This window comes from Olivibacter ginsenosidimutans (assembly GCF_039542865.1).
Taxonomy (GTDB): Bacteria; Bacteroidota; Bacteroidia; order Sphingobacteriales; family Sphingobacteriaceae; genus Olivibacter; species Olivibacter ginsenosidimutans.
On the sequence record NZ_BAABIQ010000042.1, the window covers coordinates 173,014 to 230,684 of the forward strand.

Sequence of the window (57,671 nt, forward strand, 5' to 3'; positions counted from 1 at the left end):
AGTACCATCGGGTAAGATGAGTTGAAATGTACCACCCTGTGGTGTAGAAACTTCATTGTATAAGCTATTCACGGATGAGTGATCTATCTTGTCTTTAGCCAGCTTTATAGCCTCGTATATTAACTGTCCGTTGGCATCTTTGGATATTTTCAAACCCGCTTGGGTGATGGACTGACCAGCCACTAAACTATCCAGATCAACTTTTTTACCATCAGTTAGGGTTAATAGTGCTTTGTTTGTACCGGGATTAACATCTTGAACTATTTCCTGGCTTTGCACATTAGTTGATTTATAGGCAGAAATGAAGAAGCGATAACCGATAAATGCAACGAACAAACCAATACATGCGGCAGCGATCCAACGCGCCTGAACACCCATTTGTAATTTATTTTTTTTCTGTTTCTGTATGGCCTGCCACATATCGTTTTCGGCGGCACATAGCACTTCCTCACGCAATGGCTTTTCGTCGGTATTCCATTGCAGATACCACTGTTCCAATAGTGCCTTCTCTTCTTCGGTACATTGGCCATTTTTATATTTCCGTAAAAGTTTTTTAGCCTTGTTTGTGGGTCTTGCCATAATCTTCATTAGCCATCGAGGCTAACTAATAGGATAAGACGGATAACTTAAGCCAAGGGGGGATTTAGATTTGTAATCTTTATTCGTTCAACTGATCAAGAAAAACAGCAAACTTAGAACAATCCCCAATTTGACCCGTAAAATTTTTAAGGCTTTTTTGATTTGATCGGTTACCGTTTGGTGGGATATATTTAATTGCCGGGCAATCTCTTTATGTGAGAGGTGTTGTTTTCGGCTTAATTCGAATACCGCACGCATTCTAAAAGGCAACGCTAAAATGGCCTCATCAATCTGATCCTGCATCTGCTGCTCTCGGATAGGATAATCGGCCCAGGTTTCTTCGTGTTCTATAAAATCCTGTAAAGATGCTAAATAAAGTGCTGCGTTTTTCTTTTTGGACAGGTTATCCAAAATTTTGTTCTTCACGGCGCATAGCAGATATCCTTGGAAGTTATCTGTTGCTAGCGCTTGTCGCTGTATGAGGTTCCAAACATTAATAAAGACATCCTGTACCACATCTTTTGCTTCCTCCTCATCGCGTAACTTATGATAAGCATGCGTATATAGTTGCCGGTTGTAACGACGGAACAATAATGAAAAAGCTGATTGGCTTCCGTCATTTATTAACAATAGCAATTGCCTATCTGTCAAATGTGCTATTTTTTCCATATTGCAACCATTCTCCATGTACAATTTGCACGACCTTTTATGATTTATTTTAAGGTCGTATCGTAACCACAACATTGCTAATCGTATACGCTAACTCCAAGCAATATACTAGCAAATTAATCCTCAAATTTGATTTGGCTCTGTTGGTAGCGTTAGTTCGAAGCAATAATAAAAAGGAAAGGAGATAAATCAAATGTTTATGACAACGCAATCGATTGTCCAATTTTACGCAATCGATTGCTTAATGGTTTGCTAGCATTACCACCCTCTTCTCATGCTTCTGCCACTTTCTCTCCCCCCTCTACCACCAAACATGTGGCCGCCGAAGTTGCGCAGGTTATAGGTAAAGCTTAGCAAAAAGTATCGCTGTAGGATATTGGTTTGTGCATCTTCAATATAGCGTTCGGTAATATTCCGGTTCACTTGTGTATTACTGTTTAGCAAATCGAAAGCAGTAAAGGTGATTTCTGCTTCTTCCCGTTTGAACAATTTCTTGCCAATCGATGCATTCCACAGCAAAAAGCTTTGATCATAGCCCGCAGCCATACCTGTATTGTAACGATAATTCAGGCTAGAAGCGATGCGCACACCTTTCCAAAAAATGTAGGTAAGGTCATTTCGAAGGGTCTGATTATAGGAATTATAGCTCAAGCTGCTATTGTTATTATTACGCACCATACTATAATTGCCACTATATGATAAGCTAAAAATAATTTTCCGACTGATGTTGCTATTGATGCCCACTCGTTGGTATATGCCACGGGTCTGTGTATGGCTTACCGCACCATTCAACAGCCCTACATCCCGATTTTGATGCAGCGTTGTATTGCTGTTGATGTTAATTTTCAAGGTTTCTATAGGCCTACCAAAAGAAATATTCGCCCGCAAGCTATAGTAACCATTTACGTTTACCGGACGGGAGAATTGGGCGCCCTTTCCAAGCAATACCCCATCTACAATAAACGTGTCGGCTTCAGCAATAAACGTTGAATTAACGATCCTGTTTTTCGTAAAATCGCCGTTTAGATTGACGGAAAAATTGGCTCCCGTTTCCCGTTTTACACTGTTGTAGTTGATACTGAAGGCATGCCTAAATTCTTGCCTTAAATCTGGATTTCCTCCGGTAATCCGGAGCGGATTTTGATTATTAATAACATCCTGTAATTGCAGTACATTAGGCGCGTTGGTTGATGTGTTATAATTAAATCTTATCCGCCTGTCGCGCGAAAAACGATAGGTAAAATTTGCATTGGGCAAGTAATTGATAAATTGGTAACGTGCGCTTACTTCTTCTGGAAAGACACGATCATTCGCAGTTCTCGCTTGCTGATAATCGATACCGAGATCGAATAAAACGGTTTCCCTGGAAAATTGATAGCTTAAACCTGCACCATAAAAACGGTAGTCATTTCTGAACTCATTCGATAGTTGCCGATTAAGCTCCGAGTATTGGCCCGTTTCTTCCAAAAAGTCATACATCTTCCGATCGGAATAACTGTTATTATTACGTACACTCGCATTAGCCATGATCCTAGTGTTTGAATCTAAGGGCTCCGTATAGGTAATCCGGGTATTCCAACTGCTACTATTGGAGTAGCTGTTATTTCGATTATTTACGGTATCACTTCTATCAAGCGATTCCCCTTCGTAGAATAAATTATAAGAAAGGGCAAATGCCTCATTCCGGTTCCGGTTGTAATTACGTTCTATATGCGCCGAAATGGAACGACCCCGGTTACTTAGCCGAATGCCATAATCAATACTTCCGCCGATGGTAAAGGCATTATTATGCCCATTATTGGTACGATTAGAGGTATTAATTAGCTCCTGCTGAGCACCCAATGTGATGGTATTATTACTATTGGTTGTTTTGCCACGATTAACGTTAATGCGCGGATTTACCGTTAAACGCTGCGTTGAATCTTTCTTATATTCAATCCGCAAGCTCGCTGCATGGCTTTGGTTATCCCGACCTGTTTGCTGTGCACTTTGGTTAAATTGGTTGGCGTTGTTCCCAATCAATATTTCGCGGTTAGCACTGCGGATTGTATTTTTATCCGAGGTATTGAAATGATAATCCGCATTAAATTGCACATCTTTCCACCACGTGTTATTATAGTTTAAGGCAATCCGATGGTTTGGTCCGATACCGCTCCCCCCGTCGTCTCCACCTCGATAGCCCCCACGCCCTCCACTAGCCCCTACCAATTCATTGCTCGCCGCATTGCCCTGATTGATGTTATTAGACAGGATATTGGTGCTGATCCGCCGATCACCGTTAAAAGCATTTAAATAACCACCTGTATTATAGCGACTATCATTGCCTGTGGCGCCTGATAATCGGCCAAAATACCCATGTCTTTTTTCCGGTTTAGTAACAATATTAATAATCTTATGCCGATTGCCATCGTCGAAACCTGTTAGTTTTGACTGTTCACTCTTCTCGTCAATCAGCTGGATTTTATCGATCACATCAGCCGGTAAGGTTTTTAATGCTACTGCCGGATCTGAGCTAAAAAACTCCTTCCCGTCGACAATAATCTTTTGTACGTCTTCCCCTTGTGCGGTCACCTTACCATCAGCATCGATTTCTACACCCGGAATTTGCGCCACCAGTGCATCGGCATCGGCATAAGCTTCTGTTGAATACGCCCGTGCATCAAATTCCGTAGTATCGCCCTTAATAACTACTGGTGGTGGACCCACTGTAATACTTACCGAATCAAGCATCGTCAAATCCAAATTTAGGCCTACCCTGACGGTTTGATTTTTATCGACAACCTGTATACGCTTCCGTTGCGCCCGATAACCAATATAACTAAATAACAAGGTGTAATCGCTTGTAGGCACTTGTAAAAAAGCAAAAGCACCATCTTGCTGCGCTACTGTTTGTTTAAGAATGGAATCCTTTGATGTGATTAAACTAATCTTTGCCCCTAACAAACCGCGACCATCAGTACTATCTACCACATGACCACTGATCGTATATTGCGCTGCACTTGGAAAAGAAAGGATGCACAAGCAAGCCAAAGCAAAGAGAAATAAATGGATCTGACGCATTTATTAATTGGAAATAACGATAAAAAGAATTAGTACTGTTTGTTTTAGTATAAGGTAAGATGCTGTATCGTTTTAAAGGTTTAACTGTAACTGCTTTGTTACAATACACACTTATTTTGTATCACCGAAAAAACGTAGAATATTCCGGTTGCTATCAGCAGCCTTTTCGCTGCACACACTTGTATCTGCTCAGGCGTGTTATCGGAAATTCAGGATCTTCAAATGGGATAGGTATTCTTTTTTCTGCACCTGCAATAAACGGACATCCATATCTGCCTGCGAATAGGTCATAATAGCTGCAAAAGCTAATATAGGGTTAAAAGGGTTATCATACTTTTTGGAAAAACCAATGATAGGCAACGCGTTATCGCTGTATTTAATGGCATATACAGGATTATGTGTACAGCTAAATTGAGGTTTATATCTTACCCACTATCAACCTTTTGTTGTAGAAAAGCTATCAGCGGTTGCAATAGAACTTTGCGTTCTTCGTTGATGCTTTAAATAGAAAGAATCCTGTCAATTGTTTAACTAATCACCAATACATCATTGATTTTGCGATTTTAACAACATCCTGAATTAGGTGTACAACAAGTGTCATTCAATGCCGATAATTTTACTTTTTGCTTTTCCACAGGAATACCACAAGAATCACCCGCCAAACAGGCCGTTTGTTTGTTCTTTAATATGAAATTCTTTCCGTTAAAATCTAAATCGTATTTGCCAATGGTTTCACTTTGGTATTCTACCTCTACTTCAGCATCTTCAATACCCAATTTTTCTTCTGATAATTCGATGATGTTTAATAGTTTAGCAGACTTTAATCGGTGTTCAACATCGTTAGCATTCCACAATTGGAAATTGATGACCTTATCGTTTCTAATCGTTCCGCCGCAATCAATAAAATGTTTGGTTACAACGCCTATCTCCGTAATATGAAAATGTTCCGGCACAAAAGTTCCATCTTCTAACTGAAATGCTACATTGTCCAATGTAGATACGATTTCTTTGATTTGTTCAAGTGTCATATTATTTGTTTTAAAGGTTTCACGAACTGCAAGCGGTTCTATTGTTCCATTATAGCTTAAATTATACTAAATGGTATATTGCAATATAACGATATTAAATACTAAAAAATACTATGCCCAGCACATAGTTACTTTTACTTCCTGATTAAAAAACGCATCAAACTCTTCTTGAATTTTCTTCCATACCTTCTCATCAATACAATAGCAAACGGATTTTCCCTCAATCGTTCCTTGAATGATACCAATACTCTTTAACTCTTTTAAATGTTGTGAGATGGTTGCCTGCGCTAACCCTAACTCCTCTACCAAATCATTGCAAATGCAGGCTTTCTGACTGATGATGTATTGAAGAACGGCAATCCTTGCAGGATGCCCCAAAACTTTAAATAAGATTGCTAATTTGTTTTGCTCAACTGTAAATATAGTTGATTTCGTAAGTCCCATGCCTTTGTGTTTAATATCGCAATATTACGATATATAAAGCAAGCTTCAAAATAAAAAAGAGAATAATAACCGAAGTGTTTTTATGCACGCACCTGAAAATTAATTACTGATATACCATTAAATAATTCATAACTTAGCTATTATTACTAGAACAAATCATTTCTCATGCGTATAAATCGTATTTCTTGTGCCCAGCAGCTATTATTAACGTTAATTTTAGCTATAGGTTTTTTGCAAAGCCAGGCACAGACAAACCCCTTACAACTTATCCAGGACAACAAAGCTACTTCCATTAAAAATCAGGGACAAAGCGGAACCTGTTGGGATTATTCCACCACATCTTTGGTAGAGTCAGAAACCATGCGAAAAGGCCTGTTAGACAATCCCGATTTATCCGAAATGTATACCGTACGTAACGTATACTTGGAGAAAGCAAAAAATTATTTATTGCGTCAAGGGAAAGCGCAATTTAGCCAAGGCGGATTAGGCCATGATCTTATCCAGGCGATCGCTCAATACGGTGCCGTACCTCAAGAAGTATTTCAAAGTACAAGTGGCGAAATTCCGGACCATGAAGGATTAGACGAGTTATTGAAACACTATTTAGATAGTTTATTGGCACATCGGCCGATACCGAGCAATTGGCAAGCAGGTTATCTGCGCATCTTGGACAACAACATAGGGACTGCTCCCAGTCAATTTACCTATAAAGGGAAATCGTATACCCCATTAAGCTTTGCCAAGGAGGTGCTCCAGTTTAATGCAGAAGACTACGTTAACCTGACTTCTTTTACGCATCATCCCTATTATCAGGAATTTGTACTCGAAGCACCCGACAACTTTGCCAATGGCCAATTTTATAATCTCCCATTGGAAGAATTAATCCAAACGACAGAACAGGCGTTAAGAGCGGGATATACCGTCATGTGGGACGCTGATGTGAGCAACCGAAACTTTCAACAGTCTAAGGGCTACGCGCTCCTTTTTGCAAATCCTGAAGAAGCGGCACAAGATGTTATTCATCCCGATGCAGCAGAAGCGCCTTATACCGCAACACTCCGACAGCAACTTTACGAAAATTTAACAACGCAAGACGATCACTTGATGCATGTCATCGGCTTAGAAAAATCCAAAGGTGGAAAGGTTTTCTTCAACGTGAAAAACTCTTGGGGAGATGTAGGACCATTTAACGGATATATTGCGGTATCAAAAGCTTATTTTGCGATTAATACTGTTGGCCTAGTGTTGCCGAAAGCCGCCTTAAGCCCAACATTAAAAAAGAAATTACACCTCCTATAAACGGATGTTTTATAAAGAATTTATGCTAAAAAAGATTGGTTATACCCTATGTTTGCTTTTGGTCTACCTTGGATGTACGGCACAATCATCGCGTGATCTTTTTTATTTTTTATCGGCAGATAGCTTACTGGGTGTGAAAGATGGCGAGGATAATATCGTCATTCCAGCAAAACACGAGCCTTTCTGGGTTGACGAAGAAGATTTTTCCAATGCCATCACAGACCGTATTATCCTCTTACTTCCACACGGTTCTCGTCCGCAAAAACAACCCTACAGCTATGGTCTTGCGTATGATCGTGAAGGACATATACGTTATGCTCCTTATCTCTTTGATAACGGCCCTGATTATATAGTGGAAGGCTTAAGACGTTATGTGGAAAATGGAAAGATGGGATTTGTTGACCGCGATGGAAATAAGGTAATTCCCGCACAATGGGATTGGGCAAGTGCTTTTAATTGTGGTATCGCCATGGTCTGCAATCATTGCCAATTCGATTATACTAAAGATCAGGAACATCCTCCTTTAGATCTCTCTAAAGCGAAAACGATGTTTATTGATCAACAAGGCAACGAGATTATTCCTTTAAAGCGCAGGCATCATGCGAAAGATCTGATACTAAATGGCGTGTATTTTTCTTATCCTTTTCATTATAGCCGACAAGAAAAAAAACTATTTAAACCGCTGAACGACGTTAATAAGCGCATTAGTAAAGCCTACTTTGTCAATTGGTTCAGTCCGCTAAGTCCGAAAGAAAGAACATTACACTATGAAATCGTTGAACGGCCATCGACCCATTTTCCCTACCACATCATTCAAGCATTCTACCGTTTAAACAGTGGTGAGTACCAAAAGGCAGATTTACAATTTTGTGCCGATACTAAGGGTGAAATCTATTATTTACCTTTTGATCAGGATGTAGATCGTAAGATTCCTTTGTTAGACTGGTTAATAAACGATGAAGCTGATGCCCGTCATTATTCGAAAGAGCATGGGGATGCTCCCTATCGTTATTAAATAAGCTGTAAGCTATAGGCTGTAGGCTTAAAGCATATTGCTTATTGCCTAGAGCTTATTGCCTATTCTTCTACAGGAGTAATATAGGGCCACAATTTTAAAAACAGCTTTTCGGCCTTTTTATCTTGAAAATAATGTTCGATATTAAAAAGTGCACCGTCAACGCTTTCTGTAGCGGTTCGATATTCAATATTATTAGCGGTTTCCAATGCCTCTACCAAGTGTTCGCCGAGATGGGTGGTTGCATGGCCCTTTTCTTTCAATTCTGTAAAATCCTTGTAAGGAGCTAGATTAATATGGGTAATACTCATTAATACTTTCGCTATATTATCCAGTTTCGGTCCCATAATCTCTGCTACATCTATCTCTCCTGAGGCTATGCATCTGCTATCAATAGATGATATCAGGATGGTTAACTCCAAAAAAGCCTCAGGATTGTTTTCCCACTCGGCATGATACGATAACAGGATGCGAATTAAATCGATTTCTCTCAACATAGCGTAAGTAACAATTGGTTCTAATAATAAAAGAGGGTGGCCACAAAATATATCTAAAACAACCCTTTTCGAACGAATGATTACCCAAACTTACTGATCTCTGTTGAAGAAAACAAGTGAAATAATTAAAGTTTTGCCCAAGTAAAATTACTAAAGAACACCTTGGCTCCGGCTTTATAATCAAAAGGGGCACTTAAGTAAAAATACTTGACTGCATCTTTTTTAAACATATCGGTATCGAGTAATTTTGCTTTATTCACATATATCCGCATATGTTGCCCTTCTACAGTAATCGCCACATGTAGCAAGCCATTCGAAAAGTTGTTTAATGGAAAATCCAATGTATTGTATATTTCGGTATCACTGCTCGAGTTAGTGACTTCTTTATTCCAAAAATGAAGCTGCATGCATGTAATGGCATTGTCGTTATAGGCATCCATAATGTAGGAACGGTTGGAATTATCACGGGCAAAGCCAATTTGCATCGCACCGATATCCTTTGCTTCCACACTTCTAGTGAGTAAATCAAATTCAATGGTAAAGTTTGCCGAAATTTCCAATAAACTGTCGATACGATAGGTAGTGTTTGGAGCTAAAGCAAGCCAATTACCGGGAACGCTACTCACATTTACTACACTACCTCCCCCGCTAGACTTCCAATAGGAAGCCATTTTACCTTCCTGATCATGTTTAAAATCATCAGCAAAAATAATTGTTCCTCCTGGTGTAAAAGAATAGCGTTCTTCCATATTGGGCACGGCTTCTACTCCTGTTGCTTGACCATCTTCTGTAGTATCTTCCATCGACTTTTTCTTACCATCTAAGACATCGTCAACCTTTTTCTCCACTTTCTCTTCCAACTTCTGTTGTACTTTCTTCCAAATTTGAGCGCTGCTTGTTTGGCTATTCAATACGATTGCAAAGCATAGCAAGCTAAATAAAATATGCTGTTTCATCTGATAAATATGCGTTAATGCTTACCAAAATTAAACAGGACAAGGGCAGATTGTTATTGGTAGGGCAGCTTGTTTTGAATTCAATGCTATCTTTTTTGAATTTGCCGATTTTCGGCGAAGAAGGTGAATTTAACCGCACCAATTTGATCTGCATAAAATAGGAATCTGAACGTAGCTTATTGATCTAAATTATTAAGATAAGCAAGTAAGGACGCTCTTTTTTGTTGCGATACGGGAATCGATAGTCCTTCAACCAGTACGAGTAGATTCGTTTTCTTCTTAAAGGAAACGATATAACGTAAGTGTACTAAATAAGATTGATGTACCCGCATAAAGCCGATGCCGCTTAACTGGTGATCAAACGTTTTTATGGATTGCGTTACCCATATGCCTTCAGCTCCTTTGAGGTAACATTTCGAATAGCTATTATCGGCTTCTATAACGAGCATATCTAATATATTGACGACTCTAATTTCTTCTGTGGTTCGCAACACTAATCGCTTGTCTGGTGTTTGTTGTTGCTGGTAATTATGAAAAAAAGTTTCCAGTTGCACGTGTAAGTCGCGATCACCAATAACCTGCAGTGCTTTTTGAACAGCCTGTATCAATTCTTGAGGGACAAAAGGTTTTAACAAATAATCGAGTGCGCTGAATTTAAATGCTTCAACCGCATAATTTGCATGTGCTGTAGTGAAAATAATGGACAATTGCCTGTTGTTGTCAAAAATTTCACGCAGCCAGTCTAACGAAAGTCCATCCGGTAAGTTGATATCTAATAGGAGCAATTCCGGTTGATTTATGGCAAAGAGGTGTCGAGCTTCATCCAAATTTCGACCAATAAGTAAACGAATCTCTGGAAAAAAGCGCTGCATGGTACCAGCGATCATATCGATTGAAGCATCATCATCCTCAACCAGCATACAGGAGATAGATCTTTTAAGCATAGCTGTAATACTTAAGACGTAACGGTTAATTGAATCGTGGTACCGGGACTAGCTTCGCTACCCTTATTTACCAGTTTAAATTCAATATGTTGTTTACCCATCTTATTGATTTCCTCGATCCGTTGTCGCAACATATCGGTACTCATCGACTTATGCAATGCATTAGCCTGTTTTTCCTGTAAAAAGCCCACACCATTATCCTGAATCAGCACCCTTAGTTTATTCCCATCGTTGCTAAAAAGCAATGCTATTCGGCCATTGGTGCGCCCTTTCAGTCCGTGTACAACTGCATTTTCAACCAAGGGTTGCAAGAGCATAGTAGGGATGACGGTAAGCTCCCGTTCAACAGCAGCAGTAACCGTAATTTCATACGTAAAAGCCGGTTCAGCGTTCAATTGTTGTAAGCGTAAGTAATTATCCAGCAATTCTAGCTCTTCATCCAACGAAATAACATCTTTTGCAGAGTTCTCCAACACGAGGCGAATCAATCTGCTGAATCGTTGCAGGTATTCCATCGATTGTTGCTGATCGTTTCGAAAAATAAACCGTTGGACACTTTGTAGTGCATTGAAAATAAAATGCGGATTGAGCTGTACAAGTAGGAAACGGTATTTAAGCTGTGATTTTTCCAGCTGTTCTTTTAGCCGGGTATGCCTCCATCGCAAAAAAACGACAAGGGATATCAACGCTAAAATCATTAATCCTGCTATAATAAGATAGGCTTGTTGTCGGAGCTGTTTGCCTTGTAGCGTATTGGTGGCAGCGAGTTGTTCTATTTTTCGTTGTCTTTCCTTTGCCTGATACTGAGCATCCAATTCGGCAACTTTCTGACGGTAGTTCAAGGTTGTCAATGAATCTTTTATCTGATCGTATGCCTCTATATACTGCAAGGATTTTCCATTTTCTCCGGATAATTTATTAGCTTGATACAGGTTATAATACAATTGTTTCTTTTCCTGCAAACTAGCATAGGGCAATGCTTGTAAATAGCATAAAATCCCTTCCCTGTACTTCTTTTGCTGTGTTAGGGCATAACCTAAATTATTCAAGGTAATTACCGAAGGGGCTTGTCGAAGTTCAGCGCGTAGTTCCAGACTTTTCTGCGCATGGTTAATAGCCCGATCCCACTGTTTCTGCTCCAGGTAGTAATTACTCAAATTAGTATAAAGAATCGCTTCTACTGCCTTATTTTTTTGTGCTTTACCTAACGCGATGGCCTCGTTAAAGGTATGCAAGGCTTTTTGCTTTTGTCCACTTTCCAGGTAAACGCCAGATAAGTTGGTTAGATACTTTAGGCGATCCTCCTTTGAAGGGTTTAATTGAAGGGCTTTTAATAGATACTGCTCTGCTTCTGAAAATCGCTTCAATTGGGAATGCAATGCACCAACATTCGCGTAGATCTTGCTCACTTCCTTTGGATACTCTTTTTCATCGAGTAATTGCAGACTGGTCAAATAGTTTTTGAGGGCCAAATCTGCCTTCCCTTGCATAAGCAAACTACTACCCAAAGCAGCATAAGCCTTTCCAGACAGCCAAGCATCATGGTTTACCTGTCCTTGTTGTATGAGCGTTTCCAGCAAACGATTTGCGCGCTCGAAGTCTCGATGGTGTAATAAGCTATCAACTTCCTGAAAGTTTTGGGCTTGCTCGATCGGACTTGCATGGATAGTTGTTATGTTTAGCGTTATCGCGATAACCAATAGCAACACGAAGTAGTTTCGCGCAATAGCCAAAGGGTTCCTAATAAACATCTGGGTCATGAATAACAATACTGTTTCAAACCTAAACATTTTTAGGCAGGTATAAAAGATCTCCGTTCAATACGTTTTTGACACGCTTGATATGCTTAGAGCCTGTTTAAATTTGTATGATTACATTTAAACAGGCTCTTATACGTATACACCTATACCGTTTATTCTTGCTTACCGCTATAAGGAACGCTAAACATGCTGCTCATCCGACCATCAGGGGTAACCACAACGTAATTCAAGTTGATGGGTTTTTCCCCTTGACCTGCCCATGGTAATGCAATCGGACCGGTGTATAAATGACCATTTTGGTCGGCCTTATGGTTATCCAAGGTATAATAAACAGTGCTATTAGCCACTAATGGAACAATTTCAGCTGTCTTTCTCCCTGTTGCACCATCGGTACCAAACGTTACCTTAGCCTCTGGAATCCGATAGGAAATGTCTAATTGTCCCAATTCTTGTAAGCGCGTAGGCAAACGTTTCGTTGAAAAATCATCGTAGTTTTGTTGTTCTTTTGCTGTCCAGGCAATTTCAGACAGTGCCAATATGCGTGGAAAGAGCATATATTCCAATTTATTGTTGGTACCGATGTACTCTGTCCACAAATTCGCTTGAACGCCCAAAATATGCTGTTGTTCTGCTGCACTTAATGATGCGGGCCTAGGGTGATAGCTATATACTTTATCGAGCGGAACAAATCCGCCGATAACGAGCGGTTCTGTCTGGACATCTTTGGCTTGAGCATAGTCGATATACAAATAACTATTGGGGGTCATAATGACATCATGTCCCAATTTAGCCGCTTGGATACCGCCTTCTTCACCCCTCCAGCTCATCACCGTTGCATTAGGGGCTAAGCCACCTTCTAAAATTTCATCCCAGCCAATGATCCGCTTACCACGTGCATTCAAAAATTTCTCGATACGCTGGATAAAGAAGCTTTGTAATTCGTGTTCATCTTTTAATTTGTGTTTTTTGATGAACTTTTGTGCCATTTCAGATTCCTTCCAATCGTCTTTTGGAACTTCATCCCCTCCGATATGAATATATTTACTAGGAAAGATATCGATGACTTCTGTTAATACGTCTTCCAAAAATTTAAATGTTTCTTCCTTCGGGGCATAAATACTTCTAAACACTCCCCAATAACCAGCCACTTGATACGTGGTATCTTTACAACCCAACTCTGGGTAGGCTGCAAGAACTGCTGTACTGTGCCCGGGTAGCTCAATTTCTGGTATAACGGTAATCTTCCTTTCGGCTGCATATTTCACGAAAGCCCGTGCCTCTTCTTGGGTATAATAACCACCATGTTTTTCTCCATCGTAGATAAATGGTTTAAAGTCGCCATATTGCCCGATAATGGTAGAATCCCGCCAAGCCGACACCTGCGTGAGCTTTGGATATTTCTTAATTTCCAACCGCCATCCTTGGTCATCGGTTAAGTGCCAATGCAAGCGATTAAATTTAAAATAAGCCATCACATCCACGATCTTTTTTAATTCGTCCATGGAGAAAAAGTGTCGGGCAACATCGAGCATAATCCCCCGATAGCCAAATTCAGGTTTATCATCGATGGTTACCGCCGGAATAACCAAGGCACCATTCTTTTGTTCGACGAGTTGTAAAAGCGATTGCAGGGCATAAAAGCTACCGCTATTATCCCCTTTAATTTGAACCGTTTGTCCGGAGACTTCTAGATGATAGGCCTCTGGGCCAGCCGCTTCCATCGTATTGTTCAACTGAATGTATTTTCCTTTTGCTTCGGTTACAATGGGAAGCCTAAGTTGATACCTACTCCATAAAAAATCATTAAATAATTCCAGGTTTTTCCGAGCAGAATCATTGTTAGCGACCAACTTGGTCTGGGCATCTAGCGTAAAAACACCTGTCCCTGCCTGCATAGAGGATGGTTTCGGAATTAGCGCGTATGTAGGTTCTTGTGCAAAAGCATATTGTAAGCAAAAGCAGCTGATAACGAGTGTTAAAAGTCTTCTTAACATATTTATTTTATTTGGTTTCTGATTTTATGATATATCTTCAGTTCTTCCTTGCCGAATTCGGCAACGGCAGAAACGTCAATCGCTCCTATATACCTTGGGCGAAGTTATTCTTCTCAATAATAAGCAGCAAAAGCCATAAAAACAAACCGCGAACAAACGCAATCGATTGTGTCTTATTTATAGAGACTGATCGCGTTGACATCGAAGGCTAGCGATTCGGCAGTATCGTCCGCTCCCTTTTCAGCGACTAACTTGAGATACCTTGCGGTTGTTGGTTTTGGTAGTGAAATCCGTTGTAATATAGGATTGGCTTTGATATTCGCAAATTCACCATCCGCTAATGCTGTCCATTTTCGGCCATCATCACTGCTAAAAAAGCGATACTTGGTCACCACATCCGTTAGTTTTCCGTCTTGTCTAGGTAGATAACCGATTGCAGAAAATGTTGTTGATTTCCCTAAGTTAATGATAAGCGCATTTCCAAGCGTTTTCGCTTCCCATCCCTTTTTGTCTAAGGCATTAGCTGATTTTGCACTCAAACCAGCATTTGCTAAAGACGCCGGCTCGGCAAAGAGGCCAAGATCACTCAAAGCAATACTAACGGGAGCCATTATTTTTATCCGCAGTTTTTGGCTTGTGGTAAACTGTTTCATACGAATAATTCGATTGGCGCCAATGCTGGTCGCGCTTGCGATCCGATGCCATTTGCCATCCTGCCAAGCATCAACAGATATGCTATCAATGCGTTGTCCCAATTTAATGTTTTCCCGTAAACGCATGATATTCCATGTCGTTGGACGAGGTAAGTCTATTGTGAGCTCCGCTTGTTTCACGTTGTCATCAGTGGCCCAATAACTGTAACGATCAGCGTCAGTCAGTTGCCCAACACCATACCGATCGATACGATTATGCCGCGTATTAGAGGCGGTAATAGTGGCCCCTTTTATTAAATTATGGTCGAAGATATTTTTCAAAAGAGAGCCAAAATCTTTTAAAACAGCGACGTCTTTCGGATGAAGAACCCCATCTGTATTTGGCGACAAGCCTAAATCCAATGCACCACCACGGCCTACACTTTTACAATAAAGGTCGAATAACACGGCTGGTGTTTTTACCTGATCGTCTTGTGAAGCATGGTAAAACCAACCCGGTCTTAAGGGAACATCACATTCCGTCGGTATCCATAGCTCGCCATTTCTTGTTCCATTCCCCAGGTTGCTATCATCCAGAAATCCTGGCATCGCCTGCTTTCCATCTTTACCGGTGAACGTAATGGTTGTCCAACTGGTTTCAGGAGCACCTCCTTTTTCATTACCAACCCAACGCACATCCCATCCGATATCGCTAAAGATACAAGCATTGGGTTGCATTTCGCGGGTAATCGCCCAGGTATTTTTCCAGTCGTAATACGTGGACTGGTCGACCTGCCGTTTCTCCTTTCGTCCGCCATAATAGCCATCACCACCATTCGCACCATCGTGCCAACTCATAAAGAGATCGCCATAATTGCTGTATAGTTCTTTCAGCTGATTACGATAAACTTCGATATATTGAGGTGTACCGTATGCGGGATTATTCCGATCCCATGGCGAACAATAAACCCCAAACTTTAAGCCCAGCTTCTTTGCTGCCAACTGAAATTCTTTGACCATATCGCCTTTACCTTGGCGCCACGGACTTTCGCTGATATTGTAAGCAGCCGTTTTTGTGGGCCATAAGGCAAAGCCATCATGATGTTTGGCCACTGATATAATGCCCTTAAACCCACCAGCCTTTGCAGCAGCTACTATTTGTTCAGCATTAAAATGCTTTGGATTAAAAAGAGACGGATCGGCATCTCCATAGCCCCACTCTTTATCCTGAAAGGTGGTAGGCGTAAAATGAATGAGACAATATAGTTCCGTTTCTTGCCAGGCCAGTTGCCTGGCACTGGGTAGTGCCCCATAGGGCTTAGGTGCATCATCAAATGCCTGTGCCCAACTGCGCGACAGAACGCCAGTCAACAGCAACAATAAAAAAACAGTTGTACGCATAAAACTTTGATTAATCAGACAAACTTAAAAGATAGTAATTATGGAATATTCAGTAATCTTGGCTAATTGGTGAGGTATATTGACGTCTGGTAACCAATGTTAAGAAAATTTTTTATAAATATCTTTTCTGGAGAGTAACAGCGATGTCTACATCTTCTTCTGAAGCTCTACTTCACTCACGTTAAATTTTAGCCCTTAGCCATTTGTAACAAAAGCTGGTAGTGCGCATCATTTACATTCTCCAGTACTAAATCATAATAACAAAGATACTATTTTATCCAGAACTTTTTAGTTACTCATTTCGACCATTATTGTCTCTATCCTTCCTCCGTATATGCGTTTTTACCTATACTTTACCAATAGCATCCGATAAAAGATGTACTGCTTTTTCCATTTCCTCTTCATGGAGTGAAGCGAAGCCAAAGCGAAAGGCATTATATGAAGCACCTTTTTCTAAGGAATATACACTTCCTGTGATCTTCAATCCTAAGGAAGCTGTTTTTTTAATGACCTTTCCCAATGGAAAATCTGTTTGAAATTTAAGCCATAAAGCCATTCCTCCATTTGGTCTTTTAAACTCGATATTTTCGTTAAGCTGCGTACGCATTAAATCGGCTAAAAAATAGCACCGTTGCCGATATAGCTTATTGGCTTTTTGTATCAATCGCTTTAGCTCACCACGCTGGATGAGATGAGCCACTACATGTTCTAGGAGAACATCGCCTCTTAAGTCGATCAATGTCTTCCACTTGGCAGCCTCCTGAACAAATTTTTCTGTAGCAATTAAGTAGCCTAACCGAAAGGGTGTACCAAGCACTTTGGTCAATGATCCAATATAAATAATATTACCTTCATGATCGCCGCTAGCTAGTGGCAAATAAGGAGCATATTGAAACTGGAAGTCATAATCATAATCATCTTCGATAACGGCCAACTGATAGCGGCGGATCAATTGGAGCAAATGATTGCGCCGTTCAACACTCATCGTCACCGTGGTGGGATGGTGATGATGCGGAATGATATACAATAATTTAATGCTGTGTTTTCGAAGCACCTCCTCTACACAATCGGTACGCATACCGTGATCGTCAACCGGAACACGGATCAGTTCTGCTCCAAGCTGTTCAAAAACCGAGTTTGCAAAGGAATAACTGGGTTCGCCGATCATAACCTTATCTCCGGGTTGAATGATCAGTGAGGACGCAATATAGATAGCCATTTGTGCCCCTCTGGTGGTTAACAGGTTCTCTATTCGAATATCGATTCCCCTTGTCTGATTTAGAAAAGCACACAAGGCACTTCTAAAATCAGCCGATCCTTCCCGTTGCCAACCTGAATTTATTTTTTTTAAAGCGGGGTAATCCATTACCCTTCTATATTCTTTGAGCATGGCTTCTACCGGAAGAAGTGCCATATCAGGAAAACCATCATCTACCACTATATCCGTTTTCTTGACAGCAATCGGAGAGCGATTAAAATGCTCAAGAGTTTTATACCGGAATCTTGGATCAGCATCATACGATGCCAACCGATTGGTATGATAAGACTTTGGTCTAACCACTGGTAACCGAGGAGATACAACGAAGCCTTTACGCGGCACACTGTCGATCCAGTCCTCAGAAACCAGTACGTTGTAAGCCGCCATAACCGTTTTCCGATGCAATTCCAAATCAGCAGCCAGCACTCGCGTGCTGGGTAATGCCGTACCCGGCAAGAGCTTTCCTTCTTGTATTAGGCCAATGAACTGTATGGCAAGCTGTCTATAGATGGCTACATAGCTGTTTTTATCAATGACAAGTAGATTTTTATAAGGAAGCATAATAATGATATAAAAGACAGCAGAAAACGAATATAGGCACAGTGCAGGGTAAATCAAAATACAAATACTACAATAGTATATAATTATCGTGCTGGCACACCCTTACTGTCATGTTAAACTCAAAACAACCTGGACTACTTGGGTATTGTTTTCTGGTACCTCATATCCATTTTTATCTGGGGTATCTTTGTACCGATCAATACAGACATCATATGAAAACAATTTATCCAATAACGCAACTACTTCTCCGATGTTCTATTGGAATTGGTTTTTTATTACCCGTGCTAGATCGTACCGGGTTTTTCGGTGCACCTGGTGATGCCAACGTAGCTTTGGGGGATTGGGCAAATTTTGTGGCCTATACACATATGTTAATGCCCTATGTTAGTGAAAGTATGGCTAGCTTTTTCGGCTTTGTGGCTACCGTTGGAGAAGTACTCTGCGGTATACTGCTTCTTGCAGGTTATAAAATCAAATATGCTGCCTTTGCAAGTTTTGGTTTGACATTGGTTTTTGCGCTGAGCATGCTCTTTTTCCTCCATTACCGGGCACCCTTTAATTATTCAGTATTTGTTGTGAGTTTTTCGAGTCTAATGCTAAGCACTTTCCCCAGTTTTCCTTGGAGTATAGATGCGTATTTAGACACCTCACATACCCAAGAAGATCCATTAAACAGCAATAATTAATTTTTATCAACATTTAAATATAAATAACATGTCAAACAGATTAAATCTTAAGGAACTAATCCCCGATTCTCATCAAATTCTAATGCAGCTATCGGAATATGTAGCCAATACAGGAATCGATAAATTACAACAGGAGCTTATCAAAATCAGGGCTTCACAGATCAATGGTTGCGCCTATTGCTTAAATAAGCATAGTCAAGAAGCGTTGAAATATGGTGAAGATCCTAAACGACTACATGTATTAAGTGCGTGGCGGGAGGCAAAAAATTGGTTTAGCAAAGAACATCAAGTTATTTTGGCGTTGACAGAGGAAATCACCTTAATTGCCGACCATGGTTTGAGCGATCAAACTTATCAAGAGGCCATTACCCTTTTCGGAGAAGAAATGACGGCCAAATTGATCATAGCGGTCATCAATATTAATGCGCTGAACCGTCTCGGCGTTTCGCTATCGATGCATCCCTAGTAAAATCCATAATGTATTCCGTACAGTAATGAACAATGTATTAGTTATAAATGCCAGTGCACGTAAAGAACGGTCATTAAGCCGATACATGACGAATGTATTTGTTGAAGTTGGGCAGGAGCATATTCCCCACATTACCGAAAAATGGATTGCAGCAGCTTTTAAACTGGTTGAACGGCGTACCGCCGAGGATATTGAAGCCCTCAGCATAAGCGATCAATTGATTACTGAGCTGAAAGACGCCGATATCCTAGTGCTAGGTACACCCATGTACAATTGGTCAGTACCCAGCGCACTGAAAGCGTATATAGACCAAGTGTTGCGGGTAAATTATGCTGTTCAAAAAATTGGCTTGGTATTCAGTTATTTTGGCGTAAATTGAGGATACTTGAGATGATGTTTTAAGTGAGTCTTCTCTTGAATTCTGGGACATCTACCACTGGAATGCGTGGAAAATCAACCCGCTTCAGAATATTAAAATGGTTATCATGGGTTACAATTAAATCTGCATTTGCAGCAAAAGCACAATCTACAAATTTGTTATCATCCTCATCAGAAGAAATTAGATTTAAATTATAATAAACGCTAATCATAACTGTAGTTGACAATTCTGTTATAGAACGCACAACATTAGAAGCAACGGAGGCACTCCAGTGCTCACTGATTTTCTCTTCGTACTCCAACATAATATCTGGAGTAATGGCAAGTTCAAAGACACCAGACAATATCGCTTCATATATCCAATGGAATTTTGAGCGACTAGAGATTGACACCAATAATACATTAGTATCTATTACAGCCAATAACTTTTTATTAGCCCTCATTTAAAAGCTTCTCCATGTCATCGTCAGACAGGCCTTTCGTATCCCAAATAGTGTCGGCCTCTTTAATAGCCTTTTTAGCATAAAAAGCAGACAACAATTGTTTCAGATCCTGTAGCTCCTTATCAGATAAATCTGTACTAAACAGCTTCATTAACTCTACTTGAGCATTGTTTAATGGATAATTTAAATTATTCATGCACAACCTATTAATTTACACAAAGATACCAAAAAATAAGTGAATCAAAAAAGACGGTGCTAATCCATCACCAAATAAACTCCCAAGCTGCGTGGCCCATGGGCACCCAGTACCAAGGATTGTTCAATATCGGCCGTTTTAGAAGGACCAGCAATAAAAGCACCGAAGGGATCATCGCCTAAACCCATTCGTGCATAGGCTTGGTGCATATTGCTGAGGATATCGTTCCGATTAACCAGCAGTATAAGATGCTGGCAGATAAACGGTAAGACCCTTATCGTTTGTTCAGGAACCCATAAAGCGCTATTTTCAGCTACACCAAAATCAGCATATAGAATAGCGACAGCTACATTTTGATAGGAATGCGGATCTAAGGGTTCGGAAGGCAACAACTGTTCGGCCAAGCCTTCCATTTCCGCCAAAGTAGATACGATGCGCAGGGTATTCTCCAACTGCCATTTTTTCCGGAGCTCTGGAAGATACACATCTACGATATGTTCCCGAACGGCTTTCCGATCGGTTGCTTCCAACGCAGCACTCCCCCCTGTGGTAGCTGTTTCCATAAATTTAGCGGCTGGATCATCATAGATGATAGGCTGGTCTATAGCCGGAGGCAAAGCCGTTGCTTCTGGTTGTGCTGCCTTTACGGCTTGAAGTATTTTTTCTTTGCTCGTCATATTTTAGTATCAAGACAGTTGTAAGTATTAAAGTTCTACGTTATAAGTACACACTGATCCCTAGCACAATAAAACTTAAAACGTATAACTCCAGAGCTTAAAGCTTTACACATACAACTTATGCCCTATTGCTGAATTTGGCTTAAAACGTACAACTTAAAACTTATTACTTATCACTTCTTACGTTCCCTATACCATTCACTGAATGATTGTTTAGGGGGTATAGGCATTTCACGGCCTTTATACCATGGATTTAAACGGTTATTTACCGTAAAAGGAGCATATTTTAAGGCCAGTCGCCCCATTTTACCAGCTAATTTAAACTTGCTTGGCGATGCCAAGGTATTGGCCATGACTTTCATCGCCAGTGTTTTTTTCTTATCGGTATAGCCCGCTTTTACTAACTCCTGACGCCATTTATACAATTGGTTGTGGATATCAATCTTTACCGGACACACATTGCTGCACGAACCACAGAGCGTGGAGGCAAAAGGCAAATCAGCAAACTTTTCCATGTCTAGGTTCGGGGCCAAAATAGAACCAATCGGACCACTAATCGCATGATGGTAGCTATGTCCACCGCTTCGCCGATAAACAGGGCAGGTATTCATACAGGCTCCGCAACGGATACATTTCAGTGAATTTCGAAAATCCTTACGCCCCAATTGCCTGCTTCTTCCATTATCGACCAAAATGACATGCATTTCCTGTCCGGCACGCGGTTTTCTAAAATGGCTGGAATACGTCGTAATAGGCTGCCCCGTAGCACTCCTGGTGAGCAACCGTAAAAACACGCCTAGATGCTCCCGCTTGGGCAGCAACTTTTCTATCCCCATGCTGGCAATATGGATACTGGAAAGATGAGCGCCCATATCGGCATTTCCTTCATTGGTGCACACCACCATTTCGCCTGTTTCGGCTAGGGCAAAATTTACGCCTGTAAGTGCAGCCCTTCTCGTCATAAAAACATCACGCAAGTGCTGACGGGCAGTTTCAGTTAGGATTTGGGGGTCAGACACGCCTTCAGCGGTTCCTAAATGCTCGTGAAAAATTTCGCCAATCTCCTCCTTTTTTTTATGGATACACGGCAATACAATATGGCTAGGCATTTCTTTCGCCAGCTGAACAATACGTTCGCCTAAATCGGAATCAATCACCTCAATGCCCTTGGATGACAAATAATCATTTAAGTGGCATTCTTCTGTGAGCATGGATTTACTTTTTACCATACGATCGATGCCGTGTTGTTGCAAGAGCTCATAAACGATGTGGTTATGCTCTTCCGCATCTGCCGCCCAGTGTACCTGAACCCCATTAGCCTGTGCATTTTTCTCAAACTCCTGTAGGTATTCCGACAAATGGGAAAGCACATGATGTTTGATTTGAGAAGCAGTATCTCTTAATGTTTCCCATTCAGGTAAGCCATGGGTGAGGCGATCTCTTTTTGCCCGCACAAACCATAGGGTTTGATCGTGCCAATCTACCCGAGTTTCGTCTGCATTAAATGTATTCGCCAAAGCGGCGTGTTTCTTTTCTGTATGCATTACCAACTATTCAATATTTCAGCAATATGGATCACTTTTGTTTGGCTTTTTTCTCTTCGGAGTATACCTTCCATATGCATTAGGCAAGACATATCCGCACCTGTAATATATTCTGCACCATGACGAAGGTGATCTGCCACACGATCTTTTCCCATCTTCACGGAGACAGCTTCCTCCGCCACGCAAAAGGTTCCGCCAAAGCCACAACACTCATCGATGCGGTCTAGCGGAATAAGCTCAATATCTTTTACCATCTGCAACAGTTTTCCCGGCTTAGAAAAGGCAGGGGCTGTTAGTTCGCTCATCTGCGAAAGCTTCAATCCCCGCTGCCCATGGCAGCTTTGATGCACACCAACTTTATACGGAAAACGGGCATCCAATGCTTCCACCTGCAATATGTCCGTTAAGAATTCCGTCAATTCGTAGATTTTATGACGGATTTCTTCCCCTTGGGCAGGTTGTTTTCCGGAATGCAAATGCTCTTTTATGTGTAATACACAGCTTCCCGAAGGTGAAACAATATATTCATAGTCCTTAAAATGCTCGACAAAGTTCTCGTTGCATCCTCCAGTGAGATGCTCATAGCCCGAATTGGCCATAGGCTGACCGCAGCATGTTTGTCCTTCTGGATAATGCACATTAACTCCCAGCTTTTCTAACAGTTCTAAGGTTGCACGCGCCGCCCCTGGATAAAATTGGTCTACATAACAAGGCACAAATAATGCTACCTCCATGTGTTGTATTGTTTAGTTAAAAAAGGAATGAAAACGATAAACAAAGTAAGCCACTTTGCCTATCGTTTCCTTTTACTATCTTACCCATTTATTCAGTTATCTTTACACAAATACTGAATGCCTAGGAAGGTTGCAAATTATCTTTTTTTGAAAAAACAACTGTCATGGGCTTTAGGTTTCCGTGTTCATTTAATTTAACTCCAACGTAAACAGCACGGGCATATGGTCGGATGCATTCGCTTTGATTACCTGCACGTCTTTAACTTTCCAGGAAGCATGCTGATCGAGAAATATATAATCTAAACGCACCCGTGGATTGGTATAGGGAAACGTTAACGCTGGATTTCCGAACAACTTGGCCGCATCATTCATTTTAGCGGTAATCCGTTTATAGGGTTCACTTTCCGGTTTAATGTTAAAATCACCTCCCACCATCACCGGCAAATTCAGTCCGCTGAGGATGCCGGCTACCTGCTCGGCTTGCGCTACGCGGTTTTTCTCAAATTCATGACACAAATGTGTGCCTGCAAACACCACTTCTTTACCATTAGGGAAAGTATGCTTAACGGCTATTAGCGCCCTACCTTCTCCCCCAACAGGTGTAACCAAATGGTACACCTTAGCTGCTGTAGGATATTTGGACAATAAACCTTCGCCGTATCCACCATCGCTATAATCCATTGCCTTACCAAAAAAACCATACATGCCTGTCAACTTGGCCAATTCCTGCACTAAGTCCTTTTTTACGCCTTCATTAAACCCTGCTGTTCTATTCGTCATACTATCCACTTCCTGCATGGCTACAAAATCGGGTTTATATTGATTAATTACCGCTGCTACCTGTTCGAGATTACTCTTGCCCATGGCATAGTGTTGTTCTCCATGATAGATATTATAGGTCATCACTTTGATCTCTTGTGCTTGCAAATAGTTTATTGTTAAAAGTTTAACGAATAAAAACACTAATGCTCGTTTTAAATGTTGCTGTTTTTGTTTCATGATTTAATAATTTAATAAGCATAAAAAATATGGATTAAGGGTTTTGCTCTAAACCTTCCTGAACCAAAATCTGTGATTCAGGGATATATTCTACCGCAGCAGCATCTTGCCATGAAACCTCTTTAATGACACTATTGCCGGTTAAATGAACCCCTGGATATTTTCTATCCATCACTTTCTGATTACGAAACACATCAAATTTACGATGCCCTTCCCAAGCTAGCTCAAGCCTCCGCTCATCTAAAATTACATCGAGCAGACTTTGCCCCGTTGGTAAATTATTTATGGAATACAGGCCCTGTTCTGGTATACCTGCACGACTACGAATGCGATTCAGATCGCTTAGCGCTTCCGCATTTTTTCCCAATTTAGCATACGCTTCCGCTCGGTTGAGGTAAATTTCCGCTAAACGGGAAATGATAGGCGACCATAGCTGTGCCTGCCCTTCTTGCTGCGAGCATTTGATGATGAAATATTTTGGATAACCATTACGCTGGTCAATTTCGGGCTCCACCCTGACTTGTTTACGCTGGCTATTCGGTAAACGGATGTAGTAATTTTTAGCACCGCTCAGTCCAAGCTCTTCTTCTAAAGCTTTCTTCGTGTTCCCTTCTGCATAATAGTAGTGTTCCCCCTCTTTTGTAACTTGAACTTTGACATATTGCCATGCATCATTGACGTAAATAGCCCATTCTTTGCCATTATTTAAGTAAAGTGGTGCTATAAATTGATTCCGCACATCTTGCGGAAAACGTCTCACCAAATTTAAATAACTGTCGGAAGCATACATCTCGCCGTAGCCAATACCATTGATTGTTGCATACATTGAGCCGATGTTGCTATTACCTCCATCTGCCAAATCTTGATCTGGCATAAACTTAACAGCAAAAATAGTTTCGGTATTACTTTCAGGTTTAAACTTTGGATAATTAGGAAAATCTGCTGTCGAAAGCAGCGAAAAACGGTTTGATTCGATCACTTTGTTTGCATAATTGATCGCATCTTCATTATCTTCCATATACAAATATACGCGCGATAATAGCGCCCATGCGGCCTCTTTAGAAGCATAGACATTAGATTTAAAGGTATTCATCAATGTTTCAGCCTTTAAAAGGTCGGCAATTACCTGCTGATACACTTCACCTACGGTAGCTCTTTGTGGATAGTTATAGGCATCTGCATCAATCTTAATTGGCACACCCAAGTGCTGCGCGCCCTGACTATATGGACGGCCAAACACATTGCACAACGAAAAATGTAACAAAGCCCGCAAATAATAATTTTCTCCAAGCAACTGATCATTCTCCGCGCTCTGATTTTCCTGAACCGTCGCTATGATTTTATTGGCTGCTGCAATAACGAAGTAAGAATTCTGCCAAAAGGAATTGGCAAAAGAATTGGTAGGGATACGTTGATAATTGTATAAATAGATGAGATGAGATGTTGTCACGCCACTCAATGAAACGTTATCACCAGGAAACTCTTGTACACGATGCCATCCTAAGGCCATCGTTTTCAATTTTGCATAATTCCCTTTCGTTACGGATTCCAAGCTCCCTGGAGAGTTATTGAGGTCTTCCGGCGTTAACGAATCGTAGGGTTTTTTATCCACACTGCACGATACTAAACCAACTAGTGTGCTAAAAAAAACCATCATTATAGTTACTGATTTTTTCATGATCTTCATTTTTTAAAACTGTACATCAATTCCCAACATAAACCTTCTGGGCAAGGGATAAGGAGATGTCGTACTTCCAGTGGTTGCCGCTTCCGGATCTAAACCGGAATAATCGGTAATGGTTAATAGGTTATCCACAGACAGGCTGGTATTTAAACTTTTAATCTTTAGTTTAGCCAACCATTTCGTGTTCCATTTATAGCCTAAAGCAATGTTTCGGATACGCAGGAAAGAACCATCCTCCAAATAACGCGAAGACACGCCATTCGAACGGTTATTGCCTCCAAAAAACGCTTGCGGATGTGTCGCGTCATGATGATCGGGTGTCCATCGCGACCAACCATTTTGCAATTCCATTTGATTATAGGTAGCGTACGCCCCATCGCTATCAAATAATTCACGTCCGCCGTTATAAATCAAAGCGCCATGAGAAAACGCGATATTACCATTTAAAAACCAATGATTATAGCTCAAGCGCGTATTTAAACCGCCGAAATAATCAGGTGTTGCATTCCCTACATGTTGCAAGGTCGCTTCAGCATAATTGCCTGTAAGGCTAACCTCTCCGGTTTGTTCATCTGTTTTTTCCCATTGCGGTGTACCATCCTCTGGATTAACGCCAGCCCATTTACGCATATACCAGGTATTCACATCATACCCTTCTTCAATCACCTGATTTCCATTCAGCTGTCGCTCGCCGCCATATAATTCATTCACCTTATTCGTATTTATGCCGAGATTAACATCTACATCCCATTTCCATTGAGCAGACTGTATCACTTGCGCATTTAAAGTAAGTTCGATGCCTTTGTTATGAACGCTTCCAATATTATCCCAATACCCTTCGTAACCGGAAACATAAGGTAAGGGCACAAAATGCAAAAGACCTGACGTACTTTTTTGATACCATTCCAAGGAGAGATTAATCCGATTAAAGAAACCGGTCTCTAGACCAATATTCGTTGCATAGGTTTTCTCCCAAGTTAGATTTGGATTGCCCAAGGAGGAAGGAAATGCCGTTGGCTCGCCATTATACTGGGCATTAACCGCAAACAGTTCATATTGTGGATAGAGTGTCTCCGGTGTATTACCCACACCGCCATAAGCGGCTTTCAATCTTAAGAAATTAATACTGTTGGAATGAAAGAAACGTTCTTGGTGTACATTCCACGCACCACTTACCGAGAAGAAGTTGCCGTATTTTGAATTTGACCCAAAACGGGAAGAACCATCTCGGCGGAAGGAGCCTTGCAGCACGTAGCGGTTTGCATAACTGTAGTTGGCATTCATCAGGTAAGACTGAAACGCATAATCATTGGTTTCGCCGTCTACTCCATAAGCATTTGACGCACCCGATAGTACCTTAATTCCCGGAACAATTCCTGTACCTATGGCCGAATTGTCCTCATATTTGTAATCGTTAAACTCATAAGCAATCAATGCGTTTATGCTATGTTGTCCATAATCTTTAGTAAACGTGAGCATCTGGTTGGTAAAACGGGTTGTCCGGTAAGCATTACTATTTTCAATCTGACCGTTTACGGCCAAGCCTGCAATAGATTGTGGATCTTTATAGATAAATCCTTTGGTGTTATAATAGGTGATATTATTTGTCGACTTAAATTCCAAAAATGGTAGAATCTTATAGGTCAGATCCACATTAGCCATTGCGTTGAATTTACTTTCTTGTGTATAATTCCATTGTAGGTCATAGAAGTAATTGGTCAAATCACGGCCACGCCAATTAGCCCCTGGAGCTTGTGCATTAACTACCGCTCCACTCGCATCAAATGGGTTATCCCAAGGCAAATAAGTAAACATACCATTAATGTTGTGCTGTTGATCCTGTGTTTTGCTGTAACTTCCAGAGAGTTTTGGACTAAGCGTAATTTTATCACCAAGTTTATAATCCAGGTTGAGTCTCCCCGTATAACGATCGAAAGATAAGCCCTTCACTGATCCGTCTTCGTTAAAATAATTCATACCTGCAAACACTTTAGTCTTAGCCGTTCCGCCCAATAACGATAAATTATAGTCTTGGGTGAGCCCATCATGTGTACCCAATTCAATCCAATTGGTGTTATGCTGCAATAAGTTTTCGGAATACCATTCGGGTAATTCATCCTGATTGGCAAAAGATGCCCAGTATTGGTACAGTTCTGGTCCATCCATCAGCTTAAAGCCTCCGGTATTAAAGGATGAAAAACCCGTCTTAGTTGCTAACGAAATAGTAGTTTGCTCTGCTTTCGCTGTTTTAGTGGTAACCACCACTACACCATTTGCACCACGGGACCCATATAATGCGGCTGATGAAGCATCTTTCAGTACAGATATTGTTTCAATGTCTTGCGGGTTTAAGTTGGGAACATCAGGCTGGATGACGCCATCTACCACCCAAATGGGGTTTTGAGAAGCGCTAATCGAGCTTACGCCCCGAATTCTTACCGTAGGGAGTTCGCCGGGTTTACCTGTTCCGCTGTTTGCACTAAGTCCTGCCACCTTTCCTTGCAGTAGATTGCTTACATTAGGAGATGTCACATCGTGCAGTTCCTCACTACTTACAGTAGCTACCGAACCGGTAATATTCTCTTTCCTTTGTGCACTATAGCCCACGATGACTACTTCGCTCAAGTCATTGACACTTTCTTCCATAATTACCCGTATGGCAGAAGTATTGGCCATAATCTCCTGATCATTATAGCCGATAAACCGGAACACCAATACAGCTGAAGTGCTCGACACGGTAAGCAGAAAATTACCTTGTGCATCTGTTGTGGTACCCTTAGTGGTCCCTTTTTCTAAAACGCTGACCCCTACCAATGGTTCTCCTTTAGCGTCCTTGACCGATCCGTGAACGTTCTGTTGTAACAACGTGTTTTCTTGTATCGGTTGATTTAGCTGTTTATCATCGATAGGTTTATCGATCACAACTATCGCATTATCTGTCAGCACATACGCTACCGGCTGATCACTAAACACCTGATGAAGGGCTTGCTGCAAATCTATTGCTTTTGCATGAATGCTTACCCGTTTTGATTGAGCCATCCGCGATGTTTTGAACAGAAAATCAACTTTAGCCTGTTTTCTGATTTCTCTTAAGATTTCATGCAGGGGGACATGTTCAGCATCCAATGAAACCTGTTGAGCAAGCGAGACCTCAGCTGCCACTTGTAAGCATGAAGCCACCAAGATGATGATACTCAATTTCATATATAAAAAGGCTTTTAACAACGGCTTTCGCGTAATCGAACGTGATGCGATAAAACGCGGTAATAATTGTAATTGATGAAGTGTACGATGACGAACACGCCATAGTTTACTAAAAAGATTATACATATCTTTGTAGACTTGGGTTAGAGATTAAACGAACATATTGATTTTTATTCCCAGATTTTGCCGGGTCTGTTGGTAGCAGATTCGGCATACTTCATTTTTTTTATCCTGATTCTATTCTCATATTATTTATTTTAATTTGACTACGAAAGTGGTACTACATGAAGTACCCCTGATTCCCATTTGAAATCGAAATCTCCATCGCCCGAAAGGCGTAAAAGTTTCAACACCTCTGTTAATTTTTTATTCCGGGCGATTTGCCCACTATATTGCCCTTTAGGCAAATTATCAGCATAAACAACCTGTATATTATACCAACGTTCCAGTTTACGCATAATACTGGTGAGTTCCTCATTGTTAAAGACAAAGTCGCCATTCTTCCAATCGATTACCGACTCCACATCCACTTCGGCAATGTTTAGTTTTCCTCCCGAATGGCTTACAATTGCTTGCTGCCCAGGTTTTAGCATACGTTCTCCTTCTTGTGTAGCTACTTTAACCCCACCTTGCATTAAGGTCGTTTTCACCTGTTTCTCATTGCTATAGGCATTCACATCGAAACGCGTACCCAATACAGTTATCAACTGATGTGATGTATGCACAATAAAAGGCCTCACTTCACTCCCTTTTGCAGATGCTACCTCGAAATAAGCTTCACCCGTTAAATAGACTTTTCTTTCTCTACCAGAAAAATTCGCCGGAAATTCCAATGTAGATGCAGCATTTAACCAAACTTTTGTACCATCAATTAGCGTAATTTCATATTGCCCTCCAGCAGGAACCTTCAAGGTATGCATTTCCTGTGCACGGGTGTTGGTTGCTTTATCATTCTTAAATATATACCGAACCATACCCTTACCATTTTTGATGATCCGAATATTCGACTGATCAATCTCCTTTCCAGCCGGAATACTATTTAAATCAATAACCTTTCCCGAAGCAAGCGTCAATATGGCCTGTTCACTCCCGGGATTTCTATCGGTAAGCAACTGCTTATTTTCCAGCTTTTTTTTGTTATTGGTAGGAAGCAAAACATAATACCCACCTAGAAGCATCAAGATAATAGAACAAGCAACCGCTAATCTGCCAAATCGTCGAAGTGCAAATGTTTTATGCATTTTACGTTGTTCCAATGCCATGATTTCTTCTTGCATGGATTGTGAGAGCAGCGTAGTTAATTTTCCTTCATTGAAGAGGTGAAAGAATATCTCTAGTTCTTCAAAAGACAATTCATGTTTGCTATACCGCTCAACAAGCTTTTTATAAAATGCACGTTCTTCCATGACTTATTTTGCCTGTTAGACAAAAAAGCGCGGAGGTAGGGTAGTAAAAAATTGAATTATTTGAAAAAATAAAAGAAAAGCAAGCTGAATGACACCCCAAAATTGCTCTCGAGCTTGTTTTTTAACATTTTTAGTGTATTAACCATGTGGTTTTTGATCGCGCTTTTAGAAACGCCCATCAAAGAGGCAACTTCGGCATAAGTCTTTCCCTCTTCGCGACACAACGAAAAAATAATCCTTGAACGTTCAGGAATACTTTCTAACACACGATATACCATCGTCTGGTATTCTTCAAATTGCAAGTCATCTTCTACAACACTTCGATGCTCACCGTGATGAACAACCAATTGTTTCAATAAATCCCGCGAACGCGACATGACCCTCAAATGATTAAGCGTGTGATTTTTTGCAATGGTGAAAATATAAGTTTTCAAGTACCGGATTTCTAGAAGCTGATCTCGCTGATACCATATTTTGATAAAGACGTCCTGTGCTAAGTCTCTTGCCACATCATCAACATATACATACCGCGTGATAAATTGGCAGACAGGGTCAAAATAATTCCGATAGAGATCGTAAAAAGTACGATCTGCTTCATTATCAATTATTTTATTACCATCAAAGGTATCCATAAGCGATACGACGTATAAAAAATACCACGCCACAGTTTAAAAATTGGCTTACTAGGGTCGGCAACAGACAATGATAATCATTTAACTAAACTTCCAAAAACAAAATACCAACGCAACCGATTGTCTAATTTTTTTTTGACTGCCAACGCACGTTTAACGAGTTAACCTCATTTAACGAGCTAACTTCATAGATATATGCAGTAAATTAATGTATTGCCCCCATTAAGGGATCACTTTTAGAAGCTTTTCCTGTTTCTACTCTTGCCACATAACGCCTTTCAACCTCCTTAAACGAGCTTGGAATTTGTTCCATTATTAGTTAACTTTGTTCCGATGGAAGCCGTCAGAGAAATCGTATTCTATAAACAGTATTTTGAAGATTTTTTCACTACGCTAAGTGATCGGGTCAAGGTAAAGATTGATGAAGTATTGTTTATGGTAACCATTCTAGAGCGGGTTCCGAAGAAGTTTTTCAAAAGCATTGAGGGTACCAAAGGGCTTTTTGAAATCAGAGTGGAATACGAAGGAAATATTTATCGGATATTTTGCTGTTTTGACAGGGGGAATTTGGTAGTACTTTTCAATGGTTTCCAAAAAAAGTCGCAGAAAACCCCATTAAAGGAGCTTGAAAAAGCCGAACGTATAATGAAAGCATATTTTGACGAGCAGAAAGGAGTTCATCATGAAACAAGAAAACAAAAACGTTAAAACTTTTTCGCAACATCTGGATGAGCGCTATGGCAAGATTGGGAATCCAGCGCGTACCGAATTTGAGATTAAAGCCAAATCTTTTGCCATAGGTGAGTTAATTAAGGAAGAACGTAAGTTAGCAAAATTGACACAACAACAGCTTGCCGAAAAAATCGGCGCTAAAAAAAGCTTTATTTCGAGGATTGAAAACGGCAGGAGCGACATTCAGCTTTCTACCTTATATAAACTTATAGAATTGGGGCTTGGCCGCAAGGTAAATCTTACTATTCTATAATGGATAAAGCTGCCCCATAAACGGATCGCTTTTGGAAGCTTTTCCTGTTTCTACCCTTCCCGCATAACGCCTTTCAAATGCTGGAAAACCTGCTAGCTGCACCGAAAAGTCATACCATCCATAGCTTTTAGCGGTATCAACCGTCAATGTCAATGTCTCTCCGCTAAGAATTTCTTTCATGGTAACAGCGTTGCCATAAGCCCGATCGTTGATCTGTACCTGAATGGCTTTCTTCGACGTTTGGTTCTGATTTTTCAAGATTAAGCTAATCTTTCCGTCAGGCCGATGCGATGGCGTGTCTACGCCTGAATAAATGCATTTTACTTGAAGCATTGGATCTTCCGCATTACCTTTTAGTTCACGGAAAAAACCGTTTGGACCATAAACACGTAAATGATAGTGTTGATCTTCAAAATGGGTTAAGGGCCACTGATGCGTTAGGCTGTCTCCCGCTTTTACGGCAAAAGACCACGATTTTACAGGCTCGAATGCCAGCCTTCCATCTTTTTGAGGTTGCCAATAATTACCTGGGGCATACACGTTAAAAGCCGCTCCCGCAGCTTGGTTGCCAAATACGGTCGTGGCCGCTTGGAAAGAGACTTGGAGCGTCGATGGACCTGGGCGCTTATCATCGACATAGAGTTCATAAGGCAAGGCATTTGAATCCTTTATTCCAGGTTCCTGTTTTGGCAATAGGTTTGATTGATTAGGATTTTTATTGGCTTCCGCGATTTCATTTGCCGTCAAGCGTTTATACCCCGATGGCAAGGCTTTAAAACGGGCATTGTTAATGTTTTGTACGAAGGGATTACGAGCTATCGGCTCAGGTAGCTGAATTTTTTCGCCTTGGTAAGGCCTAAAGGCTGAGGTAAGATCACCTGTAATTGCTCTTCTCCAACTGCTGATATTGGTCTCTTGGATATCCTTACCGGTTTTCTTTTTCAGCAAGTTTTCCATCAATCGGATGGTTGAGGTAATGTCACAAACTTCCGAATTTACCCATCCTCCACGCGACCAAGGAGAAGCGATAATTAAGGGTACTCGGTAGCCCAAACCTACTGGCCCCTCCCTCCGGTATTTTTCATCCATATCTCGCTTCATCTCCTCTTCCATCGTCACATATTCATCACCCGTATCCAATCCGGCAGAAACAGCGCCACTATCCGGATCATCTGGCTTAGGTGCCACAAATGGTGGAACATGATCAAAATAGCCGTCATTTTCATCATATGTTAAAATGAAAATCGTCTTTTTCCAGACATCCGGATTTTTGGTTAAAATATCCAACACTTCGGATACATACCAGGCACCAAACCAAGGAGAGCTTGGATGATCGGAAAATGCCTGCGGTGCAACCAACCAAGATACGGTCGGTAAGTTACCCGACTCTACATCCTTTCGGAATTGGTACAAGACATCTCCTTTAGGTACGTTCATCTTGCGTTCGGTACCATTATCCTCATAGCTCAGCTCTTCTAATTGATATTGATAGGGATCCTTATTATTTGTTGTAAAGGCCTTTTGGTGAAGGTGTTGTTCAAATGCACTCAATTTAGCGAAGTTATCGGGATTATATTTTTCCAACTCCTCCTGATATCTCGCCAGTTGGGCCGTCTTTTGTGTAATCTTCTTTTGAATAGGTTGTTTCTGTGAGGGCTTTATCTTCTTTAATTCCTCTTTTAATGCCGCTAGCTCGTTTGGCAGTTGCGCTAACCTTTTTGTTAAAAACCGATGATGGCCTTTGCTAAAACGGACATGGTATTGTTTGAACCACTCCAAATTGTTATCCGTAAAATTGGCCAACCAATATTCATGCTCTCCTTCCAACTCGGTTTGTATGCTCAGCTCGTTCTGGTACACTTTCCAGGAAATCCCTTGTTCTTCCAGACGTTCCGGAAAAGTTTTCCAATCCACCTCGCTATTATAGTACACATCCGAATTACGTACATTGGCGCGTTTGCCTTTCCCCACTTTTAAGGTTCCGCTCCAGAAAAACAAGCGGTTCGTCGTTGTACCGGTAAGCGAAGAGCAGAAATGTTGATCACATACGGTAAAGGCATCTGCAAAGGCATAATAAAAAGGAATATCCTCCCGGTTAAAATAACCTAAGGTAAGGGGCATATCGTTATATTCCTTATATCCCGAACGTTTAGCTTCTAGCCAACCATCGTATTTCCCTCCATTACGCGCATCAACCTGATTTTCCCAAGAGTGGGGCAAGTTGCCCATCCATGTTGATTTGGTGTCTTTAATATTTAAGCGAAACGGTGCATAGGTATGGCCTTTGTTATCCGACTGCAACCAAACCAAATTTTTATTAGGCAAGGTAATCGCTCGCGGATCATTGAAGCCCCGAACGCCTTTCAATGTACCAAAGCAATGATCAAAAGATCTATTTTCCTGCATGAGCAGCACAATGTGTTCCGCATCATAAAAAGTAGATCCGGGCTCGGGATCAATAGATAAAGCTCTTTTTATAGATGGTGGTAACGTATTCCATAATCCTGTAGTTCCGGCTAGAAACGCTGCTTTCTTGATAAATTCTCTTCTGTTTTCCATTTTATATTGATTACCAGTTGAGTAGTATAGTAGTGATAGTAGTATAGTAGTTGAGTAGGCTTGTGTATTATTCTATATATTTTCCTACTCAACAACTTAACGATTCAACAATTAGATTCCTCCACTACGGTCGGAATGACGATACGCACAACTCAACTATAACGACTCGACTACTTAACTACTCAACCATTTAACTACTCAACCATTTACTACTCAACTATTCCCCACTAGATGCCAGGCTTTGGGTTTCGTGAATGCTCGTAATCCTTGATGAGACAAGGTGGCTCCTAATCCAGAATGCTGACGCCCACTCCAGGGCAGCGCCGCACTTACGCGGTCACAGCAATTCCAATAGCCTGATCCCACATTGAGCTGCTTTAATAAGCCTATCGCTCTTGTTGGCGTATCGGCATAAATACCAGCCGTTAACCCGTAGGCCGTATCCTGCATTAAAGCCAGTGCTTCCGCATCATTGGCCACTTTCATGATACCGATGATGGGGCCGAAGCTCTCTTCTTGCATCACCCGCATATCGTGCGTAACATCTATTAACACCGTGGGTTCAAAGAAATATCCCTTTCCTGTGATGGCATTTCCGCCGGTCAATATGGTGGCCCCTTTCGCCAGCGCATCGGCTACTTGCTCTTCCAATAGTTGGCGTTGCTCACGCCGCGTCAACGGGCCAAAATAAACCCCTTCCTCCGTTGGCAAACCTATTTTCCAGCTTTTCACCTGTTTTACAAAGGCTTCCAGATAGGTTTCATATACGTTTTTGTGGACATAAATCCGTTCTACTGAGCAACAACTCTGTCCGTTATTGTAAAAGGCGCCGTCTGCCGTGGCTTCAGCTACTCCCTGTATATCCCGCAAATCATCGGTGATATACAGCGGATCTTTCCCTCCCAGCTCCAGCTGACAAGGCACCATCTTGGTAGCGACCTGCTCATAAATATATTTTCCGGTACGATAAGAGCCGGTAAAGAAATACCCATCCAAAGGTAATTCTAAAAGTGCTTTTCCAATCTGCCCGCCACCTATTGCTACCTGAAAGGTAGCTGATGGCAAACCTGCTGCCAGCAATAAGCGTTCGATTTGCAATCCCGTATTCGTAGCATACTCTGAAGGTTTATAGAGTACCGCATTGCCTGCAATCAGGGCTGGTACAAACACATTCACCCCAACTAAGTAGGGGTAATTCCATGCCGAAATATTTCCAATTATCCCAAGCGGTTCGTAGCTGATCACTTCTTTTAACCGAGCATCTTTATCTTCCCGCATCAGTTCGTCTTGAAGATAGGTTTCTGCGTGGGCTGTTAACCAAGAAATACGACTGCTGGCGCCCTTAATCTCATTTTTGGCCTGTTGCAAAGGCTTTCCGGTTTCACTAGTCAACACATTTGCCAATTCATCAAGCGCCTCTAAGAGCAATTGACCAAATCGTATGAGCACCTGTACCCGTTCTTTCAAAGGAACTTTTGCCCACAATTGCTGACCGTTCCGTAAGACCTCATATTTCGCCACAACAGTTGCTGTTGTATCATCAACTACCGTTGCTATGATGTCTTCTGTCGCTGGATTAATGATGTTCATTTTAAAAAGTAAAAATTCAAAAATAAAAAAACCTGGTTGTTCGTTACTCGTTGATGGTTATTCGTACGCCTTAAACCTTATGCCTTATACCTTCTCCCACTTATAACGTATAACTTACAACTTAAAACAACTCACAACTTAACGTTATCCGTATCAAATCGCCTCCAAAAAAGCTTCCCGAATATTCCTTACAAAAGGATTTTCCTGATCTTCCATGCGTTCCGGATGCCATTGCACCAATAGTAAGAATGGTTTATTCTGGGCATCTTTCCATTCTACAGCCTCTATTACACCATCGAGCGTGACGGCCGATGCTACCAGATTTCTACCTACCTTATCTACACTTTGGTGGTGTAAGCTGTTGATATGTCCTTGCGTTTCCTCTACAATTCTTGCCAGTTGTGAATGAGCATCTACACACACCGCATGTTCCCTCAGCTTTCCATTGGGTAGTTTTGCATGATTAAATTTACCCCATGTAGGCAGATCGGGAATTAAGGTACCACCATGATACACATTAATCAACTGTAATCCACGGCAAATTCCTAAAATAGGTACGTTCTGTTGTTCGGCATATTGCAGGAGTTTCCATTCAAAGGCATCACGTCGCTCATCAAAATCTTTTGGTTCACAATATGGTAGATAATCTATATGCTGATAATAATTCGGGTGGACGTCCTCACCCCCGGTGAACACCAGCGCATGGCATTGCGTGACGGCTTCGAAATTATCCAAAGCATATCCTAAACGTACGATTTCAATGGATGTGTCTTTCCCTTGTATCCAATTGGCATAAAGCCCATACATCCGGCCATCGGTCATGCCTATTTTGATGTTTTTTGGCATAGTTGCTTTTGTTATTCGTTTTTAAGTATAGTTGTGATAGTAGTTGAGTAGTATACTACAAACGTTTTAATGAGACTATTCAACTACTTAACGATTTAACGACTCTACTACTTGACAATTACAATGCTTCCTCATACAAACGTTTAAAATCTTCTCTACTTACCGGTTTTGGATTATTAGGATGTGCAAAATCTGCAATGGCCAGATCGGACAAGGTTTCGATATGTTCCGCTTTTACGCCGATCTCCCGTAACTGTTTTGGGATACCGATGCATTCATTCAGTTCAAACAAGTAGTTGATCACGTCTTCGCCCTTTGCTTCCGATAAGCCTAAGGCGTATGCCATCCGCTCAAATTTAGCCTCATTCCCTGTTAAATTAAATGCCATCCCATAGGGAATATTGACCGCATTAGCTAAACCGTGATGCGTATCCAACAATGATGACAGCGGGTGTGCCAACGAATGCACCACACCTAATCCCTTTTGAAAAGCAATGGCACCCATCATAGAACCCATTAGCATATTGGAACGCGAGCCTTCATCAGGTCGTAATACCGCATGTTCCAAGGATTGCGCAATCAGACGCATCCCTTCCAAGGCGATACCATCGCAAATCGGATTCGGATTTTTAGCTAAGAAGGCTTCCATATTATGTGTCAAGGCGTCCATTCCTGTCGCTGCTGTAATGTGTGGTGGCAAATCCATCGTTAATAAAGGATCTGCGAACACCACTTTTGCCATTAGTTTAGGCGAAAAAAGGATACGCTTTTGATGTGTTTCGTCATCAGCAACAATGGCGCTTCTACCTACTTCGCTGCCCGTACCCGCTGTAGTCGGAACGGTGATAAAATGCGGAACATCGTTCGTTACATAAATATCGCCTCCAATGAGATCATCATATGTAAATAAATCTTCCCGATGATTTACCCGAAGGGCAATTGCACGGGCGATATCTAAGGCCGCTCCACCACCAATGCCGATGATGCTATCACGATTCGTTTGATCCCAAATATCCGTACCACGGTACACATCCGATTTTACGGGATTTTTGTGTATCTCCGAAAACACTTCTACCCGTATTCCTTCCCTTTCCAAATCGCTTTTGACTTGCTTGAAAAACGTTAATTGGGCAATGGTAGGATCGGTAACCAATAAGGGATTTTGCAACTGATGGCTCTTTAAATAAGCCGGTAACTCTTTTATTGCCCCACAGCCAAAACGTATGGTGGTGGGGATGTTTAATTGATAAATCATATTTTTTTAAAGTATCAAGACATAAGACACAAGTATCAAGACTTTTTTGTTATAAGTATTAAGTTCTACGTTTTAAGTTAGGTATGCGTTTAAGCCTGTTTTAGCTTTGAGCATATAGCTTATTGCCTAAGCCTATTACCTCAAATAATTTCAAAATACCGTTTCAACTCCCAGTCGGTTACGGCTTTTGAGAACTGCTGCCATTCCCACTCGCGGGTTCGGCAATAATGATCAACAAAGGGCTCTCCGAACAGCTCCTTCGCTACTTCCGATACACGCATTTGTTTTGTAGCTTCATAAAGGTTAGTAGGTAAAACACCATGGGCGTAATCGCGATAGCCATTACCAACCGTTTCGGGCTGGTCTAAGGTCAACCCCTTCTTAATACCATACAAGCCCGCCGCTAAACAAGCAGCGATGGCCAAGTAGGGGTTCGTATCTGATCCTACGACACGGGTTTCAATCCGTGCAGACTTTTCATTAACAGGCAAGATCCGTAACGCTACGGTACGGTTGTCTAAGGCCCAAGTGAGTGTTGTTGGTGCCCAAGCACCTTCCACCAAACGTTTATAGCTATTAATCGTTGGTGCAAAGAGTGGTAAGATATGCGGCAAGCAATACAATTGTCCGGCAATATAATGCTTCATCAGCTTGCTGACTCCCTGTTTATCCTTTTTATCAAAAAATAAATTGGTTTTAGAATTACTATCCCACAGACTTTGATGTACATGTCCGCTACAACCCGGTAAATCTGCCCGCCACTTTGCCATAAAGGAAGCCATGAACCCGTGCCGATAGGCTATTTCTTTCACCGCTGTCTTAAATAATATTGCCCGATCTGCAGCTTCCAATGCATGGGCATAGGTAATCGCCGCTTCATATACTCCCGGGCCTGTTTCGGTGTGTAAGCCCTCCAATGGGACATCAAATTTGGCTAACAGGTCAAAGAGATCATTGAAGAAATTGCTTCTTAAGGAACTTCTCAAAATCGAGTAGCCAAACATGCCGGGTGTTAAGGGTTGTGGATTCCGGTAATCCTTTTCAGCCAGACTTTGTGGTGTCTCTTCAAAATTGAACCACTCAAATTCCTGAGCGAAATAAGGTTCAAAACCCAAAGCGCGGCAATCGGCAATTATTTTTTTGAGCAATTGCCTCGGGCAAACATAGGCGGTATTTCCCTTCGCATCAAAGAAATCGCCCAGGAAAAAAGGCAGATCGTTTTCCCAAGGGATTTTACGAAACGTGGAAAGGTCCAGCTTCAAGGGCATGTCGGGATATCCTGAATGCCAACCGGTAAAGGTTGTATTGTCATAAGCGACATCATTAGCATCCCATCCAAAGACCACATCACAGAAACCTAACTCACCTTTTAGAACGGAGCTGAATTTAGCCGTTGAGATATATTTTCCGCGCAAGACGCCATCAATATCCGCCGCTGCGAGCTTCACCTTTCCAGAAGCATGTTGTTTTACATATTCTTCAATCTGTTGGAGTGTCATCGTTTAAAAATTTTAAATAAACCATAGGAAATAAGCAAAATCAACCCATATATCCCGCCGATGGCTGGATTGTATACCAATAGGGAAATCAGCGAAATGATGCCCACAATCAGTACTATTATCGGAAATAAGGGATACAGTGGTACGCGAAACGGACGGTGAAGCGCCGGTTCTTTTTTTCGTAATTGGATTAAGGCAATCATAGCAATAACGTACAGGGTTAATGCACCAAAAACAGACAAAGTAATGATTTCCGCTGTTTTTCCCGAGAGTAAAGCTAAAATACCGACCATCATATTACCCACCAACGCAACGGTAGGTGTACGAAATTTAGGAGAAATACTTCCAAATATCGCAGGAAAATTATGTGCTTTCCCCATTTCATAAGTCGACCGTCCCGCGGCCAAGATTAGACCATGAAAGGAAGCCACCAATCCGAATAAACCCACGGTAATTAACAGGTGGTAAAGCAAATGGTTATCGCCCGTAATCCGTGCCAGAGCCAGAGGCAATGGTGAATCCGATGTTTCTCCACTTAGCCCATTACGATAGACAATAGCCTCCCAACCGGCGACACCCACAGAAGAGGCGAAAACCAGTATACAAAGCATAGCTAGGGTAAAAATTGCCCAACCAAAACCTTTTTTAATATCCCGTTGTGGATTCTTTGTTTCTTCCGCCACGTTCGCAATACCTTCAATGCCTAGAAAAAACCATATGGCAAAGGGGATAGCTGCAAAGGCACCCGACCAACCGTTAGGAAAAGCATGCTGTGTTAGATTCGCAGCTTTGAAGTGAGGTGTTGTGATGCCGACAAACAGCAGCAATTCACCAACAGCCAACACCGTAATGATCATCTCGAAAGTAGCCGCGGCTTTTACACCTACTATATTCAATCCGGTAAACAGTACATAAGCGATGATGGCGGTTTGAATGATGGAAGCTTCGGGAAAAAATGCATTAAAATAAGCGCCAATAGCGAACGCTATCGCTGGTGGCGCAAAAACAAACTCAACGGTTTGCGCAATACCGGAAAGGAAGGCTACATCTTTGCCTAAGACTCTTCCTGCGTAATCAAATACGCCCCCAGCTTTAGGTATAGCGCAAGCCAATTCCGTATAGCTAAATGTGAACGTAAGGTACATCAGCATGACGATAAGCGTTGCTACAGCCATACCTAAGGTACCACCTTTTTCCAGTCCGAGGTTCCATCCGAAATACATTCCCGAGATGACATAACCAACGCCAAGGGCCCATAGCGCAAAGGGGGTTAGTGTTTTTTTTAGTGTAGTACTCATAAAATTATCGTTTCATCGATCACAAATTATTCCCCTACAGTTTCGGTTTTACCAGTGGTTATTCATGATGGTTTATCAACCAAGCATTTGTTTCGTTTGGATATTAATAGCTTCGCATTAGACCGTTCAGCACCGCATTGCTATCGGCGAAGGAGCTCGGGTGCTGATCGTGATAAAAGGCCTCTTCCCAATTACCATACATATGATTGGGTAATACGATGAAGCGTTTGCCAAATTCCAATCGGTTTTTCTCTACCCAAGCCCTGCGTTCTTCCATTGAATTATTGTTAAAGATAGCAGAAAAATCGCCAAGATTATCTCCCAAAAGCATGATAATATGGTATTTATCTGCTACTTGTATTCGACGTTTTTCTTTTGAGGAGCTATCGGCCAGCAAGAGTAGATGTGCATCATCAGCATTAGGAAAATTAAATTTCTTCAAATTTTCAATGGTCTGTTTCTCATCCTGTTTAATGCGATTGGTAATATAGAAGACCGTAATTCCTTTCGATGCTGCGTACTGGAAAAAAGAAGGCGCACCGGGCACGGTATCACAAGCCACCTGTTTGGTCCATTCAACCCACGAGGAGTCGGTATAATTGCCCTGGTGCTGTGCCTGATGCACATAATACGGACTATTGTCTAAGACTGTTTCATCAATATCGGTAACGATAGCTAGCGGTTTATCGGAAGGACTTTTCCGTAATGCATCCAAGCTTAACCTGGCACTGTTATATGCTTGATAACTTAAGGCCCTATACTCAGCAGCACGCTGTTGCCATAAAGCCCCCCAAGCGGGGGCTTCAGGCATTAGCGTTAGACTTGTTTTCTTAGGATTTTGTTTACAGGACAAGCATCCCAGCAATCCTAAGAGAATTATTTTCCTGAATCGATACATGCTTTTATTTTAAAATCCACATTTCCTGGTTCACATTATCATTTCCGTTGAACTGTCTTTGGATCGCCTCGGCTACATTTTCACCGTTATTCTCCAATTCCTTCTGCGGATATAACCATCGTTTGGGAAAAGCGTTGGTAGGGTCATTCAAATTAGTAGATGAATTTAATATAAATTTCGGATAACCTGTACGTCGATTTTCGAACCACGCATTAAAGTCGTTATCTTGTAAGAAGCCCGCAAGATATTTTTGTGTGATGATTTGTTCTAATTGATGTTCGACACCCCCGCTCAAGGCATTTTCCGACAGATAAGATGAAATATAGGCATTGGTGATCTCCATGTTATGGTGATACTTTTCACTTTCCGGAGTATAGTGTACAAGAAAGTCCATAGATGCCTTTATTCCTGCCGCATAATACCCATTGGCATCTCCTGTTATCCAACCTCGGATACTAGCTTCTGCAAGAATGAACTGCAAATCCCAATAATTAAAAAGCCCAACTGGTTCTGCGTTAAAAAGATCGGCATAGCGGTCATTTAGATCGCTAAAATCTTTAGAAGCATGGATGGTTTGTAGGCTGTTAAAAGACGCCGATGCCTCTACAGCTGGATAAGCATCCCAATCCGAAGCAAGTTTACCCGCTTTCAATTTTATTGCAGAGGGTTTAGCATAGTAAAATAAGCGCCTATCATGCATAGCTTTTAGCGGATCAATAAGGTTGGCCGTCAGCATCGGATAGATCGTAAATGGGTTAGAACTATTAATGTTTACCCAAGGATATTTTTGACCATCTTTATCCAAGTATTTCAGCGCAAAATTATCATCATAGTTCCGCATCAGAGGCCTATTGTTAACAATTTCCTGAAAGCGCGCAACTACTTTTAAGTCGGCATCATCCGTTTTCTTATATAGGTTCATGAGTACATGCAACTCAAAGCTGTTCACTAAACGTTGCCATTGATCTATTTTTCCGCCGAAAATAGGATCGCCAGCAAAATCCTCACCTTGGGCGAATAAATTATTTGCTTCATCCAATTCATTCAATATGCCCAAGAATACTTCCTTTTGGGTATCGTATTTTGGTTTAATTAGGCCTTCAGACTCTCCTTTTATGGCCTCCGAATAGGGAATATCACCCATTTGCATGGTTAATATAAAAAACTGCCATGCGCGGATAAAATGCCCTAAAGCGGTATACGAATTTTTTAAACCATCACTTTCTGCATATCCAATCATCAGATCAACATTTCGCAATACTTCCATGCGATCAAAATTGCCGCGTGTTATTTTGTTATACTGATAATTCTCTTGTCCCTCTTGCCACGTGATGTATTTCCCCAACATAAAAGGCTGGATAAAACCCTTTGTATCTGCAATATCCTTTTTAATAATGCCTAAAATATTGTTTGTTGCTAACATGGCTGAGTTAACTTCATCTGTTTTATTGGGGTCTTGATTAATTTCATCAAATTTAGAACAGGCCACTAAAGAAAAAAGTGCTATTCCGAATGTACTGATATATTTTGTTTTTATTTTCATGGCTATTTTAATTAAATCTATACGCTTATTGTCTAGCATGATATGCTCCTATTCTTTAAAAACCTAAACGAATATTAAGTCCGAGCATACGCTGAGATGGCGAATTAAGATCTTCGCTAAACACATCCGGATCAGAGAATTTAAACTTTGTGAATAGAAACACATTTTGCCCGGTTAAGGAAATAGACGCTGTTTTTATCCGCGTGTTAGACAGCAATTTTGCTGGAAAATTATACCCCAAAGAAATTTCCCGTACTTTCACGAAACCTTGATTTTGTACGCCATGTTCTTTATCGCTTCCATTTAGGGATTGTGCATAATCCTGATAATTCACCTCGACGTCATTTGGCGCATAAACACGGGTGTCATTGGTAATCCTTCCATATTTATCATAGGTCACATCGCCTGAAACCACTTTCACGCCTTGTCCTACGTAATTGGAGAGTCCATTAACCACTGCGTCGTAACGGTATTTGTTGTCGGTTTCAGGGTTCGCTCCCGTATCGAACATTTTGTCCCAAATGTAATTATACATTAAACCGCCGATACGACCGTCGATGGTAATCCCCAAGGTGAAATTTTTATAGCGGAAATTATTGATAAAACCAAAGGTGAAATCAGGGTCGCCGTAACCCATCTGACTTTCATAGTCACTTTTTTTAGGAATGCCATTGACATGGATAATATTACCATCAGGATCTCGCTCCCATCTATTTTTCACATAGGCGTCCTTTCTTGCACCTTTCTTAACCCATAGTTTATCAGCTGTATAGGTAGGGTCCAAATTCACGTAATACTGGTGGTTATTTGACCAGTTGATAGCGGTATTCCATTCAAAATCTGCCCGTTTAATCGGAGAACCAGTTAACGTAATTTCAATCCCTCTTCGTTCAAAAGACTCTTCGGTATTAATGAGCGACTTTGCGAAGCCAGAGGCTGAAGAGATATCGACTAATGCTTGTTGGTTATAGTAATATTTATTAAAATAAGTAAAGTCTAGACCGACCCGCCTATTGAGCATCGAAATATTAAATCCTCCCTCCCAGGTTCGATGAGCATTAGCAATTAAGTTATTCGCTAATAGATTCGATGGGTAATCGGCCGTATTCAAATTATCCCATCCTCCCGGTGTGACACTATAAGCCCGATAGTTCGTATAAACATCTAAAGGCGATTTATCCACAGCCCAAGAACCGCGTAACTTAATCATATCGAATTGCTGGGGTAGTTTTAGGTATTGGGAAAGAATAAAACTTGCGGCAACAGAGGGGTAAAAGTATGAGCGTTGGTCTTTTGCTTGCGTTGAGCTCCAATCATTACGGCCGGTAATATCCACAAAAATGGCATCATCCCACGATAGGGTTGCCTTGCCAAAAAGGCTGTTAATCTGCCTTCTATACTCCGTCTCGGCCACCAAGGCCTTATCCACCGAAGCAGCCAATGAGTACCATCCCGGTACGCTCAAACCATTTTGGGTAGCCGCATCTAAGCCACGATCATTATAATAATAGATCGTTCCTCCTCCAAGCGCATTTAAACCAAATTTTCCCCATGTCTGATTATAGGTAAGGATCAAGTCATTATTGGTACTAAACCCCCAATCTTTATTGATACCGTACGTTCCTAATGAGTTGAAAGGTATATTAGTTCCCTCTGTTAGGACTTTTGTCGGATCTTCTCGTGAATAATACCTCCCTACATAGAATTCACTTCTCGTCGAATTAATCCCGATTGGATTCCGCATCGTCTCTACGTTACTATAGAAATCGTATCCCGTACGAAACAATACGTTGAAGTTTTTACTGATCTGATAATTTGCATGAAAACTGGCATAAAACTTATTCTGGGTAATACCATCCAATTTTTCATACGCAATAAGATAAGGGTTATCATACCAAGCATCATACAACCAGTTTTGTTGTTCATTTGGTTTCACCCAATAATCACGGTATTGCCGAATATCATAATCTGCACCCGTCCACATCAAGATCTGATATAAGTATCCTTGATTGCCATAGCCGGTTCCCCATGTTTGCGGGGCATTTTGTCGTGTATAACCGGTTTGCGCACCAATGGTAAATTTATCGCCCAACTTCATTTCTCCGCTATTGGTAAAATTAACGATATTCAACTTCGTGTTGGGATATTGCCCTTTATTCAATATGTGGTTCAAACTGGTACGGAAGAACCCGTTCTCTCCAGTTTGGGTTACACTAACGTTGTTATTGGTGATAATACCTCTTTCCAAAAAATTCTTCAAATTATCTTTTCCACTAGAAACCAAGGGCATTTCTTCATATTGTTTCGTAAGCGGGTTCCACTGTTCCGCTGTTTGTCCAATATCCAATTTAGGTCCCCACACATAATCATCGGCAATTTCACCGTTGATCCCATGCCCATAAGACGTTTGTACCTTAGGAATGGCTAAAAATCCTAGCTGTGTCATAGTATTGCTGTTGACATCTATCGAGAAACCTTTTGACTGACCCTTCTTGGTGGTAATAATGATGGCCCCGCTCCCACCCCGAGATCCATATAAAGCGGAAGCCGTTGCTCCTTTTAAAATACTCATATCGGCAATATCGTCTGTTGGAATATCCCTAAGGGTCATGTTGTTATAGGGTACATTATCGATGACAATCAATGGCGTTTCACCGCGAAGTTCAATCGTTGGTGTCGCATTAAACTCCGTTGAGTTTTTTACTACCAAACCGGAGACCTTCCCACTTAACGATGTACCGACGTCCACTCCCTTTACGGTCTGCAGTTGGTCGCCAGACACCTTTTGTACCGCGTAACCCAATGATTTTTCTTCTCTTTTAATACCTAATGCGGTTACAACCACTTCTTCGAGCTTATTCTCATCTGGCCGGAGTTGCACATCAAGCACTTGCCTATTATTAATGGGTTCTTCTAGGCTACGGTACCCAATGTAGGAAAATACGAGAACCGCATCCGATGGCACCTCACGTAGCACATATTTCCCGGAAGCATCCGTAATAGTACCTTTCGTTTCTCCTTTTACCAACACACTTACACCAGGTAATACGGCACCCGTAGCAGCGTCAGTTACCGTTCCAGATAATACTGTCTGTATCATAAGCGCAGTCGAAACGGCCTCCTCCTGAGTTACCTGTTGCGAATTGAGCGTTGCTTTCTTTTTTGCCGGCCGAACCACATACAACATATCATCGATTTTCTCTACCGTCATTTTGCCTGCTGCCACTTTCTCTAAAAAAGGAATAATATTACCCTTTTTTAATTTACTCAGGTCGGGGTTATCAATCATCGCCGGACCAATCAAATCCGTACTATAATTGAAGCGAACATTAAATTTCTGTTCCAGTGAAGTCAACAAATCCCGAAATGGAATCCGTTGTTCCTTCTCATTTGCGATACAGAGCTTGCCTAAAATTAAGGCAATAAGGAGTACCATAGGCATTTTTTTGCCTAGTAAAAATGATTTCATACCTTTCTGTTTTTTAGTTAATCCTGTTGGTTGATAGTAATTGTTTTGTTGTCTTTGATTAATATATCACAATTAAGTGCTGCCGACAAGGTCGTAATTACCTTATCTATATTATTTGCAGGTAACGAACCTGTAAAATGCATTTTTGAAAGCTGATCTTCGCCTTTGCTGTATACGACCTGATAACCATAGATATCTTTTATGGTATTTGCCACTTTTTCCAGTGGTTCATTAGTAAAAGGAAGCAGATCGTATCGCCATGCAGCGTAATATACGGTATCTACCGTGGTCTTGACCAGCTTATGCTGTTCTTCCTTCAGTGTGACCATTTCTCCGGGCGATAGTACTTGTGCGCTACCAGCTATATTCTTTACGCCCACTTTAACGCAACCATTATTGAGCACTAACTGGGTCTCTTTTGGTCGCGCTTTCAGGTTAAATGCGGTTCCTAATACCTGTACATTCAGCCCTTTGGGTGTATGGACAATAAATGGACGTTTGTTATCCGGGGCAATCTGAAAAAAAGCTTCCCCTGCTATCCAGACTTCCCGTTGACTATCTGTGGAGAAGGTCCTGGTTAGTTGCAGTTGTGTATTGGCATTTAATATTACCTTTGTACCATCGGGCAAGGTATAGGTTTCTTTTTTTGCAAAGCCCGATTGGTAAGTTACCTTGGAAGGTTTCATGACGTAATAAGCCATGAGCCCCAGACCCAATAAACAAACAATGCTGGCAGCAATTGCTGTGACTGATTTCCAGCCATACGGATTCTTTTTTAAAGGAACAGCTGGTGTGTGGGCATTAAGAATGGTTTGAAAAATTCTATCTGAAGCCTGGTCATCCAAACGCAAATTTTCTTCATTTAGCCGTTCTACTTCTTCAAGGCCAGGTAGGCTTTTTTTATGCTCTACGGTTTTCAATAGATCTAACAACAAATCGATCTCCTGTCGCGTACATTCGCCTTTTATAAATTTTAAATAGAGTTTTTGAATTTGTTGCTCACTCATTTAGTGCCTTTTATAGTGCAATACAACTAAGTCAGCAAGAGGGACGATGAGGAAGGGAATTTTTTGTTTCATTGAGATTCGTGAATTGACGGCATTTTAACTAAATTTGTGTTATGGTCGTCGCTATTCATACTAAAATAGACTTACTAACTCTTCTCAAAGCCAATAAGAAGAAAATCCGATCATTTGGTGTTAAGAAGTTAAGTTTGTTTGGCTCCTTTGCTTCTAATCAGGTAAAAAGCGAAAGTGATGTGGATCTTTTAGTAGAGTTTGAGCCAACCATGAAGACCTATGATAATTTCATGGATCTTTCTTTTTTTTTAGAAGATTTATTAGGAAGGAAAGTCGAATTGATCACGCCGCAATCATTAAGTAAATATATAGGCCCTCATATTCTTAAACAGGCAGAGCATGTCCGTCTCTAATATTGAACTGCTAAAACATATTTTTGATGAATTATCCTTTATCAGGGATGCTGTTGCTCGCCAAGACAAGGATAGCTTCATACAAGATCCAATTTTGTCAAGAGCAATTATTAGAAGCTTGGAAATCATTGGCGAAGCAAGTAATAAGTTAGAGCCTGATTTTAGGCTCCAATATCCCCATATAGAGTGGAGAAAAATTATTAGCACACGCAATCGACTTATCCATGATTATTTCGGTGTAGATTATGATATTGTATGGGATATAATTACAAACAAGTTACCGGATTTGTATTTTTATATTGAAGAAATAATCAATGAGAAATGAAGGCTAAACACCTGCAGCGAACAAAGCACAAGCCAACACCGCCATGGTTAGCTCGGCGTGCGTATGCATATAATGTTTGATGAATTTAAGGGATTTGACAATCTGATCCTTCACCGTATTTTTCGAGATACATAGTTGTTCCGCAATTTCATCGTGCGAGAGGAACTCCGTTCTACTTAATCGAAAAATCAATTGTCGCCGAGCCGGTAGCTTACGAACAGCTTCTTCGTAAATTTCCTGTAGCTCTTTATAATTTAGTAAATCTTCTACGCCATTATCGCTATTGGCATAATGATAAAAAACATGGCCTACGTAACGCTCATGATGCGCTATCTGTTTCAGCTTATTATAGATATGATTACGGGCAATCTGAAAAATATACGCTTCGATATTTTTTTCAGGATCAATCCGCTCTCTATATTTCCAGATCTGCATAAACACATCCTGTACGATTTCTTCAGCCAACTCCTTGGAACGAAAAAAACGATAGGCATAGGTATAGACCCGATGCTTCATAGTTTCATAAAGTTCTTTGAAAGCTCTTGAATCCCCATTTTGAATTGCAATTACCGTTATATCCATTCCATTAAATATTTAGGTTTCAATAATAGACAACGTGTATTTAACTTCTTTTAAGTCTGCATTAAATTTAAATTAATGAGCAATCAGCATTTTGCGATGCAAACGCACCTCGTTCATCGAAATATCCACCCTAACGTTTATTGGTATTTTTTGGTTAGCCGCTAAACTTTGATTAAGTTTTTAACAAGTATACGTTATCCATCGAATTTTTCAAAAATAAAATAAAACGCAACCGTTTGCATTACATTAAACTCGCATTACGCTTTAAGCTTTAGGCCATAAGCATTGGTCGATTTATGGCCTTGCAGGCGATGCAAATAGCTTACATAGGGCTATTACTGATTGCTGAATTTGGATTAAAACGGTATAAATAGATCAATATTTTATACCTTCGCTTTAGAAATTGCCTTGTTTCAATTAGCTGAACCTGGGTAAGGTATAACCATAACACGCTTCTATGAACAACATTTATTTAGCCCTATTCTTCTTTATTGTGATAAGCGCGAGTTGTAATTCCGACAAGGTTTCCAATCAAAACCGTTGGTCTGAACAAAATCCATTTTATAAAGCAAGTACGCTTCCCTTCGAAGCACCCGACTTCAACAACATTAAAAACACCGATTTTCTACCAGCCTTTGAGGAAGGTATGAAGGAACATTTGTTGGAAGTTGAAAAAATAGCAAACAGTACCGAAGCACCAACCGTTGAAAACACACTAGTTCAACTGGAAAAAAGCAACCGTCTGCTTTCTCGTGTCAGTAATGTGTTCAACCTACTCACCTCGGCCAATACAAATGATACCCTTCAAAAAATAGATGAAGAGATTGCTCCTAAATTAGCAGCACATGAAGATGCTATCACGTTAAACAGCAAGCTTTTTAAACGTATAGAAACACTATACCAGCAAAGAGACAGCCTACCTTTAGATAAAGAAGGGAAACGTTTAGTAACCTACTACTATCAACAATTTGTGTTGAAGGGCGCGAAGCTCTCTGAAAATGACAAAAACGAACTAAAAAAATTGAACGAGGAGGAAGCAAAGCTTCGTACAAAATTTACCAATCAACTATTAGCCGCTACCAAAGCCGGTGCTGTAAGCTTCAAGAATAAAGCAGATTTGGAAGGGTTAAGCGATGGAGACCTCGCTGCTATGGCAAAAGATGGCCAATGGACGCTATCCTTACAAAACACCACGCAACAACCTGCTTTACAAACGTTAACAAAACGCGAGACACGCAAAAAGCTGTTTGACGCTTCATGGGATCGTGCAGCAAAAGGCGACAAAAACGACACCAGAAGTACTTTAGCCCGTATCGCAGAAATAAGGGCTGAGAAGGCAAAACTAATGGGCTTTGAAAGCTACGCAGCCTGGAAGTTACAAGACCAAATGGCTAAAACACCTGCAGTTGTCGAAAAATTCCTTGCCGATTTAGTGCCTGCAGCTACCGCAAAAGCCCAACAGGAAGCGCATGCTATTCAAAAGGTTATTGATCAGGAAAAAGCTGGCTTCCAATTGGCGGCATGGGATTGGGACTATTATGCCGAAAAGGTTAGAAAGGCAAAATTTGATTTAGATGAAGGACAGATTAAACCGTACTTTGAACTACACAAGGTATTAGAAGATGGGGTATTTTATGCCGCTAAATTACTTTATGGCATCAGCTTTAAAGAACGAAAAGATATCCCCGTTTACCAAGCGGATGTAAGGGTTTTCGAAGTTTTTGAAGAAGATGGTAAAAGTATTGGCCTATTTTATGGCGATTATTTTAAACGTGACAATAAATCTGGCGGCGCTTGGATGAGCAATCTCGTTGACCAGTCTACGCTACTGCATACCAAACCCGTTATTTACAATGTGTGTAATTTTACCAAGCCTGCTGATGGGCAACCTGCCCTCATTAGTTACGATGACGTAATCACGATGTTCCATGAATTTGGCCATGCCTTACATGGTTTATTCGCCAATCAACAATATCCTAGTCTATCTGGAACCAGTGTAGCGCGTGACTTTGTTGAATTTCCATCTCAATTCAATGAGCATTGGGCACTCGACCCTTTGGTTTTCAAGCACTACGCACTACATTATCAAACCGGAAAATCTATGCCTCAGGCCTTGGTAGACAAGATAAAAAAGGCTGGCACCTTTAATCAAGGCTATGCACTTACAGAATTATTGGCTTCGGCAAGTCTGGACATGTCTTGGCATACCCTAAAATCTGGAGACAAAATTAAGCAAGGTGCTGTGGATGAGTTTGAAAAACAAGCCCTAACCACAAAAAAGCTTGATTTACCACAGGTTCCTCCACGCTATCGCTCGAGTTATTTCTTACATATTTGGGGAAATGGATATGCCGCCGGTTATTATGCCTATTTGTGGACGGAAATGTTAGATGATGATGCCTATGCATGGTTTGAAGAAAATGGTGGACTGACTAGAGCAAATGGTCAACGTTTTCGTGATATGATTCTTTCCAAAGGTAATACCGAAGAATATGAAAAAATGTTCAAAGATTTCAGAGGACATGCTCCTGAAATTGAACCAATGCTAAAAAACAGAGGGTTGAAGTGATTATATTTCATAGGTCCCAACAATCTGCCCATCATCCCGCTTCATTTCAATTGCTAAGCGCTTCTTATCGGCGTGGAAATGTGTGATGGTTCGATTACCTTCTTTGGGCCCGCCACCAATAATAATGGGATAAGCATGTTCTTCACTCGGTGGGTGGATGCCGTAACGATGTGTATGGCCAGAAATGACAATATCTACTTGATGTTTCGTAAAAATAGGGTCAAAGACTGCTCTACAATGCATCGTGCCATGCCAATCACCCGAATGAAACGGTGGAATATGCATCATCACTACGCGATAAGTGGCCTGTTTGTAAGCTGTTGTTTCTACAATTTCTGCTAACCAGCGCGCCTGTTCCAAGCGATAATGATCAAAATCCACTATTCCGGCATATACTGGAGCATCATCAGGTTTATCTTCACCCGTGTCTAAAATAATCCAATACACTGGTCCTTGCTTAAAGCTGTAATAATACTTATCGCTGGGATAGGAAAAATAACCTTTGAACTCCCTTCTGAATTTGCCTCTGGTTTCATGGTTTCCACGGCTCATGATAAAGGCCTTCTCACTAGCAAATAGCGAAGTAATCGGAAGCAATAAATGGTCAATGATCTGCTGCTCATCTTCCTGATAATCGAACATATCGCCATTCAGAAACACAAAATCATAGGGCTTATCGCCTTTTACAGTCCAAAGATCTTTGAAAGAGTAAGGTCTATCGTGAATATCATTAAAAATAAGGCAGGATACCTCATCATGATCCATGACGGGAGTGGTAAAGCTATATTCGCTGCTCATGATCTCTTTACCGTAAACCAATTCATAGGGTTTAAAGGTTACGATTTCTTTTGAAACCACCCGGTATTTGTAGGTTTTCCCCGGTTGGAGACCACTAATCCGAATATTATTTATACGTTGATAGGCCTCCATAAAGCCATCACTTTTCCCCTCAACTTTTTTATCCAAGTCCTCCGTACCATATTCTACCCAGCTATACGCTTTTTTTGCCGTAATAAACACGATATCAACGCTAGTTGGCGTCAGCACCTGTATATAAGGGGGTGTTAACAATTTGTGCATTTCGTCTTGCAGCACTTCTTTTGTTTGTGCTTTTAACGATGTGTTGCCAATAGCGGTTAAGGCAGAAACGGCAGTCAGTTGGCCTAGAAATTTTCTACGTTGGTTTCTCTCTTCCATGGGTCTATTTATTGTCAGTATCGTTACGAATAACCAATATTAGCATTAATCATTCGTTTTTACAACGCATGCACAAATGCAAACGATTGTGTAATCAACTATCCCAATACCAATCATGGTAGCACCCTTCAAAACAGGCGCTTATCTTGCTTAGCAAGCAAAGCGTTTATAAGTAGATTGAGTTCAAAATCTTTACCATCTACAAATGCACGTTGCAGTAAGGCTTCTTCCTTACTTATGGCCAAGGGGCTTTCTTGATCAGCCTTCCATTCATTCACTTTTGCCTCTGCTTCACGCGACCTGCCCAATGCTTTTAAGGCGGCGACTTGTAATGTTGCCGTTTCAACAGTTGGACGTTTTTTATCCTCAACTATTTTTAACAGTTGTTGCTCATAGGCTTGCTGTTTACCTGCTGCCCGATAAATTTGAGCCTTTACCCAATCAGGCATCTGCTCATCTTGCATCGTTGCGTAAGGCTCGCCTACGCCTAAATTAATGGGCCATTGTTGTGCTTCTTGTACTTTGCTATTCGCTAAATCATACTTTTTGTCCCGAAGCGCTTGCAGGGCTAACATTAATTTCGTTTGCTCATAATAGCGATGCCCATCTGTGGCTCCTTCAAAAGGTAGAATATGCATGTTGTTCAATACTTTCTCTGCCGTCAAAAATTCGCCATTCAACAGGAGCATCCGGATATAATCTAAGCCGATGATATAATTTGATGGGTGACGTTCATAATAAGGTTTGATAGCCGCTACCGCTTCGGCATACTTTCCCTGCCGCGATAAGCACCTCGCTAACCATTGGCCATAGCGCCATTCCTGCTTATCCACCTGAATAGCTCGCTTCAAATCTTGCTGTTGCGCTAATACTTCCCCTGCATCATACAGGCGTGCCCGCACAACATAAAAAGGAGCAAAATTTACCGGCTCTTTCACTTTATCCAGTAAGATCCTAGCCGTGTCCTCATTATTTCTAAAGATATGGATCAACGCTTCCAAATAATTTGCTTTCCATGATTTACGTTCTTCCTTTGCCCAAGCAAATACAGCAGCACTTTCTTCCCTAAACGGAAACACCTGTTTTACATCCGCCTCTTCTGCCATTTTCAACCACTTGTTTTTTTCCACTTCCGCTCCACGACAGAGCCAAGCGAGCCAGTACATCGCTTCTATATTCAAGGGCGACTGTTTCAAAACTGCTTTCGCATCATCAATCTGCTGGATATTAGCGTACCAAATGGCCAATTCTAAATAGGTTTCCATTGGCATTTCATTTCGGATTAAGGAAGTAAAATGATCTTTCGCTGCCGATGTGCCTTGTTTTAGGTAACGCTCAAAACGAATAAAGGGATTTAATGGTTCTCTTCGTAAAATGGCGTCGGCTATCGTATCCAGTAGATTGCTGTTCAAATGCAGCAGTCTCGCATTTATGTACTGCAACTGCAGTGCTTCTATGTTCCCATCGTTTTTATCCAATGCTTTTCTAGCGTAGTCAAAAGCGCGTTGATAATCATTGCCCATGACATAAAGCCGACTTAAAGCAGTATAGGCTGCAGACTGAAAGGTAGGATCTAAGGAAGCCACTTCAAAGCCATCCATGGCATCATACGTTTTGCCTAATTTAGCGGCTGCGAGCCCATAATAATAATTGGCTTCCCCATGGTAGGTATCTATACCTAAGGCTTTTTTTGCATAATAAAATGCCGAATCATAATTCATATGCATCCATTGGAGTTTGGCCATTTCAACAAGCGCAGGTATAAATGAGGCATCCTTTGCCAAAGACTGTGCAATTTTGGGCTCTGCTTCTTTATAAAACCGCAAGCGCATACGGTCTCTTCCCTGCAAGTACAAGCCATAAGCAGATCCAGTATCGATTGCTTCGGCCATTTTTACAGGTCTTTGCAATACGCCTGAAGGAGCGCTCTCTGTGAGGTCAACCAGTTCCTGCCGGATTTTTACTTTCTTGGGGATATATTCTCCCGCTCGGGGGATTTCCAAGGAAATCGGTTGGCCAACAGCTGTTTGTACGAAGGTTTTATAGATTGGCTTTTCATGCTCGTCGTAAACAATTAAACTATCGGCTAAGGTCTGGTTCGGATCGATGTGAAGCATGAACTTATTTTCTGCTGTTTGTGACGAAAAGGTACCCAGGAGACTTGCCGCTTGGGCTGGTCCAATACCTTGGTAGGGAAACCAATATTCTACCCAAGTATCTGTTTGATAGGGTTTGAAATCGATTTGTTTAAAGGGCGTAAAACTGCTCTCAAACATATTTTGATTGAACAAACGCCCGCTTTGTATTTCTACATATTGCCCGCTATTATCGGTTAATAACTGTTCCCATATCTTTCCCTCTCCTGACTGCGCCCAAAGAAAAATTTTCTTTCCCAACTTATCTTCCCGATTAGCATAGCGTAGCATGCCATAATCCTGCTTTTTCCAATAAGCACTGAAATAACGGCTATGTGCCCCTAGCACATGATACGACTTTGAGCCACCAAAATTATTTTGGTTATAAAACGAAAGGTTCCTGCCTTGCTCATCTATTGGCCAAGGATGGCTCTCGCCATCATGACCAATGTAATGATCTCCTGGATAGAGAAATTGCAAATCATCTGCCGCTGGAACGCCTAGGTTCATCCAGGTGTAATAAGGCTGCTCCACCGGGTTGGTATTGCTCCAAAAAGACCTGGTGGAGAAATAGCGTTTATCTTTTTCCAGTTTTATTTCCAGCGTCCAGCGGGTACGGGTAAGCAGGTCCAACGTACTGATAAAACAACTGACGCTGCCATCATCATGCTTTTGTGTCAGGTAATCAATAGGTGTAGATGTATTTGGGGTATGACCAATAATACCGTAGTTTGCCTCTATTCCACCACTCGTCCATGGCCCACGCATCGCAATATCCCTAAATTTAACCACGCCGTTATTATAGATAAAATCTTTCTGTGCTATTTTGTCAAAAGCCGACCAGATTTTACCGCCTATCTCGGGCATAATCCGCACCTTGATGAAATCATTTTCCAGCTCAACGATTTTCCAATTTTTCTGGATAGGCTTGTCTGTAAACCCATCAAACCGAAAATAAGGATAAATTTTCTGCGAGGCAGGAATCGGATCTGGATCGGAAAATGAATAAGTCACATAACGTTGGGTCGTTTCCCTGATCGATGCTGCCTGTTGTGCATAAAGCAGTGTAGGCAGCATACTCATCAATAAGCTTATACGCATCGGTTTAATCATGGTGGTATTCTTTTAGATCCCTCTTTTTATTCGATAATAAGCAACCAACCCTTATTTTTTTGAACAGGTATCGGTTCGTCTATTTTAAAATGCCGTTCCGGCTGAAACTCATCTATTGCTGGAGCATGGATGGTAGCCCGTTTCGGGTCGATGCCAAGCTTTTTCCAATCCAGTTGCAAGTGGACGGAAAGGTCCTCGGCGGCCCAGCTTGCGAGGGATACCATCCATTTCCCCTTCTTTTTATAGCTAGTTGCCAATATATCTTTGCGATCAACCTTTACCGGATTACCTGCTACCCAGTAGCCGATCATCTCCGATTCTTTTATCCCAAAATCATCCCACGCTTTCCAAAGCGCTTGTGGACCGCTTTTTTGATAAGGTAGCCTATTGGTCATCCCATAAACCATTCCCCGCCATGGATTTCCACCATCTTGCAACATCTCTCCCATCAAGCCAAAAGGGATACCGCTTACTTCTGTCAGGAAGAAATCCGGACCATTATTTTCATAATCGAAGTATTCACCGAACCAGAGCCGGTTGATGTAAGGAAAGTGCTCCATATAAAGGTTGCACTATTATTAAAACCATCGTTTTTATTAAATTGATTAGCCGAGTGCAAATCGATAATTCCTGAATGCCCCTCTTGTGTCATCACGCGTTTAATGCGTTTCATTGTTACACGATCAAAGGCCACGTCATCCAAATAAATACCGTCAATACCGATATGCTTCACCAACCAGTTCATCCCTTCCACATAATAATTATGCCACCGGTTCATGCCGCTATTAATGATAGCAGCGTCCTGATAAGTTGGCACATACCAAGCAGCGATGTAATTGCTATCCAAATGCTCTTGCAACCAAGAATAACCCTTGCCCTGCCCCGGAGAAAACACCTCTTGTCCTAGACTCCGTACAGGGTATAATTCATACATTCTATTGGAAACCTCTCTTATGGTATTATATATTTTTACTTGAAGTCCCAAACGATGCGCAGCATCAATATAGGCCTTCATCTCCTTCGTTGCAACGAAGGGATAATTAATATAAGGATTAAGGGCATTTCCATGGTGAATATTAATCACGTTGGCGCCACTGGCCTTCACCGTATCCACCGGCTTATAGGCATGAAAATACCGTTCACTCCATTGTGCCTCTGTATCCAGCGTATGAAATGGGGTGATCAATAGGTTAAAACTATAGTACAAGGTATCCCCTTGTTGCATAT

At 41.2% G+C, this 57,671-nt stretch carries 45 protein-coding genes and 1 pseudogene (2 of these 46 only partly in view); 10 read left to right on the forward strand and 36 right to left on the reverse strand.

Annotated elements, in window-relative coordinates:
* The 5 genes from ABD930_RS17360 to ABD930_RS17380 all read right to left on the reverse strand — a co-directional run.
* Positions 1-579, reverse strand: partial view of a FecR family protein gene (locus ABD930_RS17360; protein WP_345233546.1) — the beginning only. Its footprint begins 600 nt before the window's first position; only the first 579 of its 1,179 coding nucleotides appear in the window; it begins with the start codon at positions 577-579; its stop codon lies off the left edge, out of view.
* Between the two features lie 87 nt (positions 580-666).
* Positions 667-1,248, reverse strand: a complete 582-nt coding sequence (locus ABD930_RS17365) for an RNA polymerase sigma-70 factor (RefSeq protein WP_345233549.1) — start codon at positions 1,246-1,248, stop codon at positions 667-669.
* A gap of 258 nt (positions 1,249-1,506) precedes the next feature.
* Entirely contained in the window at positions 1,507-4,308 is a 2,802-nt protein-coding gene (locus tag ABD930_RS17370) for a TonB-dependent receptor (protein WP_345233551.1), read from the reverse strand.
* 563 nt (positions 4,309-4,871) lie between these two features.
* Positions 4,872-5,336: a DUF6428 family protein gene (locus tag ABD930_RS17375; protein WP_345233553.1), complete on the reverse strand. Its 465-nt coding sequence runs from the start codon at positions 5,334-5,336 to the stop codon at positions 4,872-4,874.
* 111 nt (positions 5,337-5,447) lie between these two features.
* On the reverse strand, positions 5,448-5,780 hold the full coding sequence (locus tag ABD930_RS17380; RefSeq protein WP_345233555.1) for an ArsR/SmtB family transcription factor: 333 nt from the start codon (positions 5,778-5,780) through the stop codon (positions 5,448-5,450).
* A 165-nt stretch (positions 5,781-5,945) separates the two neighbouring features.
* Here ABD930_RS17380 and ABD930_RS17385 point away from each other — a divergent pair, with 165 nt between their 5' ends.
* Together ABD930_RS17385 and ABD930_RS17390 are read left to right on the forward strand one after the other, a co-directional pair.
* Positions 5,946-7,079, forward strand: coding sequence for a C1 family peptidase (locus ABD930_RS17385; protein WP_345233558.1), 1,134 nt, complete (start codon positions 5,946-5,948; stop codon positions 7,077-7,079).
* Positions 7,080-7,101: 22 nt separating this feature from the next.
* Positions 7,102-8,094, forward strand: a complete 993-nt coding sequence (locus tag ABD930_RS17390) for a WG repeat-containing protein (RefSeq protein ID WP_345233560.1) — start codon at positions 7,102-7,104, stop codon at positions 8,092-8,094.
* 62 nt (positions 8,095-8,156) lie between these two features.
* Here the strand turns inward: ABD930_RS17390 and ABD930_RS17395 are convergent, their stop codons facing one another.
* The 7 genes from ABD930_RS17395 to ABD930_RS17425 all read right to left on the reverse strand — a co-directional run bounded on the left by ABD930_RS17395 (position 8,157) and on the right by ABD930_RS17425 (position 18,097).
* A complete protein-coding gene (locus ABD930_RS17395; RefSeq protein WP_345233563.1) occupies positions 8,157-8,591 on the reverse strand; it encodes a hypothetical protein in 435 nt (144 codons plus the stop codon).
* Between the two features lie 125 nt (positions 8,592-8,716).
* A complete protein-coding gene (locus ABD930_RS17400; RefSeq protein ID WP_345233565.1) occupies positions 8,717-9,547 on the reverse strand; it encodes a hypothetical protein in 831 nt (276 codons plus the stop codon).
* Positions 9,548-9,723: 176 nt separating this feature from the next.
* A complete protein-coding gene (locus ABD930_RS17405; RefSeq protein WP_345233567.1) occupies positions 9,724-10,491 on the reverse strand; it encodes a LytR/AlgR family response regulator transcription factor in 768 nt (255 codons plus the stop codon).
* Positions 10,492-10,502: 11 nt separating this feature from the next.
* Positions 10,503-12,242: a tetratricopeptide repeat protein gene (locus tag ABD930_RS17410; RefSeq protein WP_345233569.1), complete on the reverse strand. Its 1,740-nt coding sequence runs from the start codon at positions 12,240-12,242 to the stop codon at positions 10,503-10,505.
* Between the two features lie 161 nt (positions 12,243-12,403).
* A complete protein-coding gene (locus tag ABD930_RS17415; protein WP_345233570.1) occupies positions 12,404-14,245 on the reverse strand; it encodes a family 20 glycosylhydrolase in 1,842 nt (613 codons plus the stop codon).
* A gap of 173 nt (positions 14,246-14,418) precedes the next feature.
* On the reverse strand, positions 14,419-16,278 hold the full coding sequence (locus ABD930_RS17420) for an alpha-L-fucosidase (RefSeq protein WP_345233571.1): 1,860 nt from the start codon (positions 16,276-16,278) through the stop codon (positions 14,419-14,421).
* Between the two features lie 346 nt (positions 16,279-16,624).
* Complete coding sequence (locus ABD930_RS17425) at positions 16,625-18,097, reverse strand: aminotransferase-like domain-containing protein (RefSeq protein WP_345233572.1); 1,473 nt, start codon at positions 18,095-18,097, stop codon at positions 16,625-16,627.
* 212 nt (positions 18,098-18,309) lie between these two features.
* Between ABD930_RS17425 and ABD930_RS17430 the strand changes: the two genes are divergently transcribed.
* Genes ABD930_RS17430 through ABD930_RS17440 form a run of 3 tightly spaced genes read left to right on the forward strand, consistent with a single transcriptional unit; the run spans position 18,310 to position 19,631 of the window.
* Positions 18,310-18,783, forward strand: a complete 474-nt coding sequence (locus tag ABD930_RS17430) for a DoxX family protein (RefSeq protein ID WP_345233574.1) — start codon at positions 18,310-18,312, stop codon at positions 18,781-18,783.
* Positions 18,784-18,811: 28 nt separating this feature from the next.
* Positions 18,812-19,249 (forward strand): carboxymuconolactone decarboxylase family protein, encoded by a 438-nt coding sequence (locus tag ABD930_RS17435; RefSeq protein WP_345233576.1) that lies wholly within the window; start codon positions 18,812-18,814, stop codon positions 19,247-19,249.
* A gap of 28 nt (positions 19,250-19,277) precedes the next feature.
* Complete coding sequence (locus tag ABD930_RS17440; RefSeq protein ID WP_345233578.1) at positions 19,278-19,631, forward strand: FMN-dependent NADH-azoreductase; 354 nt, start codon at positions 19,278-19,280, stop codon at positions 19,629-19,631.
* A 19-nt stretch (positions 19,632-19,650) separates the two neighbouring features.
* On the opposite strand, the gene ABD930_RS17445 is transcribed toward ABD930_RS17440, so the two are convergent.
* The 10 genes from ABD930_RS17445 to ABD930_RS17490 all read right to left on the reverse strand — a co-directional run bounded on the left by ABD930_RS17445 (position 19,651) and on the right by ABD930_RS17490 (position 31,149).
* Positions 19,651-20,073: a putative toxin-antitoxin system toxin component, PIN family gene (locus ABD930_RS17445; protein WP_345233580.1), complete on the reverse strand. Its 423-nt coding sequence runs from the start codon at positions 20,071-20,073 to the stop codon at positions 19,651-19,653.
* Positions 20,063-20,269: a hypothetical protein gene (locus tag ABD930_RS17450; protein ID WP_345233582.1), complete on the reverse strand. Its 207-nt coding sequence runs from the start codon at positions 20,267-20,269 to the stop codon at positions 20,063-20,065. Before ABD930_RS17450 ends, ABD930_RS17445 begins: the two co-directional genes overlap by 11 nt.
* Positions 20,270-20,328: 59 nt before the next feature.
* Positions 20,329-20,946: a LutC/YkgG family protein gene (locus ABD930_RS17455; RefSeq protein ID WP_345233584.1), complete on the reverse strand. Its 618-nt coding sequence runs from the start codon at positions 20,944-20,946 to the stop codon at positions 20,329-20,331.
* A gap of 173 nt (positions 20,947-21,119) precedes the next feature.
* The gene (locus ABD930_RS17460; RefSeq protein WP_345233586.1) at positions 21,120-22,490 is read right to left on the reverse strand and encodes a lactate utilization protein B; all 1,371 of its coding nucleotides are present in this window, start codon (positions 22,488-22,490) and stop codon (positions 21,120-21,122) included.
* Complete coding sequence (locus ABD930_RS17465) at positions 22,490-23,224, reverse strand: (Fe-S)-binding protein (RefSeq protein WP_345233588.1); 735 nt, start codon at positions 23,222-23,224, stop codon at positions 22,490-22,492. The genes ABD930_RS17460 and ABD930_RS17465 overlap by 1 nt, the downstream gene beginning before the upstream one ends.
* A gap of 189 nt (positions 23,225-23,413) precedes the next feature.
* Positions 23,414-24,223, reverse strand: a complete 810-nt coding sequence (locus ABD930_RS17470) for an endonuclease/exonuclease/phosphatase family protein (RefSeq protein WP_345233591.1) — start codon at positions 24,221-24,223, stop codon at positions 23,414-23,416.
* Between the two features lie 34 nt (positions 24,224-24,257).
* Entirely contained in the window at positions 24,258-25,901 is a 1,644-nt protein-coding gene (locus tag ABD930_RS17475; RefSeq protein WP_345233593.1) for a RagB/SusD family nutrient uptake outer membrane protein, read from the reverse strand.
* Between the two features lie 12 nt (positions 25,902-25,913).
* Positions 25,914-29,111, reverse strand: a complete 3,198-nt coding sequence (locus ABD930_RS17480) for a TonB-dependent receptor (RefSeq protein ID WP_345233595.1) — start codon at positions 29,109-29,111, stop codon at positions 25,914-25,916.
* Positions 29,112-29,377: 266 nt separating this feature from the next.
* Positions 29,378-30,517, reverse strand: coding sequence for a FecR family protein (locus tag ABD930_RS17485; protein ID WP_345233598.1), 1,140 nt, complete (start codon positions 30,515-30,517; stop codon positions 29,378-29,380).
* Positions 30,518-30,573: 56 nt separating this feature from the next.
* Entirely contained in the window at positions 30,574-31,149 is a 576-nt protein-coding gene (locus tag ABD930_RS17490) for an RNA polymerase sigma-70 factor (RefSeq protein ID WP_345233600.1), read from the reverse strand.
* A 333-nt stretch (positions 31,150-31,482) separates the two neighbouring features.
* Here ABD930_RS17490 and ABD930_RS17495 point away from each other — a divergent pair, with 333 nt between their 5' ends.
* The gene (locus tag ABD930_RS17495; protein ID WP_345233602.1) at positions 31,483-31,857 is read left to right on the forward strand and encodes a type II toxin-antitoxin system RelE/ParE family toxin; all 375 of its coding nucleotides are present in this window, start codon (positions 31,483-31,485) and stop codon (positions 31,855-31,857) included.
* A complete protein-coding gene (locus ABD930_RS17500; protein WP_345233604.1) occupies positions 31,832-32,134 on the forward strand; it encodes a helix-turn-helix domain-containing protein in 303 nt (100 codons plus the stop codon). Before ABD930_RS17495 ends, ABD930_RS17500 begins: the two co-directional genes overlap by 26 nt.
* On the opposite strand, the gene ABD930_RS17505 is transcribed toward ABD930_RS17500, so the two are convergent.
* From ABD930_RS17505 to ABD930_RS17550, 10 genes are all read right to left on the reverse strand, one after another.
* Positions 32,129-34,693 (reverse strand): phosphocholine-specific phospholipase C, encoded by a 2,565-nt coding sequence (locus ABD930_RS17505; RefSeq protein ID WP_345233607.1) that lies wholly within the window; start codon positions 34,691-34,693, stop codon positions 32,129-32,131. The genes ABD930_RS17500 and ABD930_RS17505 overlap by 6 nt on opposite strands.
* A 213-nt stretch (positions 34,694-34,906) precedes the next feature.
* Positions 34,907-36,283, reverse strand: coding sequence for an aldehyde dehydrogenase family protein (locus ABD930_RS17510; protein ID WP_345233609.1), 1,377 nt, complete (start codon positions 36,281-36,283; stop codon positions 34,907-34,909).
* Between the two features lie 153 nt (positions 36,284-36,436).
* The gene (locus ABD930_RS17515; protein ID WP_345233611.1) at positions 36,437-37,129 is read right to left on the reverse strand and encodes a gamma-glutamyl-gamma-aminobutyrate hydrolase family protein; all 693 of its coding nucleotides are present in this window, start codon (positions 37,127-37,129) and stop codon (positions 36,437-36,439) included.
* A gap of 118 nt (positions 37,130-37,247) precedes the next feature.
* Positions 37,248-38,384 carry an iron-containing alcohol dehydrogenase gene (locus tag ABD930_RS17520; protein WP_345233613.1) on the reverse strand — a complete coding sequence of 379 codons (1,137 nt, stop codon included), beginning with the start codon at positions 38,382-38,384 and terminating at the stop codon, positions 37,248-37,250.
* 140 nt (positions 38,385-38,524) lie between these two features.
* Positions 38,525-39,883: a glutamine synthetase family protein gene (locus ABD930_RS17525; protein WP_345233615.1), complete on the reverse strand. Its 1,359-nt coding sequence runs from the start codon at positions 39,881-39,883 to the stop codon at positions 38,525-38,527.
* A complete protein-coding gene (gene eat, locus ABD930_RS17530; RefSeq protein ID WP_345233618.1) occupies positions 39,880-41,181 on the reverse strand; it encodes an ethanolamine permease in 1,302 nt (433 codons plus the stop codon). Before eat ends, ABD930_RS17525 begins: the two co-directional genes overlap by 4 nt.
* Before the next feature lie 103 nt (positions 41,182-41,284).
* Positions 41,285-42,079 (reverse strand): 5'-nucleotidase, lipoprotein e(P4) family, encoded by a 795-nt coding sequence (locus ABD930_RS17535; RefSeq protein WP_345233620.1) that lies wholly within the window; start codon positions 42,077-42,079, stop codon positions 41,285-41,287.
* A gap of 4 nt (positions 42,080-42,083) precedes the next feature.
* Complete coding sequence (locus tag ABD930_RS17540) at positions 42,084-43,622, reverse strand: SusD/RagB family nutrient-binding outer membrane lipoprotein (protein WP_345233622.1); 1,539 nt, start codon at positions 43,620-43,622, stop codon at positions 42,084-42,086.
* Between the two features lie 55 nt (positions 43,623-43,677).
* Positions 43,678-47,091 carry a SusC/RagA family TonB-linked outer membrane protein gene (locus tag ABD930_RS17545; RefSeq protein ID WP_345233624.1) on the reverse strand — a complete coding sequence of 1,138 codons (3,414 nt, stop codon included), beginning with the start codon at positions 47,089-47,091 and terminating at the stop codon, positions 43,678-43,680.
* Positions 47,092-47,108: 17 nt separating this feature from the next.
* Positions 47,109-48,098, reverse strand: coding sequence for a FecR family protein (locus ABD930_RS17550; protein ID WP_345233626.1), 990 nt, complete (start codon positions 48,096-48,098; stop codon positions 47,109-47,111).
* Positions 48,099-48,211: 113 nt separating this feature from the next.
* Here ABD930_RS17550 and ABD930_RS17555 point away from each other — a divergent pair, with 113 nt between their 5' ends.
* Positions 48,212-48,523 carry a nucleotidyltransferase family protein gene (locus ABD930_RS17555; RefSeq protein WP_345233628.1) on the forward strand — a complete coding sequence of 104 codons (312 nt, stop codon included), beginning with the start codon at positions 48,212-48,214 and terminating at the stop codon, positions 48,521-48,523.
* Entirely contained in the window at positions 48,510-48,848 is a 339-nt protein-coding gene (locus tag ABD930_RS17560) for a HepT-like ribonuclease domain-containing protein (protein WP_345233630.1), read from the forward strand. Before ABD930_RS17555 ends, ABD930_RS17560 begins: the two co-directional genes overlap by 14 nt.
* 3 nt (positions 48,849-48,851) lie before the next feature.
* On the opposite strand, the gene ABD930_RS17565 is transcribed toward ABD930_RS17560, so the two are convergent.
* Positions 48,852-49,430, reverse strand: a complete 579-nt coding sequence (locus ABD930_RS17565; protein WP_345233633.1) for an RNA polymerase sigma-70 factor — start codon at positions 49,428-49,430, stop codon at positions 48,852-48,854.
* A gap of 457 nt (positions 49,431-49,887) precedes the next feature.
* Here ABD930_RS17565 and dcp point away from each other — a divergent pair, with 457 nt between their 5' ends.
* Positions 49,888-51,999, forward strand: coding sequence for a peptidyl-dipeptidase Dcp (dcp, locus tag ABD930_RS17570; protein ID WP_345233635.1), 2,112 nt, complete (start codon positions 49,888-49,890; stop codon positions 51,997-51,999).
* On the opposite strand, the gene ABD930_RS17575 is transcribed toward dcp, so the two are convergent.
* From ABD930_RS17575 to ABD930_RS17590, 3 genes and pseudogenes are all read right to left on the reverse strand, one after another.
* Complete coding sequence (locus tag ABD930_RS17575; RefSeq protein WP_345233636.1) at positions 52,000-53,196, reverse strand: purple acid phosphatase family protein; 1,197 nt, start codon at positions 53,194-53,196, stop codon at positions 52,000-52,002.
* Between the two features lie 128 nt (positions 53,197-53,324).
* On the reverse strand, positions 53,325-56,444 hold the full coding sequence (locus ABD930_RS17580) for a DUF5107 domain-containing protein (RefSeq protein ID WP_345233638.1): 3,120 nt from the start codon (positions 56,442-56,444) through the stop codon (positions 53,325-53,327).
* A gap of 26 nt (positions 56,445-56,470) precedes the next feature.
* Positions 56,471-57,671 (reverse strand): annotated as a pseudogene (locus tag ABD930_RS17590) (glycoside hydrolase domain-containing protein) (it continues 1,789 nt past the right edge of the window).

Excerpts from the sequence above, each read along its gene's own strand:
- ABD930_RS17365 (WP_345233549.1), bottom strand. The coding sequence starts at position 1,248 with ATGGAAAAAATAGCACATTTGACAGATAGGCAATTGCTATTGTTAATA.
- ABD930_RS17370 (WP_345233551.1), bottom strand. The coding sequence starts at position 4,308 with ATGCGTCAGATCCATTTATTTCTCTTTGCTTTGGCTTGCTTGTGCATC.
- ABD930_RS17375 (WP_345233553.1), bottom strand. The coding sequence starts at position 5,336 with ATGACACTTGAACAAATCAAAGAAATCGTATCTACATTGGACAATGTA.
- ABD930_RS17380 (WP_345233555.1), bottom strand. The coding sequence starts at position 5,780 with ATGGGACTTACGAAATCAACTATATTTACAGTTGAGCAAAACAAATTA.
- ABD930_RS17385 (WP_345233558.1), top strand. The coding sequence starts at position 5,946 with ATGCGTATAAATCGTATTTCTTGTGCCCAGCAGCTATTATTAACGTTA.
- ABD930_RS17390 (WP_345233560.1), top strand. The coding sequence starts at position 7,102 with ATGCTAAAAAAGATTGGTTATACCCTATGTTTGCTTTTGGTCTACCTT.
- ABD930_RS17395 (WP_345233563.1), bottom strand. The coding sequence starts at position 8,591 with ATGTTGAGAGAAATCGATTTAATTCGCATCCTGTTATCGTATCATGCC.
- ABD930_RS17400 (WP_345233565.1), bottom strand. The coding sequence starts at position 9,547 with ATGAAACAGCATATTTTATTTAGCTTGCTATGCTTTGCAATCGTATTG.
- ABD930_RS17405 (WP_345233567.1), bottom strand. The coding sequence starts at position 10,491 with ATGCTTAAAAGATCTATCTCCTGTATGCTGGTTGAGGATGATGATGCT.
- ABD930_RS17410 (WP_345233569.1), bottom strand. The coding sequence starts at position 12,242 with ATGTTTATTAGGAACCCTTTGGCTATTGCGCGAAACTACTTCGTGTTG.
- ABD930_RS17415 (WP_345233570.1), bottom strand. The coding sequence starts at position 14,245 with ATGTTAAGAAGACTTTTAACACTCGTTATCAGCTGCTTTTGCTTACAA.
- ABD930_RS17420 (WP_345233571.1), bottom strand. The coding sequence starts at position 16,278 with ATGCGTACAACTGTTTTTTTATTGTTGCTGTTGACTGGCGTTCTGTCG.
- ABD930_RS17425 (WP_345233572.1), bottom strand. The coding sequence starts at position 18,097 with ATGCTTCCTTATAAAAATCTACTTGTCATTGATAAAAACAGCTATGTA.
- ABD930_RS17430 (WP_345233574.1), top strand. The coding sequence starts at position 18,310 with ATGAAAACAATTTATCCAATAACGCAACTACTTCTCCGATGTTCTATT.
- ABD930_RS17435 (WP_345233576.1), top strand. The coding sequence starts at position 18,812 with ATGTCAAACAGATTAAATCTTAAGGAACTAATCCCCGATTCTCATCAA.
- ABD930_RS17440 (WP_345233578.1), top strand. The coding sequence starts at position 19,278 with ATGAACAATGTATTAGTTATAAATGCCAGTGCACGTAAAGAACGGTCA.
- ABD930_RS17445 (WP_345233580.1), bottom strand. The coding sequence starts at position 20,073 with ATGAGGGCTAATAAAAAGTTATTGGCTGTAATAGATACTAATGTATTA.
- ABD930_RS17450 (WP_345233582.1), bottom strand. The coding sequence starts at position 20,269 with ATGAATAATTTAAATTATCCATTAAACAATGCTCAAGTAGAGTTAATG.
- ABD930_RS17455 (WP_345233584.1), bottom strand. The coding sequence starts at position 20,946 with ATGACGAGCAAAGAAAAAATACTTCAAGCCGTAAAGGCAGCACAACCA.
- ABD930_RS17460 (WP_345233586.1), bottom strand. The coding sequence starts at position 22,490 with ATGCATACAGAAAAGAAACACGCCGCTTTGGCGAATACATTTAATGCA.
- ABD930_RS17465 (WP_345233588.1), bottom strand. The coding sequence starts at position 23,224 with ATGGAGGTAGCATTATTTGTGCCTTGTTATGTAGACCAATTTTATCCA.
- ABD930_RS17470 (WP_345233591.1), bottom strand. The coding sequence starts at position 24,223 with ATGAAACAAAAACAGCAACATTTAAAACGAGCATTAGTGTTTTTATTC.
- ABD930_RS17475 (WP_345233593.1), bottom strand. The coding sequence starts at position 25,901 with ATGAAAAAATCAGTAACTATAATGATGGTTTTTTTTAGCACACTAGTT.
- ABD930_RS17480 (WP_345233595.1), bottom strand. The coding sequence starts at position 29,111 with ATGAAATTGAGTATCATCATCTTGGTGGCTTCATGCTTACAAGTGGCA.
- ABD930_RS17485 (WP_345233598.1), bottom strand. The coding sequence starts at position 30,517 with ATGGAAGAACGTGCATTTTATAAAAAGCTTGTTGAGCGGTATAGCAAA.
- ABD930_RS17490 (WP_345233600.1), bottom strand. The coding sequence starts at position 31,149 with ATGGATACCTTTGATGGTAATAAAATAATTGATAATGAAGCAGATCGT.
- ABD930_RS17495 (WP_345233602.1), top strand. The coding sequence starts at position 31,483 with ATGGAAGCCGTCAGAGAAATCGTATTCTATAAACAGTATTTTGAAGAT.
- ABD930_RS17500 (WP_345233604.1), top strand. The coding sequence starts at position 31,832 with ATGAAACAAGAAAACAAAAACGTTAAAACTTTTTCGCAACATCTGGAT.
- ABD930_RS17505 (WP_345233607.1), bottom strand. The coding sequence starts at position 34,693 with ATGGAAAACAGAAGAGAATTTATCAAGAAAGCAGCGTTTCTAGCCGGA.
- ABD930_RS17510 (WP_345233609.1), bottom strand. The coding sequence starts at position 36,283 with ATGAACATCATTAATCCAGCGACAGAAGACATCATAGCAACGGTAGTT.
- ABD930_RS17515 (WP_345233611.1), bottom strand. The coding sequence starts at position 37,129 with ATGCCAAAAAACATCAAAATAGGCATGACCGATGGCCGGATGTATGGG.
- ABD930_RS17520 (WP_345233613.1), bottom strand. The coding sequence starts at position 38,384 with ATGATTTATCAATTAAACATCCCCACCACCATACGTTTTGGCTGTGGG.
- ABD930_RS17525 (WP_345233615.1), bottom strand. The coding sequence starts at position 39,883 with ATGACACTCCAACAGATTGAAGAATATGTAAAACAACATGCTTCTGGA.
- eat (WP_345233618.1), bottom strand. The coding sequence starts at position 41,181 with ATGAGTACTACACTAAAAAAAACACTAACCCCCTTTGCGCTATGGGCC.
- ABD930_RS17535 (WP_345233620.1), bottom strand. The coding sequence starts at position 42,079 with ATGTATCGATTCAGGAAAATAATTCTCTTAGGATTGCTGGGATGCTTG.
- ABD930_RS17540 (WP_345233622.1), bottom strand. The coding sequence starts at position 43,622 with ATGAAAATAAAAACAAAATATATCAGTACATTCGGAATAGCACTTTTT.
- ABD930_RS17545 (WP_345233624.1), bottom strand. The coding sequence starts at position 47,091 with ATGAAATCATTTTTACTAGGCAAAAAAATGCCTATGGTACTCCTTATT.
- ABD930_RS17550 (WP_345233626.1), bottom strand. The coding sequence starts at position 48,098 with ATGAGTGAGCAACAAATTCAAAAACTCTATTTAAAATTTATAAAAGGC.
- ABD930_RS17555 (WP_345233628.1), top strand. The coding sequence starts at position 48,212 with ATGGTCGTCGCTATTCATACTAAAATAGACTTACTAACTCTTCTCAAA.
- ABD930_RS17560 (WP_345233630.1), top strand. The coding sequence starts at position 48,510 with ATGTCCGTCTCTAATATTGAACTGCTAAAACATATTTTTGATGAATTA.
- ABD930_RS17565 (WP_345233633.1), bottom strand. The coding sequence starts at position 49,430 with ATGGATATAACGGTAATTGCAATTCAAAATGGGGATTCAAGAGCTTTC.
- dcp (WP_345233635.1), top strand. The coding sequence starts at position 49,888 with ATGAACAACATTTATTTAGCCCTATTCTTCTTTATTGTGATAAGCGCG.
- ABD930_RS17575 (WP_345233636.1), bottom strand. The coding sequence starts at position 53,196 with ATGGAAGAGAGAAACCAACGTAGAAAATTTCTAGGCCAACTGACTGCC.
- ABD930_RS17580 (WP_345233638.1), bottom strand. The coding sequence starts at position 56,444 with ATGATTAAACCGATGCGTATAAGCTTATTGATGAGTATGCTGCCTACA.